36 protein-coding genes and 3 pseudogenes are annotated in these 56,360 nt (G+C 59.6%); 18 read left to right on the forward strand and 21 right to left on the reverse strand.

What is annotated here, in order from left to right; translation table 11 throughout:
- The 5 genes and pseudogenes from istB to AC0L2O_RS31935 all read left to right on the forward strand — a co-directional run.
- The coding region (istB, locus tag AC0L2O_RS31915) for an IS21-like element helper ATPase IstB (protein ID WP_473372562.1) at window positions 1-636 on the forward strand (636 nt) is incomplete at its 5' end.
- 125 nt (window positions 637-761) lie between these two features.
- Window positions 762-1,073 (forward strand): annotated as a pseudogene (locus AC0L2O_RS31920) (IS66 family transposase); the annotation flags it as partial.
- A 7-nt stretch (window positions 1,074-1,080) separates the two neighbouring features.
- Window positions 1,081-1,293, forward strand: coding sequence for a response regulator (locus AC0L2O_RS31925; RefSeq protein WP_473372563.1), 213 nt, complete (start codon window positions 1,081-1,083; stop codon window positions 1,291-1,293).
- 64 nt (window positions 1,294-1,357) lie between these two features.
- Window positions 1,358-1,936, forward strand: a pseudogene (locus tag AC0L2O_RS31930) (transposase); the annotation flags it as partial.
- The gene (locus AC0L2O_RS31935) at window positions 1,935-2,225 is read left to right on the forward strand and encodes a hypothetical protein (RefSeq protein ID WP_473372597.1); all 291 of its coding nucleotides are present in this window, start codon (window positions 1,935-1,937) and stop codon (window positions 2,223-2,225) included. The pseudogene AC0L2O_RS31930 and the gene AC0L2O_RS31935, both read left to right, overlap by 2 nt.
- Before the next feature lie 879 nt (window positions 2,226-3,104).
- Here AC0L2O_RS31935 and AC0L2O_RS31940 read toward each other — a convergent pair.
- Window positions 3,105-3,653, reverse strand: coding sequence for a hypothetical protein (locus tag AC0L2O_RS31940; RefSeq protein WP_473372564.1), 549 nt, complete (start codon window positions 3,651-3,653; stop codon window positions 3,105-3,107).
- A gap of 1,608 nt (window positions 3,654-5,261) precedes the next feature.
- Between AC0L2O_RS31940 and AC0L2O_RS31945 the strand changes: the two genes are divergently transcribed.
- From AC0L2O_RS31945 to AC0L2O_RS31960, 4 genes and pseudogenes are all read left to right on the forward strand, one after another.
- Window positions 5,262-9,275 (forward strand): AAA family ATPase, encoded by a 4,014-nt coding sequence (locus AC0L2O_RS31945; RefSeq protein WP_473372565.1) that lies wholly within the window; start codon window positions 5,262-5,264, stop codon window positions 9,273-9,275.
- A gap of 24 nt (window positions 9,276-9,299) precedes the next feature.
- A complete protein-coding gene (locus AC0L2O_RS31950; protein ID WP_473372566.1) occupies window positions 9,300-11,645 on the forward strand; it encodes an NAD(P)-binding protein in 2,346 nt (781 codons plus the stop codon).
- On the forward strand, window positions 11,642-14,656 hold the full coding sequence (locus AC0L2O_RS31955; RefSeq protein ID WP_473372567.1) for an NAD(P)-binding protein: 3,015 nt from the start codon (window positions 11,642-11,644) through the stop codon (window positions 14,654-14,656). Before AC0L2O_RS31950 ends, AC0L2O_RS31955 begins: the two co-directional genes overlap by 4 nt.
- A gap of 250 nt (window positions 14,657-14,906) precedes the next feature.
- Window positions 14,907-15,139, forward strand: a pseudogene (locus tag AC0L2O_RS31960) (phosphoglycerate dehydrogenase); the annotation flags it as partial.
- A 691-nt stretch (window positions 15,140-15,830) separates the two neighbouring features.
- Here AC0L2O_RS31960 and AC0L2O_RS31965 read toward each other — a convergent pair.
- On the reverse strand, window positions 15,831-16,499 hold the full coding sequence (locus tag AC0L2O_RS31965; protein ID WP_473372568.1) for a site-specific integrase: 669 nt from the start codon (window positions 16,497-16,499) through the stop codon (window positions 15,831-15,833).
- A 189-nt stretch (window positions 16,500-16,688) separates the two neighbouring features.
- A complete protein-coding gene (locus tag AC0L2O_RS31970; protein WP_473372569.1) occupies window positions 16,689-17,519 on the reverse strand; it encodes an outer membrane protein in 831 nt (276 codons plus the stop codon).
- Window positions 17,520-19,089: 1,570 nt separating this feature from the next.
- On the opposite strand from AC0L2O_RS31970, the gene AC0L2O_RS31975 reads away from it, so the two are divergent.
- The 3 genes from AC0L2O_RS31975 (at window position 19,090) to AC0L2O_RS31985 (ending at window position 23,803) form a co-directional block, all read left to right on the forward strand.
- Entirely contained in the window at window positions 19,090-20,277 is a 1,188-nt protein-coding gene (locus tag AC0L2O_RS31975; protein WP_473372570.1) for a calcium-binding protein, read from the forward strand.
- A 203-nt stretch (window positions 20,278-20,480) separates the two neighbouring features.
- The gene (locus AC0L2O_RS31980) at window positions 20,481-22,307 is read left to right on the forward strand and encodes a type I secretion system permease/ATPase (RefSeq protein ID WP_473372595.1); all 1,827 of its coding nucleotides are present in this window, start codon (window positions 20,481-20,483) and stop codon (window positions 22,305-22,307) included.
- Window positions 22,307-23,803: an HlyD family type I secretion periplasmic adaptor subunit gene (locus tag AC0L2O_RS31985; RefSeq protein WP_473372571.1), complete on the forward strand. Its 1,497-nt coding sequence runs from the start codon at window positions 22,307-22,309 to the stop codon at window positions 23,801-23,803. Before AC0L2O_RS31980 ends, AC0L2O_RS31985 begins: the two co-directional genes overlap by 1 nt.
- A 24-nt stretch (window positions 23,804-23,827) precedes the next feature.
- Here the strand turns inward: AC0L2O_RS31985 and AC0L2O_RS31990 are convergent, their stop codons facing one another.
- Genes AC0L2O_RS31990 through AC0L2O_RS32000 form a run of 3 tightly spaced genes read right to left on the reverse strand, consistent with a single transcriptional unit; the run spans window position 23,828 to window position 27,493 of the window.
- On the reverse strand, window positions 23,828-24,445 hold the full coding sequence (locus AC0L2O_RS31990) for a hypothetical protein (protein WP_473372572.1): 618 nt from the start codon (window positions 24,443-24,445) through the stop codon (window positions 23,828-23,830).
- Window positions 24,442-25,464: a TAXI family TRAP transporter solute-binding subunit gene (locus AC0L2O_RS31995; RefSeq protein WP_473372573.1), complete on the reverse strand. Its 1,023-nt coding sequence runs from the start codon at window positions 25,462-25,464 to the stop codon at window positions 24,442-24,444. Before AC0L2O_RS31995 ends, AC0L2O_RS31990 begins: the two co-directional genes overlap by 4 nt.
- 43 nt (window positions 25,465-25,507) lie before the next feature.
- Complete coding sequence (locus AC0L2O_RS32000) at window positions 25,508-27,493, reverse strand: coiled-coil domain-containing protein (RefSeq protein ID WP_473372574.1); 1,986 nt, start codon at window positions 27,491-27,493, stop codon at window positions 25,508-25,510.
- Between the two features lie 244 nt (window positions 27,494-27,737).
- On the opposite strand from AC0L2O_RS32000, the gene AC0L2O_RS32005 reads away from it, so the two are divergent.
- Entirely contained in the window at window positions 27,738-28,250 is a 513-nt protein-coding gene (locus AC0L2O_RS32005; protein WP_473372575.1) for a DsrE family protein, read from the forward strand.
- Window positions 28,251-28,299: 49 nt separating this feature from the next.
- On the opposite strand, the gene AC0L2O_RS32010 is transcribed toward AC0L2O_RS32005, so the two are convergent.
- From AC0L2O_RS32010 to AC0L2O_RS32040, 7 genes are all read right to left on the reverse strand, one after another.
- The gene (locus AC0L2O_RS32010) at window positions 28,300-29,682 is read right to left on the reverse strand and encodes an oligosaccharide flippase family protein (RefSeq protein ID WP_473372576.1); all 1,383 of its coding nucleotides are present in this window, start codon (window positions 29,680-29,682) and stop codon (window positions 28,300-28,302) included.
- A 102-nt stretch (window positions 29,683-29,784) separates the two neighbouring features.
- Complete coding sequence (locus AC0L2O_RS32015; protein ID WP_473372577.1) at window positions 29,785-30,576, reverse strand: hypothetical protein; 792 nt, start codon at window positions 30,574-30,576, stop codon at window positions 29,785-29,787.
- A 51-nt stretch (window positions 30,577-30,627) separates the two neighbouring features.
- The gene (locus AC0L2O_RS32020; RefSeq protein ID WP_473372578.1) at window positions 30,628-32,157 is read right to left on the reverse strand and encodes a hypothetical protein; all 1,530 of its coding nucleotides are present in this window, start codon (window positions 32,155-32,157) and stop codon (window positions 30,628-30,630) included.
- Window positions 32,154-34,172, reverse strand: a complete 2,019-nt coding sequence (locus tag AC0L2O_RS32025; protein ID WP_473372579.1) for a tyrosine-protein kinase domain-containing protein — start codon at window positions 34,170-34,172, stop codon at window positions 32,154-32,156. Before AC0L2O_RS32025 ends, AC0L2O_RS32020 begins: the two co-directional genes overlap by 4 nt.
- Window positions 34,173-35,579 carry an O-antigen ligase family protein gene (locus AC0L2O_RS32030; RefSeq protein ID WP_473372580.1) on the reverse strand — a complete coding sequence of 469 codons (1,407 nt, stop codon included), beginning with the start codon at window positions 35,577-35,579 and terminating at the stop codon, window positions 34,173-34,175.
- Window positions 35,580-35,794: 215 nt separating this feature from the next.
- On the reverse strand, window positions 35,795-36,700 hold the full coding sequence (locus AC0L2O_RS32035) for a hypothetical protein (protein WP_473372581.1): 906 nt from the start codon (window positions 36,698-36,700) through the stop codon (window positions 35,795-35,797).
- Window positions 36,685-37,983 (reverse strand): glycosyltransferase, encoded by a 1,299-nt coding sequence (locus AC0L2O_RS32040; RefSeq protein ID WP_473372582.1) that lies wholly within the window; start codon window positions 37,981-37,983, stop codon window positions 36,685-36,687. The genes AC0L2O_RS32035 and AC0L2O_RS32040 overlap by 16 nt, the downstream gene beginning before the upstream one ends.
- Before the next feature lie 786 nt (window positions 37,984-38,769).
- Between AC0L2O_RS32040 and AC0L2O_RS32045 the strand changes: the two genes are divergently transcribed.
- The gene (locus AC0L2O_RS32045) at window positions 38,770-40,911 is read left to right on the forward strand and encodes a type I secretion system permease/ATPase (protein WP_473372583.1); all 2,142 of its coding nucleotides are present in this window, start codon (window positions 38,770-38,772) and stop codon (window positions 40,909-40,911) included.
- Window positions 40,898-42,322 carry an HlyD family type I secretion periplasmic adaptor subunit gene (locus AC0L2O_RS32050; RefSeq protein ID WP_473372584.1) on the forward strand — a complete coding sequence of 475 codons (1,425 nt, stop codon included), beginning with the start codon at window positions 40,898-40,900 and terminating at the stop codon, window positions 42,320-42,322. The genes AC0L2O_RS32045 and AC0L2O_RS32050 overlap by 14 nt, the downstream gene beginning before the upstream one ends.
- A 156-nt stretch (window positions 42,323-42,478) precedes the next feature.
- Here the strand turns inward: AC0L2O_RS32050 and AC0L2O_RS32055 are convergent, their stop codons facing one another.
- The 7 genes from AC0L2O_RS32055 to AC0L2O_RS32085 form a co-directional block, all read right to left on the reverse strand.
- Complete coding sequence (locus tag AC0L2O_RS32055; protein WP_473372585.1) at window positions 42,479-43,135, reverse strand: helix-turn-helix transcriptional regulator; 657 nt, start codon at window positions 43,133-43,135, stop codon at window positions 42,479-42,481.
- Between the two features lie 233 nt (window positions 43,136-43,368).
- Entirely contained in the window at window positions 43,369-44,628 is a 1,260-nt protein-coding gene (locus AC0L2O_RS32060) for a polysaccharide biosynthesis/export family protein (RefSeq protein ID WP_473372586.1), read from the reverse strand.
- Between the two features lie 137 nt (window positions 44,629-44,765).
- Complete coding sequence (locus AC0L2O_RS32065) at window positions 44,766-45,773, reverse strand: GDP-mannose 4,6-dehydratase (protein WP_473372596.1); 1,008 nt, start codon at window positions 45,771-45,773, stop codon at window positions 44,766-44,768.
- An 18-nt stretch (window positions 45,774-45,791) separates the two neighbouring features.
- Window positions 45,792-46,478: a sugar transferase gene (locus AC0L2O_RS32070; protein WP_473372587.1), complete on the reverse strand. Its 687-nt coding sequence runs from the start codon at window positions 46,476-46,478 to the stop codon at window positions 45,792-45,794.
- Window positions 46,475-47,611, reverse strand: a complete 1,137-nt coding sequence (locus tag AC0L2O_RS32075; RefSeq protein ID WP_473372588.1) for a DegT/DnrJ/EryC1/StrS family aminotransferase — start codon at window positions 47,609-47,611, stop codon at window positions 46,475-46,477. The genes AC0L2O_RS32070 and AC0L2O_RS32075 overlap by 4 nt, the downstream gene beginning before the upstream one ends.
- A 68-nt stretch (window positions 47,612-47,679) precedes the next feature.
- The gene (locus tag AC0L2O_RS32080) at window positions 47,680-48,399 is read right to left on the reverse strand and encodes a nucleotidyltransferase family protein (RefSeq protein WP_473372589.1); all 720 of its coding nucleotides are present in this window, start codon (window positions 48,397-48,399) and stop codon (window positions 47,680-47,682) included.
- Between the two features lie 478 nt (window positions 48,400-48,877).
- On the reverse strand, window positions 48,878-49,684 hold the full coding sequence (locus tag AC0L2O_RS32085; RefSeq protein WP_473372590.1) for a LuxR C-terminal-related transcriptional regulator: 807 nt from the start codon (window positions 49,682-49,684) through the stop codon (window positions 48,878-48,880).
- Between the two features lie 735 nt (window positions 49,685-50,419).
- Between AC0L2O_RS32085 and AC0L2O_RS32090 the strand changes: the two genes are divergently transcribed.
- Window positions 50,420-51,055, forward strand: coding sequence for a LuxR C-terminal-related transcriptional regulator (locus tag AC0L2O_RS32090; protein WP_473372591.1), 636 nt, complete (start codon window positions 50,420-50,422; stop codon window positions 51,053-51,055).
- 133 nt (window positions 51,056-51,188) lie between these two features.
- Here AC0L2O_RS32090 and AC0L2O_RS32095 read toward each other — a convergent pair whose 3' ends face one another.
- On the reverse strand, window positions 51,189-51,428 hold the full coding sequence (locus AC0L2O_RS32095; protein ID WP_473372592.1) for a DUF6894 family protein: 240 nt from the start codon (window positions 51,426-51,428) through the stop codon (window positions 51,189-51,191).
- 621 nt (window positions 51,429-52,049) lie between these two features.
- Between AC0L2O_RS32095 and glmS the strand changes: the two genes are divergently transcribed.
- Together glmS and AC0L2O_RS32105 are read left to right on the forward strand one after the other, a co-directional pair.
- Window positions 52,050-53,876 (forward strand): glutamine--fructose-6-phosphate transaminase (isomerizing), encoded by a 1,827-nt coding sequence (gene glmS / locus AC0L2O_RS32100; protein WP_473372593.1) that lies wholly within the window; start codon window positions 52,050-52,052, stop codon window positions 53,874-53,876.
- 385 nt (window positions 53,877-54,261) lie between these two features.
- A partial coding sequence (locus AC0L2O_RS32105; RefSeq protein WP_473372594.1) for a beta strand repeat-containing protein occupies window positions 54,262-56,360 on the forward strand: 2,099 nt, incomplete at its 3' end.

The raw sequence follows: 56,360 nt of genomic DNA on the forward strand, positions 1-56,360 counted from the left end.
CGCCGCGTCGAGCGCCATCTCCTCGAGGCTCGGCTGCCCGCTGGAAAGACCTTCGACAACTTCGACTTTGAGGCTGTGCCGATGATCTCCAAGGCGCAGGTGACCGCGCTCGCCGCCGGCGATGGTTGGCTCGGCAAGGGCGCCAATCTGCTGCTGTTCGGGCCGCCCGGCGGTGGCAAGAGTCACTTGGCGGCAGCGATCGGCCTGGCCCTTATCGAGAACGGATGGCGCGTCCTCTTCACCCGCACCACCGATCTCGTGCAGAAGCTCCAGGTGGCGCGCCGCGAGCTCAATCTCGAGGCCGCCATTAACCGCCTCGATCGCTTCGACCTCCTGATCTGCGATGATCTTGCCTACGTCACCAAGGACCAGGCCGAGACCAGCGTGCTGTTCGAGCTCATCAGCGCACGCTACGAGCGGCGTTCCATGCTGATCACCGCCAATCAGCCCTTCGGAGAGTGGAACAGGGTCTTCCCGGACCCTGCTATGACGCTCGCCGCCATCGATCGCCTCGTTCACCACGCCACCATCGTTGAGATGAACGTCGAAAGCTATCGCAGGCGTACCGCGCTCGAACGGAAGCGTGGTCCAGGGCGACCACCCTCGCATGCGACACCAAAAACACTCGCTGATTGACGCTCCGCGACAATCAGAGCGAACAAAACTCTTGCACGCGACAATCATCGCGGCAATCATCACTTCGCCGCGACACAGACTCGCCATCCTGATTGTCGCGCGCTTCCCATCCAGATTGTCGCGCTATAGTCAAGCGCGTTGATGTCCTGTTTGCCATCGAGCGCGAGATCAACGGACTTCCTACGCAGGAGCGTCTGGGTGTGCGCCAGGAGCGTAGTCGCCCCCTGATCGGCGAGCTGGAGGTGTGGTTGCGCGAGCAGCGCGCCAAGCTCTCCAGGAACAACGACACGACCAAGGCGATCAATTACTGCCTCAGCCGCTGGGATGCATTTAGCCGCTTCCTTGATGACGGACGGCTTTGCATGTCGAACAATGCTGCTGAACGTGAGCTACGGGCGGTCGCCATCGGGCGAAAAAATTGGACCTTCGCCGGGTCCGTCCCAAATGACCGGGATTGAGCTGCATCGTCGGTTGGTGGAATCGGGCTACGCCATTCCAACGATCCTGATCAGCGGTTACGTCGACGACCGTATTCGGGCTCGCGCCTTGGCTGATGGGATCATTTGCTACCTCACCAAGCCGTGTGATGAGGATACTTTGTTTGGATGCGTCTCGTTGGCTCTGGAGCGGGCCAAGCCAGATGAATATCGTTCATAATGATCAAGGTCACCTGGGGCGGTGACCGAGAAGGAAATCACGACGTCATGGTCTGGTACCGCTGCTCACCGATCCAGATGCCCGTTCGATGGCCACCAGTGGACGCGGATCGGGTTTCGTCGGCTACAATGTCCAGGTCGCGGTGGACACCGAGCACCATCTGATTGTCACGCACGAGTCATAAGCCTCGGCAACGACCGTGGGCAGCTTGTTCGGATGTCGAAGCAAGCCAAAGAAGTGCTCGAAGTGGACAAACTCGAGGCGGTCGTCGATCTTGGCTACTTCGACCGAGAAGAGATATTAGCCTGCAAACAGGCTGGCGTTGCAGTCATCTTGCCCAAGCCCATGACGTCGAATGCCAAGGCGGAAGGCCGGTTCGGCAAACTGGACTTCGCCTACCTGCCTGATGAGGACGTCTACCGCTGCCCGTCCGGCCAGCTGCTGCCCTATCACTACACCAACGTCGAGCACGGAATGACGCTGCACCGTTACTGGTCGACAGCAGCGTGCCATCAAGAGCCAATGCATGCCGTCAAAGGAACGCCGCATCACGCGCTGGGAGCATGAGCATGTGGTCGAGGAGGTCCAGAAACGGCTCGATTTCAATCCCGATGCCATGCGGACGCGGCGCGAGACGGTCGATGGGTTTTTTGATCGGGCGGGAAGTGCGCGTAAATAGGATCAATTGGAATAAGATCGGTCACGTTACAGAACCGGGCCGGTACAAATGCTTCTTTGGCTTCGTCACGGTCACGCCAGAGGACATCGACGTGTGGACGCGCCTCGTTGAAGCAACGTTCACCTTAATCACGCAAGCGCCGAATGACATGTCAGTCGGGGAAGAATACCGTCTCGTCGCCTTTGATACTGGCAGTCCCGAAGATCCGCTTGTAGCACATAGGGACAGATCGAAGAACGGATGTCCTGGATGAGCTTGTTGAACGCACCGTGCGACGGGGCAAATCCAAAACATCGGTGCCGTTTGGTCGAGACCGAGCGTGGAGTTCCAGGTGAGGAACGGACGGCCGTCGAGATGCGGTCAAATGGTGCTGGAAACGAAAATTGATCGCAGCGGGCGCGCACCTTTTCGCTGTCGGGGACACGAAAAATCGAAAAATTAATTCTGCTGCATAATGATAATGACTCCAACGCAAAAACAAAAAATAAGGTGGGGAAAACACGGGAGGTAACAATGGAAACTGCTCAGCGCTTCCGAGCGATGGCCACGCTTTGTCGACAGAGCGCCGCACTTCATCCTGACAGAAGCTGGAAGCTGCTCGCGGAGGCAGAATACTGGGAGCATTTGGCGGGTACTGCGCTCCCAGCGCATGTTGAAGACTGCTTCACCCTTAGTGAGGACGACTTAGTTGCTGCTTAACGTTCGCCAGTTCTCGTTTAAAAATCAAATTGTGGGGCGGGGTAGATGAGCATCTTTCGGGGCCAACGGAGGACTGCATCCATTAACGAGCGGCCGATGTGTCCGGTATGTAAGCACCGGATGAGGTTGGCCCGCATCTCTCCAGGCAAAGCCGGATTCGAGAAGCGCACTTTCGAATGCTCGACCTGCGGATGTACTGAAGTGGCATCCTTCACTGTGGATCCAATGAAGACAGATGCGGTCGGCTGGCTGGCAGGGGAGTTGACCCCGCCTCGGTGAGCTTCAGTTGCGGCTTTGCGTTGATGATCTGCCTCATCGACGTCTTCCGTCTGGTTGTCGGCAGTGGCCCGAGCGCTATCAGGAGCGAACCGGTTCGCCTCGGCGATCGCGTTCGGGATTCGAGCAGGAGCTTCCTTCATTGCTCGTGTGTACCTCAACAAATCTCCGGAGCGGCCACCAGCGATGAAGTTCGCAGGATACGGTATTGACCCAGCCGCTGGGAAAGGGGACGAACGGAAGTATCGGTTCCCTGACCAAAAATAATGTACTGGTCGTACCGCGGCATCATCTCGACTGCCAATACGCTGACACCCGTACGACTAAGATAGAACTGACCGAGCAATTGCTGGATCTCGTCCTCGGACCAGGCTGCAATTCCAGTTGCGGGAGCGTCGAGATTCACATCGATGCTGTTGGCAATCTGCGCAGGCAGGCCGGATCGAAGTTTCAGGAACGTCGACACATCCCATTGTCGGGAGGCATCCACGTATTCAGCCCGGGCTTCTGCCAGCAGAATATTGCGGGACTGTTTGGCGTCGGCTTGCTGTACTTGGGCGTACAGCATGCACCATATCTCGGTTTTTGGCGGCCGACCGGCGATGTTGCGGCCTCCGAACAAGGCGGGCGCATACTGCGCCGTCACCGAGAGCCCGGCAGGAGTCCGGTCGACCAGGCACTTCAGCGCCGGGGCGGGGTGCTGCACCCCATTCACCCTGGTCGGATGGCCGAAACGACCTTGCGCCGTCGACCAGATGCGGTCGGTGTGACCGACGCGCAGCTCATAAACAAAGAAGCCCAGTAACTCCCCGGACTCCCGCGGTTGGTCCTGTGAAGGGTTTCGGATGCCGGCCCCATGACGGTGTTGCCGCGCACATGGGTCGGCGTCCGAAAGCCTCCAAAGGAGGAAATCGCGCTGGGGGGGCGTAGGACGTCGCGTCAAACAACCTTCAGACGATCAGGACGATCGCCTATGGGGATTTAATGTTTGGCGGCACCCGTACTTTCAATGGCTTGGCTATAGCAACAATACCACACCACACAATCTAAACGCGACCTACTCGATATTCGAAGGCCATGAGGCTAACCGATCTCTGGTGGCTGGAAAGCCCCCGGAGCTATCAGAGCCGAAACTGTTTCGAGCTGCTCGTCAAGAGCATCACCGCATTTGTAACTCTGCTTACGTCGAGATTCCTGGACTGGGTCCAACTAGCGCGACGTTGCACACAATCGCGATCGAGGGTTCGAGTTGGCTCTTGTGCAATGGTTGGTGCTCCGCCACGAGTTGATCAGCACGTCCTCGATCATCGGATCATCGCCAGCTACGGGGCTAATTGCCCCGCTCGTCACGATGAGCTGTCGCCTATTGCTCGCCGTGTCGCCAGCCGCGGCGTTCTACCGCGCGAGCGGTTTAGCCCTGTGGCGCAAAGTGGACAAACACAGGTCCCGACTGAGCGGAGGATCACCGCTCCTCAAACCGATTTCGCTACCGGTTGAACTTGCGGTGAATTCCTGACAGCGCGGTCAGCTTCGCAATCCAGCTACGGTGCAAAACCTACGCTTTCCGGGGCAGCGAAAAAGTCTCGTATCTGAATGGAAGAACTCGTGGCAACAGTTGGACTCAGAGGCGATCGAGGGCTTTCGTCGACAGATCGAGACGGCACTGGGAGCGCAGGGCCGCGCGAGCCAGGGCTCCGGCACTCGTCATCGTCGATTTCGTCAACGGCTTTGCCGATCCCGCGGCATTCGATGCTGTGTGTGACGCCCGGCTCTTCATCTCGATGCCTCGCTTGCCGTGGAGGCGCTGGATCACGCGCTTCCTTGATCCCAATTACATTGGCCGGGGACTTGCTACCGAGTTGGCGTTGCGGGTGGCAGAGCATCGCGATTTGACGATCAGCATCAACTTTACAATGAGCGGCAGGAGACTGTTGGCGCGCGCATAAGATCGCCGTAGAGCGTGCGAGGGAGGCGGATCTCTAAGTTCTGCTTATTTCGGAATTGGCTTCGCCAGCGTCGGTCACTAACACTCACTTCTGATGCTCGTTGGAGGGACATTATCGAACAATTCTCTGTTTAACGCACCGTCCTTGTCCCAGCCGTGCGTGTCAAGCTCTTCATAAGACAGTTAAATTTGTGTTGACTGGCGATGCCGGCCGGATTCGAACCTGCTTCCTGTTCCTTCACGGTTGAAGCCCTGGACGAAAGTCTATTTAATGGACGCGATACGTTTGAGAGCGGAAATGTCGTGGAGGGGTAGCCATTTGAGCCCCCATCGGCATGATATTTCCATTTATCACCTGAGGTCTTGTCTATGGACCGGCTCAGCGTGGACGTCAGCGCATACGTTCCGGGATGGGTTAGGACGGCGCTCGCCGAGAGGCGCCACGGCCCAGACGATTCGGTTCTCGAATCCGGATTCGCCACTATCCTTTTGTTGGACATAGCCGGCTTTGTCGAGACAACGAACGAACTGGCGCGTCGGGGACCCAGCGGCGCGGAAGACGTTTCCGATCTGCTGAGCTCATGCTTCGGACCACTTACCGAAATCATCGGGGAGTACGGAGGTGATATCATCGCATTCGTCGGCGATGGCATCCTCGCCATGTGGGATGACGCGGCAACCCCTGGGCAGGCGTCGCTTCTTGCCGCACGTTGCGGCCTTGCGCTGAAAGCCGAAATGAACAGGCAAGTGCAGGCGGGGCAAAATCAGCTGCGGCCGCGAATTTCAATCGACAACGGCCAGATACACCGCTGCAAACTCGGTGGCCTCCACGATCACTGGTATTTCGTGATCGTCGGATCCCTGTTCGGGCGCCTTGGAGACGCCTATCGCAAATCGCAAATCGGCGATGTCGTGTTGTCCCGCGAGTTGCATGGCTCGATACAGGATCACTGCGAAGGAGCTCTCTCGCAAGAACTCTTTACGCTAATCGGAATGTCGTGCGATAGCGCGACGCCGACACGCCGGTTTCGCATCGATACGAGTTCCCTGCAGATCGAAGCGCTCATACCCGACATCGTCGTTGATCATCTTCGATTTGGTGAACAACGATGGTTGGCGGAATTCAGGAACATTACCGTTGTCTATGTCAGCTTGTTCGAACTCTCGTTTGATCGGCCATTCGCGGAAAAGCTTCAGGCTGCGGTCAAGCAGGTTCAACGCACCGCTCACAGATTTCACTGCGAGATTCACAAGATCATCATGGACGACAAAGGCTTCAGCATATCGCTTGCCTTTGGTCTTCCCCGACAGGCCCATGAGGATGACCCGCAGCGGGGCATCGAGGCGGCCCTTGAAATATTCAAGGAGCTCGAGTCAACGGGAGTGCGGATTTCCATCGGCATAGCATCGGGAAAACTGTTCTGCGGCGACTATGGCGGCCGCGAGCGCCGTGAATACTGCCTTATGGGACCCGCAATCAACATGGCGTCGCGGCTGATGGAGTTGGCCGTGGGGAGAATTCTCTGCGATGCCACGACGGCGGAGGCGGTTCGTGAAACTGTCAGCTTCTCGGTATTGCCTCCGCAACACATTAAGGGCAGCGACGTCCTGGTCACGGCGTATCGCCCGATAGCGGTCTCGCGAGCCCATCGCGACCATCGCGACGGCGTAATCGTCGGTCGAACGAGTGAACGACGCAAGTTGCACGATGCGCTGCACAGTCGTGCGGGGGGCGCGATCGTCATTCGGGGCGAGCCCGGCATTGGGAAGTCTGTTCTGTTGGATGACCTGGCAATGTTTGCCCGGTCACAAGACGCCCGGATCCTGCGAGGCTTTGCAACGTCGATCGAAAGGCTCACGCCATACTTTGCCTGGCGGAACGTCATCTACGACCTGCTCGGAGGCGATTCGCCGGAACAGATCGATCGCATTGCACATGAAAAGTTAAGCCATGATCGGACGCTATTGTCATGGTTGCCGCTGTTGCGTGACATCGTCAACATCAATCGCTCCGAAACCGCGCTCACGCGACAGATCGTCGGCTCGGCCCGCGCCGCATGCATCGAAGCTCTCGTCGTTGCGCTGCTTTCGGATGACGTACGCAGCCCACGCGCCTTGATCTTCGAGGATCTTCATTGGTTTGACAGCGCATCCATTCAGCTCTTGACGGCCGTCGCACGGCAGCTGCCCGACCTTCTCTTGGTCGCAAGTTGCCGCCCTCTAACGATTGCACCGGCGCGCCACGAAGGAATTGCGTTCGCCACCGAGATCAATCTCGCCGCAATGAGCAAGCAGACGATTGAGCAGCTCGTTTGCCGGCGACTCCGCGCTAACACACTTCCGGAAGACCTGGTGGACTTCGTCTATCAACAGGGTGAAGGCAACCCGTTTCATTGTGAAGAGCTGGCACTTGCGCTTCGCGATACGGGCGCGGTCAATGTCAATCGAGGCGTCTGCGAAGTGTTGGCCGATCTTCGTGATCCGGCTAGGCGGACTCTTCCTGCGAATCTAGAGGGTGTGATCGTCAGTCGCATCGATGAACTTCGTGTCGAGGCACAGCTTCTGCTGAAAGTTGTCAGCGTGATCGACGGCGACTTCACGGCCGAAACTGCCCAAGCGGTGTATCCCGCGCAGATGGCGTTGATGGACGTTAGCGGGATGCTCGATGAGCTGACCGCGCAGGACTTTCTCGTCATCGAGGACAGAGGAGGAGTTTCCGAGCATTATTCGTTTCGCCATGCCATCAGCCAGGAAGTTACCTACAGGCTATTGTCGTTCGCTCAAAGGGTCGCGCTTCACAAAACGATTGCGGACGTCATCGAGCGCGAGAATTTTGAATGGCTCGAGCCCTATTACTCGCGACTTGCACAGCATTGGGAGCGCGCAAACGAAAGCGATCGTGCGTTGCGGTATCTCGAGCTTTCTGCCAAGCAGGCGCTGAGGAGCTACGCCAATCGCGACGCCATACGCTATGTGCAGAGGGCTTTCGGCCTGATCGACTCGGCTTCGGTCGTCAGCAGTGACGAGCTCCGCTCCGAATGGGAATGGATCCTTGGTGACGCGAACAACGAACTGGCCGACTACGATGAAGCTTTCCTTCATTTCGCAAGGGCAATGGCGCTTCTGAAGCAGACGTCGCCGCGGGGGAGTGTTGGCCGGCTGGCGCGAGTTTTGGTAAACGTGCTGCGGCAAGTTCGATTGCGGCTATGGTCGTCATCATCAGAACAATATTCGACGATCGACAGGAGGAACTTTGAGCGGACCGCGCATATTCGGGAGCGGCTGGCGGAGCGGCACTTCTTCCTCAACGAGTCGCTGGCGGTGCTTGACGAAACCTTGTCGGCACTCAACCTTGCGGAGCGCTGCGGCGCCTCCGACGAAGCGATCAGCGGCTACAGTGCCTTGGGATTGGGCCTGGGAATGTCGGGATTGCGCGGGGTTGGCCGCTACTATCGCTCGCGCGCCTTGCGGGTTGCAGGTGAGGCGGGACGTCTACCGGCAGCGGCTCGCGCGCATCTTCTTGCCGCGGTGTTCGGCTACGGCACAGGCGAGTGGGATTTGACGGAGCGTTGTGCACAGCACGCGCTCGAACTTTACCGCCAACTCGGCGATCGCTCTCGCTGGCACGCCCCGGTGACAATTTTGGCTTTCTCGGCGATTTTGCGCGGCGATCTAACAGTTGCTGAAGCACTATTGTCGGATCTGGAGACGATGGTGTCGTCCGAATCCACGCATCAGGCAGGGGCATGGCTTGCGGCGGCAACCGTGCTTTCCAATTTGATGCGCAACAGGACGGATCCGGATCAATTGCGGCGTCTGGATGAGCTCACCGAAAAGCGCTTGATCCGCGCGGACCGATTGCTTTGCCTTGGTATTCTGGCTTCTGCGCTTCAACAGCGCGGCGAGGCCGAGGCCGCCTTAAAAGTTGCCGAGCGCGCCCTTGCCGTTCTCCAGGAGGTCGATGTCGTTTGGGGCAGTTATGTTTATGGGGTCGTAGGGGTAGCCGAGGTCTTCCTGGCAAAGTGGGCCGAAGAGGGCGCCGGTTCGAATGCGATGCCGCGGGCGTTGCTTGCGTGCAAGCACGCGGCTCGGGTTACTCGAATGTCACCCGTTTGCCGGCCGCAGGCGCTGCTGCTGCAAGGCCGGGCCGCGCTACTATCTGGCCGGCAGGCAAAAGCCCGTCGTCTCTGGGGAGCGGCTGCGCGAGCGGCGGCCCGATTGCACATGCCTCGTGAGCTCGGCCTTGCGCTCTACCAGATCGCCCAGACAAGACCTCTCGGTCATCCGGAGAGATCATCGAACCTCATTCGAGCGCAAGACATATTAATGAGCGTAGGAGCCGAACCGGATCTCGCAGCCATCCGCAAGGCGTTGTCGATCTAGAAGATCGAGTCGGGGAGTTCGTGCATGACGAAACAGAAGATCGCCATTGTGGGTGGAGGAATGGCTGCGCTCGCAACGGCATTCGAGCTCACGAAACGTCAGCATTTACGAGATCGCTTCGAGATTACGATCTATCAGATGGGCTGGCGCCTCGGAGGAAAGGGGGCGTCCGGGCGCGACGATGAGGGACGCGTCGTCGAGCACGGTCTCCATATTTGGTTCGGTTGCTACGAGAACGCATTCGGCATGTTGAGGGCGGCTTACCAGGAGTGGAACTCGCAAAACGGCCAGGCAATTCGGTCGGTAGCGGATGCTTTGAAGGCGCAGTGCGATTCGACGATCGGCAATGGCGATGCTCCGGACGTGATTTGTCTAAATTGGCCGCCCGGCGCGGCCGGTGTTCCGGGCGACGGGAACGCCGACCTTTCGCCATTCAACGCGTTCGCGCAGATGCTTAACGTCGTGCAATGCTTCTATGACCAATTGATTTGCTCTCCACCGGCCATACCGACTGAGGTGGATTTGGACGCCAACACCAGAGCGCTTTTAGATGTAGCGAACGTCGACTATCGCAAGTACGCAACGCCAAAGCCGGGCTCACTCCGCTTCGGGGCCGATGTAAAACTCGCCATCGACGTCAAGTGGTGCGCTGCGCTTGCGCATGACTGGTCGCAAGCGCTTGCGAGCGTCGTTGCCGATCCTGTCGAGGCACAACTGCGCGCCTTTGTGAATTTCATCAGAAGCTTTGCAAAGGCCGTGTTGTTGCCGACCTTCGTAAAGGATGGCGCTGGAATGTTCATGGCGCAACTCATAGACGTCGGAACGGCAACCATTAAAGGCATCATCATCGACATGATGATTGGTGGAATAACCATTCGTGAGCTGGATCTCATGGATTTTCGTGAATGGCTTTCGGTCTGTGGGGCGGCTCGCGATTCGACCTATGGCTCGCCAATCGTTCGGGCGCTTTACGATTCAATGCTGCAATACTGCGATGGAGACCGGCGGCGTCCGAGCTACGGGGCCGGGACCGCAGCCCAGGCGGTCCTTCGGCTCTACGGCACCTACCGGGATTCGTTCGCCTTCGAAATGCAATCAGGTATGGGTGAAGTCGTCGTAATGCCGATTTATCGGGTCTTGCAGCAGCGCGGAGTGAAGTTTGAATTCTTCCGGAAACTCAGGCGTCTGGAGCTGGATCCGCAAGCAGGTTCGGTTGCCCGGATCGTATTTGATCGACAGGTGAATCTTAGGAACGGAGAATATTGTTCGACCGTCCGCCCACAACTCTGCAACGGAAATCTAGAATGCTGGCCGGAGACGCCATTATGGAGCCAGATCTGCGATGGGCGAGAGCTTCAGGAGCAGGGAGCTGATCTCGAATCGCACTGGTGCTGTCACAACGTCGGCCAAAAGACGCTCGAGTGGGGAAATCACTTCCATACTGTCGTCCTTGCCATTCCCGTTGGTGCATTCAAGAAGTTGAATGCCGCGCCGGGACCATGCGATCAGCTCATCGCAGCCAACAGCAAGTTTCGTGCGATGACGGAGACTGCAATTTTGGTTCCGAGCATTTCGGTCCAGCTGTGGTGTACTGTGCCGACCGCGTCCGGGCTGGGCTACCCGCCTCCGCAGGCAATCCCCTCACGTTCGCCGGCCAAGACCGTGATATCGACCGGACCGGATCCGCTCGACATCTGGGCGGACATGTCTCAAGTCTTGAAGTACGAGCGCCGGCATCTCGACGCGGACCAGCCGACGTCGCTACAATACCTGTGTGGAGTGCTTGAGACTGAGCTTTTCCGCGAACCACCGTGCCGGACCAACGTGCCCGCTGATGCAAAGAAAGTCGCTGAGGGCTTCGCGATCAGCTGGTTGAACGGCAAATCGTCCAATGTGTGGCCCGGCGCAATTTCACACGGCGGCTTCAACTGGGATTACCTCTTCGATCACACTCATGCCAGCGGCCCTTATCGGATCAAGCGACAGGTCTATCGAGCAAATGTTGATCCATCGAGCTGTTGCGTCGTATCGGCGGCCGGCTCGACGCAGTGGCGATTGGCGACCGACGCGTCCGGCTTTGACAATCTGTATCTCGCAGGGACATGGATCGATACTGGCTTCAACACCGAGTGCATCGAGGCGGCGGTAATGTCAGGGATGCAGGCAGCCCGCGCTATCTCCGGTGCTAGCTTTGCAATCACGGGGGAGGATTTCCTGAGGTTTGGGAAGTTGTCCTCGCTCGCTGCTCTGTTCGCTGACGGAGCGACCTCGTTGCTGGAAGCTGCAGTCGGTGCCGCGTCCGACGCCGGCGACGTCGACTTTCAACTGTGGCACGGGCGGTCACGCGAACGAGGCACGAGACTTCGATGACGGAGAAGACGCAAATCGCAATTCTCGGCGGCGGTATTGGCGCGCTCACGGCCGCTTTCGAGCTGACCGAGCAGAATTCGGATGAGCGCTTCGACATCACGATCCATACACTCGGGTGGCGCCTCGGCGGCAAGGCCAGCGTCGGCCGTGACGAAACCGGAAACTGGCGCGGGCTTGAGCATGGCCTTCATGTCTGGGCCGGATTCTACGACAATGCATTCGACCTGGTGCAGCGCCTCTTCGCTCGGTTGAATCGTCCGCCGGAGGAATGGCGCAGCAAGTTCGAGGGCTTGAATCATTTCACGGTGATGGAATACGTAGACCCTGTGTGGAAGCCCTGGCTCCTGCACGCGCGTCCGAATGCGTTCGATCCGGGGATCGATCTGCTGGACCTGGCGCCGACGGTTCTGGTGAAGAATCTGTTGTCTTGGGTTGAGCAAGCTTTCCTTAGTTCAGTACTTGGAAGCGCCGAAGAGCCTGAAGAGCGCCTCCAAATCCAGCATGAAGCCATGAAGGTGCTCGACACACGGGAAGTCTTTCCAACGCCGCTGTCCGCGATAGCGGCGCTGCTCGATAGACCAACGTCGGCGCTCAACACCATCAGTTTCGATGCGAAGAAACTTGTCGCTGCATTCCGGAAGCAGGTCGGGAAAGCGCGTGCCGCCCTGGACAAAAAATACGCGGCCTTGGGGCAGACCGAAGAAGACGAAGTTCGCCGGCTTCAGATACTCTTCGACCTCGCGGCGGGGCTCATACGTGGACTGTTGTCAGACGAGGTTCTGCAGGAAGGACTGGACGCTATCGACTATCTGGAATGGTCGGACTGGATGGCGGACAACGGGTGTGCCGACGAGAGCTTAAAGTCCGGCGTCGTTCGGGGATGCTACGACTATGTGTTTGGTAGCGTCAAAGGCGTACGCAAGGTCGGAGCCGGTGTCGGGACGGTGGGATTACTCAGGCTGCTGCTTACCTATCGGGGGTCGATTTTCTACACGCTGCGTGAGCCGATGGGCGACTTTCTGTTCGCGCCGCTCTATAAATATCTTCGAGACAAGGGAGTAAAGTTTAAGTTCTTTCACAGACTGGACAAGCTCGTACTATCGACCGACGGCAGTGCGATACAAAGCATCGAGCTCGGTTGTCAGGTCAAGCTTCGAAACCCGCAATGCGGCTATCAGCCGTTGATCAAAAATCAGGAGACTGGTCTCGAGAGTTGGCCTTGCCACCCTCTCTACGAACAGATCGATGACGACGGCGCGCTAAAGCAGTACGATCTGGAATCGTTCTGGACCGAATGGCAAGATGCAGGTTCGTTGACGTTGAGACTGCGTCCAGCCGACGGCACCCCGATCGACGAAACATTTGACATTGCGATCCTTGCGACCGGTTTTGGAGGGCTCAAGAAGATCGCGTGCGATCTTTCGACTGGTTATCCGGACACCTGGGGCAAGTGCCTCGCAAATCTCGAGACGATCCCGACATTGGCTCTACAACTATGGTTGAAGAAAGATACGGCTCAGCTTGGCTGGCCGGATCCGCGGACTGTCATGGTCGGTTTTGAAACAGACAACGGAGGACCAGGTTGTTCTGCACCGCTGAATTCGTGGCAGGACAACTCGCCGTTGCTCGCCAACGAAACCGGGCAGGGCACAGATGTCTCGCGATCCTTGAGCTACTTTGTTGGTGTCTTTCCCGAAGATGGGTCGTCTAACGGGCCAAACTACCCCGACTCCGAACTCGCTCGGGCGAAGTCGATGATCATCAAGTGGATGAACAAGGATCTACCGGAGATCTGGCCAAGAGCCCGCGATCCCAGTTCGCTGAAGTTTGACTGGAACGTGCTGGTCGTTCCGGCGTCGGCACCGCAGCAAGGCGAGGCCCGTCTCGACTCCCAATATGTTCGTCCGAATATAAATCCGTGGGAGCGTTATGTGCTTTCAGCACCGGGTACTCTTCGATGGCGCCTATGGCCCGATCAATCAGGTATCTCAAACCTGTTTCTTGCTGGCGATTGGGCCCGCACCGGATTGGATTCAGCATGTATTGAAGCGGCGGTGATGTCCGGCCGTGTAGTAGCACGAGCGATAACAGGAGCTAGCATGTATATTCCCGGCTACGGCAACTATCGTAAGATTCCCGTTCCCATCACGCTGCTGCCAGTCGTCAATTTGCTCAAGCAGTTGAAGACACGTGCCGCCGGCGGCGTCGGTACGATGGAAGGCTACTGCGTTACAATGTGGCGGGATACCGACGAAGTACAAAAATTGTTGCCGCAGAGTCTCTCGCTCGATCCTCCGCACGGCCTTGCCTATACGGGATCAGCAGGGAAACCCCAGCACCCGATTGTTCTGCTTTTCTGTCGACAAAGAAACGTTCGGCCAGGCTTTGTCCCGATTGGCGGCCTGAGATATCACGAGATCATTGAACTCGTCCCCTACGTGACACGGAACGGTGCTGATGGCCCAAGCGGCGGTCCATTCAGCTATATGCCCCATCTTTTTCTTGACGAGCTTGCGCCCGTTTTGATCGGAGTCAATCTCTATGGCTATAACAAACGCCTCGCCCGGATAGCGTCGGCGGGCGGAGCCTTTGAGCTAAACTGTGATCTCGGCGAGATAAGCACCAATCTATTCGCAAAAGGACTGCCAGGAAGAGCCAGTACGCCGCGCTTCTCGCGCTTGAAGCTGGTGCGCCAGATGCTCGAGCATCCGTTGATCTCCCAAACGACGAGTGGCGTGTTTGTTTACTCTCAACTTGATTTTTGCTTCGACACGGCAACGTTTCAGGGCGTTCAGGGAGAAGTCGGTATGACTTCCCCGCTCGATCCCTGCCCAACAGAGTCAGGCATGTTCCCGGTCACGAGTATTCTTGACGAAGCATATGGTGCGTTCAGGTTTGAGACGAACTGGACTCTGAGCGTACCGCTCTCCGGCGGCGAGGAGCAATCGAACGTCGTTCCTCCCGACCTTCAGGAGTTCGCCAGCAAACTCCTTTCAATTTATAAACCTTGAAACATGACTATCTACTCAACGATTGAAGCCACTCGGCGGTTTTGAAATCAGCCTGCCGTCACCGAGGATTGGCAGTCGTGCCAGCTAGGACCGGGCCCGGCCGGGCAAATACCGCTTATCTTAGCTGCAGTATCGGTACTTTCGGTATCGAATCTGTGTTGTCGCGCGTTCGGTTCAAACTGTGCTCGAGCAGAACCGAATACCCACCTGAAAATCTCGATATCGATCGTGGCAGAAATCCTGGGGGCGATCGCGCCTGCGCGTTGTCGGCCGCTTTTCGGCCGGCACCAATCAGTTCGATCTCCATGCCGCGCGAAAGCGGGGGATCCCCGAATTCAACGCGCCATACTCCAACACCTGAACACCTGTAGCGTGGCCGAGCTGACCATCGCCGAGATTGTAATGCTGTGCCGCTGTATCTTTCCCGCGCTCGACCCGTATGCCGGCGGCTGGGACAAATCCGCCGAAGGGATGACCGATTTGACGACCAGGCCAACCACCGATACCCCATGAATAAACAGCGATAAAGGTGATCAATCAGGATCGAACTTCGTTGTTTTTGTTGAGTTTTTCGGCCGCTGATTACGTTCGGGACGCAGGGATCGCGGGTTGAACGTGCGATTTACAATCCGCGCGTAACCTATTGATCTATATAGGCTCATTGAACGACCATTTTACAGCTAAGTACCTGTTTGCCTTCGTAGAAGATGAGACTCTTAATCAGCGGGTCCCAGCTTCGAGCCGTAGTGCGCCCACCCCTCTAAGATACTGGCCCGCAAGGGCTTAAATTCCTAGGCAGAACAACCGGGTCTCGTGCGACGCTTTTAATGGTCATACGTCGCACGCCGTGCGACGAGTCGGATAATTGGGACCCAAGCCCATCCACCACTGTAGCACGAGACCCCACCGGTCCGCGTTCAGCTCTTCATGCCTTCCGTCCGCACCTGCAATTCAAGCCTGTCGATACCGGAATCAGCGCGAGCCGCATTGCGGGCGCGGTAGTGCTTCACGATGGTCTGCGCACTTCAGTATGAATGCCCAGTGATGTCGCAGATCGTCAGCAAGTCGCAGCCAACCCGATCGAGAAGCATGACGCAGGTATCACGTAGGTCTTGGTCGTGCTTTTGGTCGAGTTCGCCGGCGCCGTTCACGAACATCAGCGCGGGGCAAGGCTTTAGATGCCATGCTGTCTCATGGCCATTGCTGTCGCGTGTGGTCTGCGCATCCAGCCATTCCGATAATGCGCCCTTGCGCTGAACGACCGCTCGAGCGCGCTGCGCCTTATTCTCCTCATCGAGAGGAAGGGGGCGAACAGCTTGTCGACGTTTTTAATCAGTTCGGCATTCAGTCGCTCTGCACGGACAATTGCCTGGCGCGCGTTGTCGCGCGCGAGAAAGCCGAAGGTAGCGACGGCCCGTGCCGTCGACACCCAATGGCGATAGGTACTCTCGTCATGAGGCTCACCATTGTCCTCGTTGACCACGAGCTCGGGTGGCACCTTATCCAACTGAAGCCGAAGCTTGAATTCCTTTATTCGTGCACGCGAGGCATTTAGTCGTGCGCTGAGTTGTGGCGCCTCCTTGATGTCGACAAGCTCACCAGTCTTGCTCTGCCGAAACGCGTGCCGACCCTCGAGGTCGCTCTCGTTGCGCATAAGTAGACGGTCAGTCTGGCGTTGCCCCGTGAACAAAGCCAGATGGAAGCTGTCCCCGACCGAAGGCCGTTCGATCGCATCGGCAGCGGCGACCCAAGCGGAAAATTCAGGCATCGCGACCTGCACGATGCGTCCGTCTGGATGATCGAACTCCATGCCCTCCCGCGGGTTGGGTCCGAGACGCCACATGATGCTTTCCTGCCCCAGGTGAACGGCGCTGCGAGCGTTGCTATTGTCGAGAGCGCCATATGATGGCCGCGAGCCGATTTTCGCCTAGTTGTAGAATGCTCGTAACTCCGGCTTGCCGATCGATGAGGGCGTGGCAATTGCTGTCGCTTCGAGTTCGCACGCGGCCTTCTGAGGCACCTGGCGGCCCCTCTAGAAGCGGTAGTTCAGGCCCACGCGCGCCAGATTGCCATTATTGCGAAATCTGTACGTGATCGTATTGCCTGCATCGCCCGGAACCGGGGCGTAATCCAGGGTGAGGTTTTGCGTGCCAAGATCATAGTAGAGGTATTCGAACTTGGCCCTCCAGTTACCGGCAAATGCGTATTCCAGGCCGCCGCCCGCCGTCCACCCGATGCGAACCGCCGCCGAACTGGCGCCGATCAGAAATGGGCCAGCGCCGTTGGGCACGCCAATGGTATAGAGGCTGTCATCGACCTTGCCATAGGCCAGGCCGCCGGTCACGAACGCAAGCAACCTGTTGTCCAGGGTTGCAAACCCAAGGCGACCGCGTACGGTCCCGAGCCAGCCCAGCTTTTGTGTCGCGGATTCGGTATTGGCGTCGATGACGCCGCCGCCGATGAAAGGCGTCGCCGGGAACACGCGCGCGTCGGTCTTCTTCAGACCGCTGAAGTTGATATCGGTTTCAATGCCTGCCACCCAATTGGGCGCGAATTGGAAATTGTACCCCACCTGCCCCCCGCCGGTGAAAGCGGTATCGCCGACGTCGAAGCTCGGAAATTGGCCAACGGCCTGGCGCCCGGAAAAGTCAACGCCGGTAGTCGTAAATGACACCGGGTCCGCCCGCCTGTCGCTCCATATGACCCCCACGTTCCCGCCGAGGTAGAAGCCCGACCAGTTGTAGGTGACCGGTGCTGCTCCCGCAGGCGCCGCTTTGTACACGGGTACGAGATCTGCCGCGTTTACAGAACCGGTGATCACGATTGCGCCGATCGCAGCAAGAAACCACTTCTGCAAAGCCATCTCCCTTGCCATACGGGCGCCCATCTAATCACAACTGCGAGACGATGCATGTGTACTTCAGGCAACACTTTGTCGAATAGTGCTGCAAGTGCCTCAGTGCGCGGGACACCTTCATGATGCGGCCTCTGACGGTGGATCGGGTGTGAGTTGATAAATTGAGTCCCAGTCCGGCCCTGATAAACTCGCTCCAGAAAACACGCACCAACGGGGAGCCGGTCAAATTGGTCAGCCATGCGGCTAAGTAAAGCGGCGGGTCGTGCCGACCTAGATTGCAGTGACGTTCAGCTTGTTGATTTGTGTGTACCGGATTTCGCCGTCCGGGTTCACGATGCCGAAGCCGGCGCGCCACCTATTCTTCGCGCGACAGCTACGTTTGCCCTCCGCGAAAAGAGGCGGAGATTGATTGCTCTGACTAACCGACCCGGCTTTCCGTTAAGTGGGTTTGAAGAGCGGCCGCATTCTGGATTCGAGCCGAATTATCCTTAAGGGGTAACTCGCAACGTGCCGATCAGGTGAGGATGCCTTTTGCGCCTAAACCATAGCGAATGGTTGCGTCCGCTTCAGCTGCCGATCATGGCCACGTAGTCCATATGAAGAGTGATTGGTCCCTTCGATCCCTCCAAAATCACGCGGAGGCTCTTCGAGTACTGTCCGGCCCCGATCACGGTCCCTGTCCTTCCGGCTAAGCGAGGACCGGCTGTGGGCTTCACCCGAACTTGTGAGCCCGGCGGAAAGTTGAGGTTGGTTTGGGCCGATCCTGACATGATTTCCTCGACGACGAATAAGCTAGTTCTACTCGAAAGTTCGCTAGCGCGTGCGCAGCGACGATGGGTGCGCGGGCAGGCGGGAAGTTCGATTACGCGCGAAGCGAAAATAGCGGCTGTCGCATTTCGGCGACGCAAAGAGCGTCGTGGACAACAGTGTTCAAAAGGACCAAATTTTCCGTGCCTAAGTTTCGCAATACTCAATTTTGCCAGCAAGGGTACTCGGCTTCGGCCCACCAATCCGCGCGATGAAGTCACATCCGACACCCCAGGTCCCCGACTGAATCACGGAAACGCTTCGGTGAAAACACCCTTCGTCGGGAGTAATCCGGAGCAATAAATCAGCATGGTTCGCCTTCAACCGAGCGCACGCTTGCTCTCCATGAAAAGAGCGGCGCAGGTCATGCGCGGCGAATCGCTTCGTGAATCGCTCGATTGAACGGTATGATCGTACATGCGAATGCTCCGTCTGGGGTACTTCGCTTTGGCGGCTTGTTGCCGCCGGCGGCCGCGCTCGGAGTGGCTGAGCGAGGTTGTGGACGTCAGCCACACACCTCGCAGCGCGCATCTCACATGCGTATCTCACCTGAGAGTACTGACGCTGTTGAAGAAACCCTCGATAAGATACCTCCGGCAAATTGCGGCGCAATTGGGCCCCCAACTTTTCGGCACAATAATCCCTTGGTTCCGCCTAATCGAACCGAGATTCCTGCCTCAAACGTAAACATACGTTCACCGCAATGAGACGTCGGTTGCGCTCAGACTTTTGGGGTGCTGGGGGCATTCAACCGAATAGGGGAATCGATTTGGCAACACTACACTATACAGCAGGCAACAACATCAGTGCGCAGGGCACCTACGCTCCAGCTGCGGCAGGCTTCAACCTGGCCGACGTCTCGTCGGTGAGCGAGCTGAATGCATTGCCGGCCGGCGTGCAAGGCATGATCTATCTTGATCAGGGCAGCGGCCTCACCCAGAGCTTCATGGATGCAGTGAAGCCCTACATCGGAAATCCGAAAGTCTACGGCTTCTACCTCAAGGACGAGCCGGATCCCACGGGACAGTACAATACGCTGGTGACGGCGGCCAACCTCAAGGCAGAGTCCGACTACATCCACGCCAACGTTCCCGGCGCAAAGACCTTCATCACCATGATGAACATGGGGTCCTCGGAAAATCCGACCTTCGCGAACACTTACAACCCGACCAACACCCACATCGATCTGTTCGGCATCGATCCGTATCCGGTGCGGTCGGACATGAGCACGGTCGATTACAGCATGATCGATAAGGCGGTAGCCGCCGCCGAGTCCGCGGGGATTTCCGCGGACCACATCGTTCCGGTGTTCCAGACCTTCGGCGGCGGCAACTGGGCCGACGACAGCGGGGGCCACTACGTGATGCCGACGGCGGCGCAGGAACAGACGATGCTCGCTCATTGGGCCGCGGCCGTTCCAAATCCGGCCTTCGACTACGCCTATGCGTGGGGTTCGCAGAACGGCGACACGGCACTCGAGGGCTCGTCAGCGCTACAGAGCGTGTTTCTGCATCACAACACCGGCACGAGCACGACGCCGGCCGGAGGCACCAGCGGAAGCTCGACGGGCAGTTCGGGCGGTAGCACGACACCCGTGACCGGTTCGAGCGGCGGCACCACGACCGGCTCGAGCGGCGGCACGGGTATCACTGCGGGTGGTGGTACGACCACCGGTGGCACGACCGCGGGCTCGACCAGCGGTAGTTCGTCCGGTGGTTCGACATCGACGACGAGCGATAGTGGTGAGCACCATCATCATCATCACGGGCTCGATTTTTCGCAGCTTGCGACGAGCGCAACGACAGCCTCGTCGGCAATCGTTCCGACGGCCATAACGCCGACTGCGGCTGCGAGCGGAAGCGGCGCAACGGATGCCACTTTCACCCACACGGATGCCGCAAGTCATCTTGCGGATCTGATCAATCATCACACCGATCATCACGCGTGGCACTTCTGATCTGAAAGATCGTTTTCATCAACAGAGACATACGCGGGGCACGCCCCGCGTATGAAAATAGCTTAGGGGATCGCTTGCTGCCGCAGTGGCCGCGAGCCGGGGTGCCATTCTGCGCAAGGCGGAATGTTGGAATGCGAGCGCTCGCGCTCGATCACATGCAAATTTCAACTGCTTGCCGCTGCCCGTCCAAGGGCCGCCCGGATATGCACATGTACGCTTCGGCAAAGGTTTCCGCGCTCGCGGATGGATTCCGTCAGATACGTCCTGGCCTGCTTGCGGCCGGTGGACTATCTATCTTCATAAACCTGCTGGTGTTCGTTTCGCCGCTCTACACGATGCAGATCTACGACCGCGTCCTGACCAGCCGGAACGGAATGACCCTTCTGCTGCTCTCGCTGATCGCGCTCGCGGTATTTGTCAGCTACGCGGCACTCGAGCATTTTCGCAGCCGGGTCCTGGTGCAAGTCGGCCTCCAGTTCGACCAGCTTCTTTCCGGGGAAGTCTTCGAGACCGCGCTTGGCCATTCCCTGAGCACGAGCAGCTCGCATCACGTCCAACTGCTTCGCGACGTGGACACTCTGCGCGAGGTCTTGTCGGGTGGTGTGATCACGTCGTTGATGGACGTGCCGTGGACACCAATATTCCTGGCAATATGCTTCCTGCTTCATCCTTTGATTGGCTTAGTCGCTCTGACCGGTGCGGTTGCCATTCTTTTTCTGGCCTTCCTCAATGAGCGCGCCACCAAGGCGCCGCTCATTGCGGCCGCGTCGAAAAACCTTCATGCCCTAGACCGATTGACATCCTCGCTGCGCAACGCCGAGGCCATCCGAGCGCTCGGAATGGGACCTGCCGTGCGCACCGCCTGGAGCTCAACACATGGCGAGGCGCTTCTCGACGGCGCCCGGGCGGGTGAACGCGGAGGCACGCTCCTTGCTATCTCCAAATTCCTGCGGATGGCTCTTCAGGTGTCGATCATGGGAGTCGGCGCCTACCTCGCGATCCAGCAGGAGATATCGGGAGGCGTTCTGTTCGCGGCATCGCTCATTATGGGGCGGGCGCTCGCGCCGGTGGAAGCAGCCGTATCGCAATGGAAGGCCCTCGTCGTCGCGCGTACGTCGTATGCGCGGCTCGACGCCGCGCTTCGAACTCGGGCCTCAGAGCGGCCGCCAACCAGGTTGCCGCCACTGGCTGGTGAGGTTTCGGTCGAAGCCGTCACAGTGCTCGTACCCGGATCCCAAATGCCGGCGGTCGCAGATGTTTCTTTCCACTTGGCCCCCGGCGAGATCGTTGCAGTAGTCGGACAGTCTGGCTCAGGGAAATCGTCGCTGGCACGGGCTCTTGTCGGCTCCTGGCCCGCCGTTCGCGGTTGCGTGCGCATCGATGGGAACGACACAAGGCATTTCGATCCCAACTTCCTCGGGCAACGCCTCGGCTATCTTCCGCAGGACGTCGAGCTGTTCGCCGGCACGGTGCGCGACAATATCGCTCGCTTCCGCGAGGAGGCGACGGATGAAGCGGTCGTCGAGGCTGCGCAACTGGCGTCCGCGCATGCCATGATTCAGCGGCTTCCGAAGGGCTATGATACCGTCATCGGCGATAACGGGGCCGGTCTCTCCGGCGGTCAGCGGCAGCGCATCGGGTTGGCGCGCGCGCTGTTCGGCAGGCCCGTGCTGGTCGTGCTCGACGAGCCGAATGCCAATTTGGACGGCGATGGCGACCGCGCACTCGCAGATGCGATCCAGACGCTCCGGAAGCACCGCGTGACGGTCGTGATTATCAATCACCGCCCTAACCTGCTTGCCCTGGTCGATAAGATCGTCTTCATGCATGAAGGACGCCTCGGGCGGGTCGGAACACGCGACGAACTTCTTCCCGTGCTGCTGGGGCAAGCGGTCACGCCGATACATCGCGATGCGCGAGCGCCGGGTGAGCGCCATCTCCAAGCCGAAGTCCATCATCGCGCCGACGGCGCTCCCCTCAACGTGCCTCTTTCGAAGCCGGCGCGTCCAGCTCATGCGACGAGGCAATAATGGACATGATGTCGGTCAAAGAGAACACGCCCCAAAGTGAATTCACAGAGCTTCTGAAGCGCTTGAGCGCGAGCGGCAGGCCTCGCGCGCGCCGAATCCTGCCCGATGCCGTCGCCAACATGCAATTACTGGCAAGGCGGCTTCCCCGTCTGAAGATGGCCATTGGACCGTTGCATTCGCTTCGGGGCTCGAGGCAAGCCGCCGGGGGCCCGTCCGGCGATTGGCGCACTCCAGCGAGGCGGGGCTTCGCTATCGTGTTCTTCACATTTGTCGTGTTTGGCGGTTGGGCCGCCGTGGCTTCGATCGATGGCGCCGTGGTGGCGACGGGGTCGGTCGTGGTCGAGAGCGACAAGAAGGCCGTGCAGCACCTTGAAGGCGGCATCGTTCAAAGTCTGATGGTCACCGGCGACGCCCATGTCGCAGAAGGGCAAGTCCTGTTGCGGCTCGATTCAACCCAGGAACGCGCGAAGGAGGAGATCGCGCGCTCAGCCGTTTATTCGGCGATTGGCGAGGAGGCGCGCCTACAGGCTGAAGCCGAAGGAAGCGATAAGATCACGTTTCCCGCCGAACTGACTCAGAATGCTTCTGATCCATCGGCGCAGCGCGCGATGGGCGACCAGAAGCGGCGTTTTGACGAACGCCGCGCCGCGCGAAAACTCGAGGTATCGATTCTTGAAGAGCGCATTGCGCAGGCACAGCGGCAGATTCAGGGAAATGATGCGCAAAGCAGGGCGACACGGGCGCAGTTCGATAGCGTGAGCCAGGAATTTGCCAAGCTCAAGCCGCTTGCCGATCAGGGGATCGTTGCGTTCGCCCGTGTCGCCACCCTCGAGCGCAGCAAGTCCGAACTCGATGGCAAGATCGGCGCCTACGAGGCCGATATCGCGCGGTTCGGGCGCGTGATCGACGAGTCGCGGTTGCAGATCGAGCAGGTCGGACAGAAAGTCCTGGAGGAAGCGACCGGCAAGCTGACAGAGACGAGGGCGCAACTTGCCGATGCGCGCGAGAAGCTGCGGGCCGCCGACGATGTTCTGGCTCGGATGGAGGTGCGTGCACCGCGCTCCGGCCGCATTGTGAATTTGAAAGTGCATACGGTGGGAGCGGTGGTTAAGGCCGGCGAGGTTCTGATGGAGGTCGTTCCCGACAACGACGTACTCGTGGTTGCGGCAAGGGTGTCGTCTCTCGACATTAATCATGTGCAAGTCGGTCTGCCCACGGAAATCCGACTCCCCTCGTTCAAGGCGCGCTCCACCCCGATCGCGGTAGGCGAGGTCCTCTCGATCTCAGCCGATGCGGTTCGCGATGAAGCGACGCATCAACCTTACTATGAGGTCAAGGTCTCGGTGCAGGTGGCGCAATTTCCGGAGAAGATACGCGAAAAGCTAAAGCCGGGGATGATGGCCGACGTCCTGATCGCCACCGGCGAGCGCACGGTTCTGGCCTATCTGACGCAACCGATGACGGACGCGGTACGGCGCGGCATGCGGGAGAACTAGTGTTTGGTCAGACAGGGAGGTTGCTCAGGAGTTCGGCCAGTTGCAGGCTTTCGCGAGCTTGCGTCGAACCGAATCCACGCCGGCCAGCTGAAACGTACTTTCGTATGGCAGAGCCTTTCCGGCGTAAACCTTGATCAGGATCTGGCCGCCCTCCGGCATCGACCGCAACAGTCGAACGACGTCACCCTGAAAGGCAAGGCTTTTGCCGCCTTCTGCACTGCGCCAGCGCTCTTGGATGGATGGCCAGTCATTGATCTGGTACTCGACTTTCACAACGCTGTCCGGAGATGGCTTCCAGGACGGCGAGGTGGATATCATCAGCTCGGTCCGACTGGCGCGACAGCGGATGGAAAACGAGGAGGGCGCGTCCTTTGTCGCTGGGCGTCCCATGGTCTGCGCCTCGATCTGCGGCTTGTAGTCCACTGGTGAAGTCGTCTCGCTAATGACCCAGCTCTGCCCCAGCGGTGCCGCGGTGGTCGGTCCCGTTGCATCTCCAAGCAACTCATCGAGGCATTTCAAGCGTTCCATGCCCTCAAGCCGGGCACATTTCTTCAACCGGTCGGTGGCATCGTCCGCCTGTGCGCAACTCGGCAGGCCCAGGATTGCTGACGTAATCAGAGCCACCGCACCTATGCCCTTCATCGAGACAGTCCCACCGTCGCGCCCTGTGAGCGATCGAGCCATTCCTGTGCTGGGCCGAACCGGGCGAGGCCGGGCACGTTGGCGCGGAGGCTCACGTCCTTCCATTTCGGATCAAAGCCCGGCGACTGCAGCCGGTCGAGCCGGCCAAGCAACTGATCCACGAAGCGGCCCATGCGCACATAGCGGTCGGATTGTTTTGGCCAGTTGTAGCCCGCGAGAATGGTAGGAACCGCGATAGTCGAGATGCGTTCCCCCTGCGGCACGAGGCTAGGATAGTCAGCCGAGCTGATCACGGACGGCAGATAGTAGTCTTCGAATCGCGAATCGTACTCGACCGACAGAAACTTGTATCCGGGCTCCCAACGCCCCTTGAGAAACGCATCGACCGGCTTCGACGTGATGAACACAACCGCCGCGATTTCCCCGCTCTTCATTTGCTGCAATGCGACCTGATGGGGAATGAACATCTTCTCGACATTCAACCCTAGCCGGCTGAAGATCAGGGGACCGGAATAAGCGGCTGCTGTACCTTGCGTGTTGAAGTTGACCTTCTTACCCTTGAGGTCGTCGAGCGTCTTGATCTCGGGACGCACGAAGACGTGCAGTTCGGCTGGGAAAAGGTTGAGAATGTAGACGATGCGACGGTCGATCGACGGGACCTGGGCCTTGTACTCGTCGAGGGCGTCCGTATTGATGATCGCCGCATCCACCCCCCGCAGATAGAGCAGCGAATTGACGTTCTCCGTCGCGCCGGTCGTCACGATCGGGATGACGTGGAGCCTGTCTTCCTCGTTGACGACGCGGGCGATCTCCGCCGCAAGTCGAAGCGGAGCACCCTCGATGAGACCGCCCGCGAGCCCCACGGTCCAAGCATTAATGCGCTCTTTTGCGATCATGTCGGCGTTCTTTGCCGGCGCCGCGGCTGGCGCTGCGGGGGACCTGCCAGACTGGGCGTTCGCCGCTATTTGCAGCCCGACCAGCGCCGCTAAAATTGCGGACGCCAACTTGATCATGCGCATGTGTCGTTCTCCGTCGTCTGGCTGCTTCGGGATCTGTGCGACGCTACTTCAGCGCCTTGATGCGCTCCTCTGCATCGTCAATGCCGCCGGCCTTTGCTCTTTGATACAAGTCGCGCGCTTTTGTCCGATCGCCCGCTACTCCGCGCGCACGCCACGATTCCAGCACGGGCGGATCATAGGTCTCCGCAAGCATGAAGGCGGCCTGCGCGCTGCCCCGTGCAAGAGCCAGCTCCAGGAGCTGGCGAGCGCTGCTGATGTCGACCTGCCGGAGCAACGCAGTCGCCCGTGCAAGTAGCCTCTGCTCGTCTGCGGGGGCGCGGGGCGTCGCGCTCGCCGGAGCGGAGCGCTCCGATGCCGCGGCGACTTTCGGACCGGGATCCGCGGGCGGGGCGCGATTTGTCGTTTGCGCCTGCGATGTTGATGAACCAGGTTTCGAGGTAGCTTGTGGGTTGGAGGCGACCGTCCGGGCGGTGTCTTGCTCGCGCGAGCGCCCTCCTCCTTCGCCGTTAGGAGCGAGATCGGGCGCACGCTCCTGTGCGGTCCGCTCCGGCGGCCGATTTGCGGTGGAAATCGATGCGGCCAATTTTCCATTCGCATCGGCGAGTTGGGCCCTGGCCGATGCAAGCTCGCGCGCGAGACCGTCGGCGCGCTTGCGCTCGCCGACGAGGGCATCGTTCTGCTTCGCAGCCGTGGCGTTGAGTTCCGTGGCCCTGAGGATCTCGGCATAGGCAGCGGCGAGGGCCGCGGAACGTTCCTCGACCTCTTTCCGCGCGGAGGCCAGTTCGCGAAGGAGAGCTTCGCTCTTGTCCCTCTGTCTGACCGCTGCCTTCTTGTTTTCGGCCTGGGCGGCATCGGTGGCCCGCGCGGCCTCTCCGGCTGCGGAACGCGCGTCATCACGTTGGTTCGTCAGCGATACCGTTTCGCGTGCGAGCGCGTCTGCTCTGTCTCGCTGCTGGGCTAGCTCGCGTTCCAATGTCTCCCTCTGCTGGGCCTCGGCTTTGCGGGCTTTCATAGCGGCGGTTTGCGCGGCCTCGAATTCAGCCTGAACGGAGGTGAGCCGCTTCAGGGCGTAATCTGCTCGATCTCGCTGTTGCGCCAGTTCTTTCTCCAGGGCGAGACTTCGCTCCGACTTTGCAGCGGCCGCCTTTACGACGTCGGAGGTCTGGGCTTGAGCTGTGGCGGCCGCCGTCCGGAGGGTGACCAGTTCCGTTGCGGCGGCATCCGCCCTGTCGCGTTGTAGCTTCAGTTCCTGCTCCACGGCCTGCTTTTGCGTGGCTTCTGCAGCGGCGGCTTTGGAGGAGTCGGTGGCGGCGGTCCGTGCGGTCTTGAGCTCGGCCCTGAGGGAAGTCAGCTTGGTGACGGCCCCCTCGGATTTGTCGCGTTGCTGCTTCAGCTCGACTTCGAGTGCTTGGTTCTCTGCAACTTCTGCGGCGAGGGTCATTGTGGCTTCAGTCGCGGCGCTCCGCGCGAAGTCGAGGTCCGATCGGAGCGATGCAAGCTCGGCCGCGGAGGTCTCTGTGCCGCTTCCAGGTGCCACTATCGGTTCTTGCTTGGGTTCTGCTGCGGATATCTGCATCGCCTTTGAGGCTGCGATCCGGGCTGCGGCGAGCTCCGCCCCGAGGAATGAGAGGTCTCTCGCCAGATCGTTCACCTTGTCCCGTTCCAGCTCAAGGGCGTGGGTCTGCCTGATCCCCAGCTCAATGGCCCCGATCGCGTGCGCCCGCTCGAGCTGGACAGCATTGAGCTCTGCTCGGACACTTGCCAGTTCACGTGCGAGCCTGTCGGCTCGATCACGCTCCTGTTCAAGTGCCTCGTGCTGCCTGATCTGTTCGGCTTCAACCACTGGCATGCCGAACTCGATAGCGTCCCGCGGGCCGCCATGCGCGAATCCGACAAGGAGTCCCAGGAGGAACGTTGCCGCGGCGGCTGTCCGCACGAGATCTCCGCCAAGCGATCGATCCTGTCGGAGAGGACGGGGAACGCCGCTCAGCGAAGCGATCATTTCCTGCGCGATTGCCTGTGACTCCATCGTGACAGCTCAGACCTGGCCCTGGGCACCTTGTCGTTCGGCCTCATCAATGACACCGCCTTGGTCGGTGCTCTGTCGATGTGGCAGTATAGGTAGCCACAAGGAGGTAGAGGCGCGCCGTTCCGGGAATAAAGTAGATCGTCTATGCTGCTGCTGCGCCTTCCTTGACCAACGCAGCCGCTCGCAACAGATTGGAGCGCCAGCCCAGGCTGCGCAGTGTCCACACAATTCAGAGGAAAGCAGAATGAACAAGACAATCGTCGTTTTCGCGAGTCTGACTTTTACTGGAGCGTTTCTGGTGAGCGCAGTCCAGACAACTCATGCCGCTCAAGCTGCAAGCCCTAAGCTCAACGCCAACGCCAAGGTGATCGTCAGTCCCAAGCGTGTGCAGTCGCATCGGCTCGTCGTCCAAGTGGACGTCAATGATCCGGCGCTCATGAACCTCGCGTTGAACAACGTCAGCAACACGGTTCAGCACTATTCAGAAATCGGTCAGAAGGTCGAGGTCGAGCTGGTGGCGTTCGGACCAGGGTTGCACATGCTGCGAGACGACACCTCGCCGGTGAAGGCACGCATCAAATCCATGAGCGAGACCATGCCCGAAGTTGCATTCTCCGCATGCGGAAACACCAAGGAAAATATGGCGAGGGCCGAAGCCAAGGAGATTCCTCTGATCTCGCAGGCGAAGGTCACCACATCCGGCGTGGTCCGGCTGATGGAACTGCAGGAGCAGGGTTGGAGCTACCTGCGCCCCTGAAACGCTGCCGGCCGGGCATTGGCGTGATGCGTCGGCGGGGTACGAACTCTCAAACGGACGACGCTTTGACTCGAGCGTTCGGGGCCGCCGCGGCGCTTTCCCTACGGCTCGGCACGAACAGCCCTAGCAGCCCCGGCAGCAGCCGCAGATGCCGGAAAATGAAGAAGGCCATGGCGATGTGCCAGATGATCAGCGCGGCTGCGCTGGCGATCGCAGCGCCGGTCAACCCGAACCAGTAGATGAATGCGACGCTGGCGAGAACGTTGATGATAGCGCTCAGGGTCAGCAGAACGGCAGCCCCCCGTTCGTGCTCGGTCATCGTCATGATGAGCAGCAAAGATCCGAAGGCGGCTGCGATCACCTGCCCAAAGAGCAGGATGCGCAGAGCGGTGGCGCCGGTCACAAAATCCCCGCCGAACCAGGACAGAAGTGGCTCGGCCAGGATCGCCAACCCGAGCGCGATGCCCACGGACGTACAGAGGGTCCATAAAGCGGCCTTGGTCACGAGCGCCTGCAAGCTCGCCCGATCGTTCCTTGTGAACAGGCTCGAGATGGTCGGTGCGAACAGGGTGTTGATCGCAGTGCGAGGCAATGCCACAAGGAACGCGATGTTGAAGACCAGGCTATATATTCCGGCTTCCCTGGTTTCTCCGAACCATCCGAGCAGCACCACGCCGGCGCGATTGAGAAGGGCTTCCGCCCCTGCGATGATCATGAACGGGATGGCAGTCTGCCGCCAACTTGCGGGCGCATATTGAGGCTCTGCCGCCCTGATCGCGTCTGGACACAATCTCCGAACGGCTTGGCTGGCGAGCACGAGTCCAACGCCGGAGCCGGCGACGGTCGCCATCATGATCCCCTGTGCCTCGATGCGCGATCCGAGGAAAAGACCGGCGATGACGACGATGATCACGAGTAATCCGTCCCGCACCACGCGGTCGGGTATCAGTGCCGGAACCACGCCGCCAAAAGCGCGGACAATCGAGCAGCGTATCCATAACAGCGCCAAAACGGGAATGAGAACGAAGCCGACCAGAAAGGTGTTCGTCAACTCCATCGAGAATGGTCTAGGCCAGATCCCGATAATGCCTGCCCCGATGGACGCGACCAGAAGGCTTATGCCAAGTGACCGTCGCTCCGCGTATTGGATGACGCCCCGTGCAAGGCCGCTGGCTCCCATGGTCTGATACGCGGACACGAAGCGCAGCAGTGCAATGTCGAAGCCGAGCGCGCAGAAATATGCGAGGATGGTTATCCAGGCAATGACATAGGCGTAGAGGCCGTAAGTGTGGGCGCCAACAATTCTGGCGATCAGGAGCTGCGCGCAGGCAGTTACGCCGGCGCTGGCAATGTAGATCGAGAATGCTGCAGCTCCTCCGATCACCACTCGTCTGATCCGTGCATTGCCAACGGTCCGGTCATGCATTTCCATTTTCTGTCCTTGCAGTACTGGCTCTATCGAAGGCCCCAAGATCTAGGTCGAAAAACGATTCAGGGAAAATGATTGAACAGGGAATGGCCTGAGAGTTCCGCTTCAACATGTGCTGGTTTGAACATGTGCTGGTTTGGTCCTGGCGCGCTTCTGTTGGTCGACGATGCTCACGATCTGCCGTTCCATCTGTTCGACCGCAGTGGCGAGAGACGCTTGGTTGACCGACGAGATGCTCACGATGTTCCGGCCTTTTTTGCGCAGCAATTCGTGCAGAAGGTCGACAATGCTGCGCGAACTGAGGCTGGTTTCCACGTCCAGCTCAAGCAGCTGTTCGATCTTACCCCCGAGATGATGCCGGTCGCGGAGCCGCTCCTCAAGGAGCTTGGTCGGCGCGTCGAGGCGTATCAGGACATCGGGCTCGGGCACAAGATCCAGTGCATACGAGATCAATGCTTCGTCGGCAATGCCACAAAGCAGTGTGAGAGAGCAAATCGCCTGGACGAATGCTTGGTCAAACAAGACGATGTGCGCAATCGCGGATCTGCGAAACCAGGCGTGCGACAACCTGGACATATATTGCAGCAGCCTGAGCGAAGAAAGCGGGTTGGACGGTGGAAGTATCTTGATCAGATTCAACGCTGTCCTGAGATCGCGTGAAATCCCCCGCGGTCGGAATATCATGGACGCCAATTCCGCCAGCGGACGCGTCAAGCGCCGCGTCGTGAAGGATATCCTCCGAAGGGGTGTTGACAGCGTGACGGTTGGCGAGCGCTCGGCCGGCCGATGGCTGAGTACGAGGTCCACGGTGTAGTCATGCTCGCGCAGACGTGCCGCAAGGGTACGTGCTAGAGTGGTCTTGCCGGCACCTGGAGGACCGAAAAACTCGATGATCATATCCGAACTCAGACAAATGAAATGATTCAATGAGACGTTCTGTCGCCTGCCCTAGAGTATCCGCCACACCTCCTTTTTCACCGCGCGAATGACATCGGCTAGAGGCTGTTGGGCGTCGATCGAGACAACGCGTGCGCCGGAAAACGCGAGGCGCGGGATAGCCGCGATACGTTGCGTGATCACGGCAGGATCCATGTCGGGTTCGCGCCTGGCGCAAACCTCCGGCGGAACGACCAGCTTGATCACGATATCCGGTGGGAGGCGCTCGGCAAGTGAATAGGCTTTGGCTTCAAAGCGACGTAGCCAGAGTGGAATCCCGACCAGGCGCGGCATCAGCGGACCTTCGTTGAAGCCGGCGATCTCGTTCTGCGGGTATCGATCGGTGACCACCACAAGGCCTCGGCGGGCCCCACGATGCGCGGCCGACAACTTGGAGCGTTTTTCGATGGCCGTGGCCGTCGCCCAGATCGCCATCAGAGCACTGTAGACCCGGCTCGGAGGGCGATCCGAGATCTTGCCATGCGACGAGCCCTTGGGCTTGGTCTTGAACAATGGCGCGATCAGAGGCACCATCAGCTTGAGCGGCCATAAGACGAGGGAGGGGCGCCCCGCGCCGGTACCGAAATAGACCGGAATGACATCCACCTCCTCGCCGAGCCACTGCCGGATTGTCGCGACGATGGTTGACTTCCCACTGCCGTCGACGCCGATGACGGCCACAACGTGCCCACCACCTGGAGCCCGTCGACTCCACGGCCGGGGTGCCCAGATAAAGCGTTTGTTCAGGTAACCGGCGACGAGGTGCGCGGCACGCGTCAGCCCCCGCAGTCCTGCCTCAAGATCGTTGTAGGTACGATAGGGCGCGAAGTGCCTTCCGATGCGCCGCCGCAAACGTCGCTGATGCTCCAGCGCAGGTTGGCAATAAAGCGCATCCGCAACCATGTCGGCCAGATCGTCGCCCAGCAGTTCAGCCGCTCGCCTTCTGAGCGCCGCGCGAGGAATTCGTCCAGCGAGTTCCGCACGATCAAGTGCAAATTTGCGTGTCATTGCCTGCCAGTTGCGGAGCACGACAGGATCCGATCGCCGCAGCTCAAGGGAGCCGCGTACAATCAGCAGCAATGCCTCGTCGACGGGGTCCAGAATACGGATCGGCAGCTCCGGGTGAGCAATCGCTCGTTTAGCCAGGACCTCTTCCCAGGACAGGTGGTAGTTCTTGAGCAGGCTGGCGCCGGCGACCAGCCGGACGTGCAGATGAAGATGCACGATCCGGCCACTCGGTTCGTCATGGCCGAGATAGCTCAGGACCGATGGATGGTCACGATAGGGGACGGCCGGAAAGAGCTTGAGACCGCGCTCGAGGAGGATCGCCTGAGCGCGGTGCTGATCCCGATCTGCCACAAGGAGATCGAGATCTCCGTCGCCGGTGAGGCCGCGGTAAACTCGATTGCTGCTCTTCCAGTAAAAGTAGGTGATGTCGTGTCGATCAAAGTCGTTCAAGACCATGAGAATAAGCGGCAACATCGCGCTCTCGGCGGTCGAGCCGCTGGTCAGGTCTGTCCTGTGCAGGGCACCCTGTCTCATCTTTCGTGCCCTTTCCGCCCGAAGGATCTTGCAATGTCCAGCGCTTGAAGTCCGATCTCCTGCATCCGCTGAAACGGAGAAGAGGTGATCGCGTGGAAGCGTTGACGTATGCCGGCGCGAGCCGCGTCTGCACCCCCGGCGGAAAATTCGCTCGCATCGCCAAAGCCGTATTGCGCATGCTTCTTGAGATCGACCTGTGTCGCAATGGCCGCCCCAAAATCGCCGCGCTCGTTGTCGAAGCGCCCGCAGCTGCGAAGGAGGCCCACGGCGTTCTGAGTGACCTCCCGCCTCGTGCTCCCCCATTTGACCACGAACAGAAGCTTATCGGCGATCGACGGGAGCAATCGCGCCTCAATGGCTGCAAGGACGGGCGGACCATCAATGATCACGCAATCGTAGCGTTCGCGCAGTTGGCGAACGAGTTCGGCCATCTGTTCGATGGCACTTATTGGGTCGAGCCGATAGCCGGGTATCCGGAGATAGTCGAAGCCGGCCTGCGGAATGTGCCGGATCGAGTCCGCCAGCGATCGGTTCTGTAGACCGACGATTCGTCGCTCGCCGGCGCTGTCGAACTCGCCAACGCGCATGCCCCTGTGAAGGTCGATGCCGATCAGGAGCGCACGCTGTCCGAGGAGGCCGACATAAGCCGCGAGTCCGCGGGCGAGCGTGGTTCTCCCTTCGCCGGCGATGCTGGAACTGATCAAGACGGTTTTCGCATGGCCTGCCTCGGCGAGACGTAACGTTGCAGCCGCGGACCGGAGCGCTTGCGCGTAGGGCGAGAATGGCTCGATCCGAACATAGTCTCCTGCGTCAGTCAGGCGGCCCGCGGGCATTTGCGGGACCAGACCGATGCAGGAGAGTCCGAACGCGTCGGTGATTTCCTTCTCGCTGCGAAGCGATTTGTCGAGGCGTTCCTGGACGAGGGCGACGAAGCTCCCACAGATGAGCGAGACGATCAGGGCAGGGAGCATGAACAGGATCGGATTCGGAGAACTCGGTCGCGATGGTGGAGAGGCAAGTGAAAGAATGCTGACGTCCGGATTGACGAGCTCTTCCTGTTCGCGGATCTCCTTCTGGCGCTGGAGAAGACTTGCATAAAGCTGTGCGTTGGCGGCGGTTCGGCGTTCGAGTTCGCGTGGGTCGGCGTTAGCTCCCTGTTCTTCGCCGCCGGCATTGCGGCCCACATCGGCGCGCCGCTGGGTTGCTTGGTGCAGTGCTGCGCTGGTCCGCTCGATGTCGGCCTTGACCGTCGCCATTCGTTCATCAAGCCGGGCCAGTTCGCCCTTGGTGTAAGCTCGTTGCTGCTCTGCATTGCTCTGAACGTAGAGCTCGACGATCCGGTTGACGATGTCGGCGGCCCTCTCGGGGCTCGTCCACTGGAAGGTGACGTTGATGATGCGTGAACGGCGTTCCTGGAGAACCTGCAGACGACGCTGGAGATCGTCGAATTGCAGGCCTGCGTCGGCTCGCCTATGATGGAATAGCGGTCCGATCCAGACCCCCAGCCGTCGCTTGAGCTCCTTCAGGCCCAGCGGGCCGGCCTCACTCGTCTCGGCCTGAGCAGGTTTCGGTGTGATGGCCGGATCCACGACGAGGTCGGGCGCCAGCCCGCGAAACTTTGGGTCGTTTCGAAAGCTGTCGAGAACGTGGCGCAAGTGATAGGGAGATGTCAGCATGGTCACCTGGGTGTCCACGGCCTGCTGGAGCGCCTCGGGACTTAGGGGAGTGCCGCCCTGAACCTGGACGACCTGCGCGGTCGCCGTATATTTGGGCGTGATGAGTACACCGGCGATGCCGGCCAGCATCGTTCCCACGCCTGCGATGGTGAGGATGAGATTGCTCCTCCGACGAAGGGTCCCGATCACCTGCTGGAAGCCGGGTTCGGGTGCGATCGTGGTCTGATCGTCTTGCTGCAGAGCTTCGAAGTCAGGCCCTATTGGTATGCTGTCGGCTATGAGACCGGTCTTATCCATCAATTGCATCAGTACCTCCCTGCCATCGGCCCATTCTCGCAATCAGCTTAGCCTCGAGCTCGGTTGGCTCGTGCCATATGCCGGTCGCGGGCGTGGAAGAAATCGATCCCATGCGTTCGCCAGGCGAGCATGGCCACGAAGTGCGTTGCCTCCGGCGATCGATCGTAGTTGGCCCGCCGGCATCGGCTCTGCGGTCAGGCAGACTGCGATTACAAACCAGAAGATCGGATGCCGAAGCAGGAAGGTGGCGATGGCGTAAATGCAGAGACCGCACAGTAACGTCGGCAAGCCTGCTTGGCCGGTCGCGTAGGCGGACCGGAAAGCCGTTGCCACGAGCCAGACGAAGCTCAAGACGATCAGGAGCCCGCCCTGGGTAAATAGGTCGAGAATCGTGTTGTGCGCCTCAAAATTCGGCACGAACGAGGGCTTGGGGTGTTCGACAAAGTCGGGATGGACAGTGTCCAGCTTCCTCGCCGAGACGATTGATGTCGGAATTTCGAGATGCGGGCCGGGGCCCAGGCCGAGCATGCCTGACCCGACCCCGCGCCTGAGCGCCTGGCTCCAAAGCTCAAATCGCAATTCCGTCTTCTCTTTGGTTTGCTCGGGGTTGTCCCGTGCCATCGACTTGGCGAGGTCGCTGGCTTCGACCGCAATCGAATAGGCCAGCGGCGCCATCGAGATCACGAGCCCGGGCGAGGTCAGCACAATCACCCAGGCGACCGCTGAACGGAAGCTGATCTGCCGCGCTCGCGAGAACAGCCAGGTTCGGCACTTGAACGCCAGGAAGATCGGGCCGGCCAGCACAAAAATGAGCGTAAACGAATCGCTCCCGGTGATCCGGCCTGTGTAGACGGGGATGATGGCGCAGGCGAGAGCGCCCATCCTCGGGCCGACCCTGGTGGACGTTTCGGCAAGATGGAGCGATAGAAATCCCAGCACCATGCAGAGGACTGCAAGTTGATGCGGATTCGACGACCAGCCTCGGAATTGATCCCACCACATCGGATCGACCGAAGGTAGATCGTAGAGACCCCAGGCGTCGGCCAGTTGTGCGACAATAACCGGCGTGCCGAGTCCGCACAGAAGCCAGGTGATGCGCCGCAACCTGGCTCGGGGGTGCGGCCCGAACACGCTCAGGCAACTGATGGCGGCTAATAGGGGATAGGCCATGACATCGTGTATGAACCATTCGGAATCGTGCTGGTCGCCGATGAGCTTTGCCGTCAGGGTTCCGAGGCTCTGCGCAAGGACAAACAGCGACCAGAACACCAGTAGCCGCGACAGCGCAGGCGTCAGGAGCAAGCGAAGGCGAGCTGCTTCGCGACCGAGTACGAGGATCACCCACATAAATAGACAGAGTTCGCCCGGTCCGACTGGCAAGCCTGCAAGCCGCAATTGGGAGGCGGGCGTCAGCAGCAGCCCGACTGCGAACAGGAAGTCGAGGATCACAGACGTACCTCGCGCTGCGTCGATTGATTCCGTAACCACCGTTCGACCGAAGACGGCAGCCTTTGAGTGATGATCCGAAACAGGGCGATGGTTCGCGGGACAGCAGAAAGGAGTCCAGACCTCCTGTCCACCCTTCTTATCTCGAGGCGCACATGAATGTCGTCCGGCTGGAATGTCTTTCGGTTGCGATACGTTCTGGCGGCTTCCATCGGACTTCAATTCATTCGGTTCAAAGCTATTGGGTTTCGATTGCGGCTCAAGAACGCTGCCTGTAATTCCGGTGAACCGGCGAGGGCCCAGTCTCCATTCTGCGGTCCCCAGCTGTAGGCGAAGTCAAAAACGGGGCTCGGCAGGAGTGCGTCCCAGCGAGCCAACATCAGCTGCATCTGACTTGCGGTCGGCAACACGTATCGGCCTCCGCCGTCATTTATCCAGCGGCCGCCGCCAAATGTTTGGTAGACCGGGACCATCTTGTCGCGCGGCACTCCGGCGGCCTCGGCCGCCGCGACATAGCGGTCGATCTGGCGGTAATCGCAGCCGTTCAACTCCGTCCGGCAAGGGTACGGATCGATGCCGAACAGGTCGACATGCGAGTTAGCGGGGTTGTAGGTGTTCTTGAAGGACGGCGTTCGTGACGACGTCATCGTCATGAGCAGGATGAAAGCCTTTGCGCCGGGCAGGTTGGTGTGGATCCAGTCCGATTCCGCCTTCAGATTGTCAGCCGCACAAAGCGGAAAGTGCTGTCCGGTCGGATCCGGATCGTCCATCAAATAGAATCCGAACAGCTTGGCGTGGCCGATGTATGGGCGGACGGTATCCACGAATTTAGTGTCCGCGCCGCTGCATTGACCGACCCACACCAGGCCTCTCACACCCTCCGGCAGAGAGTCCATTTGCGCCAGGCTACTGACGTCCGCCACATTGAAGCCGGCTGCACCGGGAAGATAGTTGCCGGCCGGGTCGAAATTTCCGTTGGAGGCGAAATGCAACGTGGTTGTGGGCTGCGCGTGCGTGGGCGTGTCGAACACGAAGCCCTGCAGGAGCAATGCACTACCCCCCAGCAGCACTGCTACCGCGATCCACGTAACGTACGTGACGCCTCTCCCTACAGGACGCTGCATGTATCCTCCCTCGCCGCCGCGAGGTTGCCGTCCTTGAACCGGACTGGGGACGCACGATCGATCAACTGCCTGTAGAGATTGGCATGCTGAGCGACAACGGTCGCGAGCGAGAACTCCTTCCTGACATACTCGGCGGCGCGATCTGCCATGGTCAGGCCCTTCTCTCGATTGGCGAGCAAATGCAGAATCTTTGCGGCCAATGCAGGCGGCGCTCCCGGGGACACCAGCAAACCGTTCCATCCGTCGCGGATGACTTCCGCGCAACCCGGCATGGTCGTGGTTACGATTGGCAGGCCGGCGAGTGCGGCCTCGAGGAGAACCCGAGGCACGCCTTCACGGTACTCAGTCGGAAACGCGAATACATTTGCGAGCCTGAGCAGGGCCGGGACGTCCGATCTCGGCCCGATCGCCTTCACATAGGGTGAATGCCGATCAATCTCGGCCTGCAGGATGGCGAGGGGGCCTTCGGATTCGCGCGGCCCGACAAGCAGGAACCGTACATCGGGACGCACCTCGTGCACCCGGGCAGCGGCGTCGAGTAGGGCCGGAATGCCCTTCTGCCTGGTCATCCGCGTCACGGTAATCACGACTTCTGCGTCGCCAAGCCCGAGCTCTTGGCGAAGCTGAGCCGGCGAGGGGCCTGAGCTCAGTGCTCGATCGAACCCCTCGACATCGACGCCCGCACCTCGGATCAGAACGGGCATCTTTCCTGCGATCCCGTGACGCTCGAAGAACGCGCGGTCGTCACCGATCTCGAATACCGTAGCGGCAGCGGTGCGAGCTGCAAGCTTGTGGAGCGCGCGATAGACCGGACGTAGCGTCAGGGCGAGAGGAGAGCGAGATGAATAGAGAAAAGCTCGTCCATTAATCGTTCGAATGGCCAACACACCGGGAGCGCTTCGCGCAGCCAAAGGCAGAAATATCGAGGGCTTGGTGTCGAAGCTTTGCGCAAGATCAGGCTGCTCCTCGACCAGGATTTTCGTAAGGCTTTTGATGGCCGCCCAGTCGGCCCGCGGGTTTACGAACCGGTTGAACTGGAAGTCTCGATAGCGGATGCCTGCTTGCGCAAACGGAGCTGGGTCGCCGCTCGCCACTGCTGTTATGCGAAAGCCGCGGTCGCGCAGCGCGCACATCGCCGGAATGCGGAGATGATGATCTTCGCCCCCGATATAAAGAAGATGGGGCTGCAGCGGATCGCGTGGATCGCTCGATGCCTCTCTTGGATGCTTGTCAGGGAGACGAGAACCGTTTCTTTGATCGCCGCTCAGCCCCGGTTTCAACATTTCGCAAAGCTCCCTTATTCCCTATCGCGCATGCCTTGATCGCGCACGTCTTGGCAAATGCCGGCAGCCCGTCCGCGGAGACAGGATCTCGTCAACTTGTCCGTTGGATCGCAGCCCACTTGAGCGGTGCCGCTGCCCAACCATCCATCGGAAACCGCAAAGCGGTATCCGCTGGAAAGCGCCGACACGCTCAGGGATGCGTGAATTTCACATTCAACCGAGAGAGTTGTCGGGAATCCACTATTAACACGGCACATTCGCGATCGTATCTGAATAAAGGAGTAACCACACGATCCACTCGCGCAATCGGCGGCGGCGCGTTGCGATGCTGCGCTAGGATTGCGCGTTCGCGGCGAGAATCGATTTGAAACGACGATGCTCGATCGATGTCCGGCCGGCGGGTGAGGCCATATGAGACGGCCCATCATTTCCAGTACCCCCTTTGGATTACCTCTCCGTTCGTCTCTGTGTCCGCGCCATTGCTCCTGCAGGGTTTCCCACTGCGACACCTAGCGGCGGCGTCGATGACGCCATCTCGGTGCGGGCTTCTGACCTTCTGAGCTACCTATTAGGGCCTAATAAAACTGCGCATGTACTGCGTTTTTGCCGCTCGGGTATCCCGAGAGCCCGGTTAGAGTTGCGACCGCAGGAGGCGACTTCACGGCAAGACGTGCCTCACGAGCAACCAGCGCTCGCAGGATCGAGGGCGAGACGAGGACGACAAAAGGGCCGCTCGGGTTGCTGTCCGGATCTGATGTTATTGATCGCGAGATGTTGGCGGGCCACATGCGGAATATCCAAGAAATGGCTTCTCCGGAGAAGTCGGCGCCCTTTGCCCTCGTCCTGTTGCTTAGGTTGCACGGTATTGCAGCCGACGAGGAGCAACTCTGTCATCGACTAGGTACCCGTCACATCGGGGTGACGGAGATGGTGCGCTGTGCGAAGGCATTCGGCCTCAAGGCGCGCACGATTAAGACCGGCTGGGCGCGGCTTGCGCGCATACCGTTGCCGGGGATCGCCGTGCTTAATCAAGGCGGCTTCCTCTTGGTCGGCAAGGCGGACGGGGACGAGGTGTTGGTTCAGTGTCCCTCGGACCCCCGTCCGCGCAAACTCACTCGTGCCGAATTCGAGACGCTCTGGGATGGCCGCATGGTCTTGATGGCGCGCAGGGCGTCGCTTTCCGATCTGTCTCGCCGATTCGACTTCACCTGGTTCCTTGGTGCAATTCGGAAGTATCGCCACCTCCTCGGAGAAGTTCTGCTCGCCTCCTTCTTCCTCCAGGTATTCGCCCTCGTCAGCCCGCTGTTCTTTCAGGTGGTCATCGACAAGGTGCTCGTCCATCGCGGCATCAGTACGCTGGAAGTCTTGGTGATCGGTTTGGCCGTGATCGCCGTGTTCGAAGCAGTGCTGGGCGCGTTACGCACTTACCTCTTTTCTCATACCACCAACCGCATCGACGTCGAGCTAGGCGCCCGCCTCTACCGCCATCTGGCGTCATTGCCGCTCATGTATTTTCAAACCCGAAGGGTCGGCGACTCGGTCGCCCGCGTTCAGGAGCTGGAAAATGTCCGCAACTTTCTGACGAGTTCCGCGCTGACTTTCATTATCGATTTCATGTTCACCGCAGTTTTCATTGCGGTGATGTTCGTTTACTCGCCGATGCTCACGCTGATCGTTCTGGGAGGGTTTCCGTTCTACATCGGCATTTCGGCCATCGCGACACCGCTGTTCCGTCAGCGGTTGGATGAAAAATTCCGTCGAGGCGCAGAAAATCAGGCCTTCCTGGTCGAGAGCATAACGGGCGTGCAGACGTTGAAGGCCCTGGCCGTTGAGCCCCAGATGAACAGGCGCTGGGAGGAACAGCTCGCTGCCTATGTTTCCGCGAGCTTTCGCGTTGTGAGCCTTGGAAATGTCGCAAGTCAGGCAGTGCAATTGGTGAGCCATCTGGTTACGGTTGCCATCCTGTTCTTCGGCGCGAAGTTGGTGATCGAAGGTGGCCTGACCGTCGGTGAATTGGTGGCCTTCAATATGTTGGCAAACCGCGTGAACATGCCTGTCTTGCGCATCGCGCAGATTTGGCAGGACTTCCACCAGGTTCGTCTCTCGATCGATCGATTGGGCGATATTCTCAATACGCGGCCGGAGCCGACTGTCGGCGTAGGGCGCGCCGTGCTCCCGCCGATCACCGGCGCCGTCACATTCGATCACGTTACCTTCCGCTATCGCACCGACGGGCCCGAGACGCTGCACGACATTCGATTCCATGTTCCGGCAGGCCAAGTCGTCGGGATTGTTGGTCCGTCCGGCTCGGGCAAGAGCACGCTGACCAAGCTCCTTGAACGGCTGTACGTGCCGGAAAGTGGCCGTGTCCTCGTCGATGGTGTCGATCTTGCCTTGACCGATTCCGCCTGGCTGCGACGGCAGGTCGGCGTCGTTCTGCAGGAGGACGTGCTTTTCAACCGAACCGTGGCCGAGAACATCGCGCTTGCCGATTCCGCCATGCCGATGCAGCGGATCATTGATGCGGCCATCCTTGCCGGCGCACATGAATTCATACTCGAACTGCCTGAGGGCTACGATACCATTGTCGGTGAGCGCGGCTGCAGCCTTTCGGGTGGCCAGCGGCAGCGCATTGCGATTGCTCGCGCTCTGGTCAATGATCCCCGTATTTTGATTTTCGATGAGGCCACCAGCGCGCTCGACTATGAGAGCGAACGGATCATCCAGGACAACATGCGACGCATTTGCGAAAGGCGCACCGTCTTTATCATTGCCCACCGCCTCTCCACGGTGCGACGAGCAAATCGGATTATCACCATTGATCACGGGCGGATCGTTGAGGACGGCACCCATGATGAGTTGATCCGCTCGAACGGACGCTACGCAAACTTGCACTTGCTCCAGGCAGGGATCAATGACCACCGCTAGAAGCATCGTTCCGTTCCCGGATCGCCGCCGGCGCCGCGAAGAGGAGACGGCCTTTCTCCCGGCCGCGCTGGAGGTCCTCGAGAGGCCGCCGTCGCCGGTCGGCCGCGCTATCGGAATGATCATTATCTTGCTGTTTTGTGTCGCAATGGTCTGGGCTACGCTCTCCAGGGTCGATGTTGTCGCGACCGCGCCGGGCAAGATCGTGGTGAATGGCCGAACCAAGGTGATCCAGCCCGCGGAAACGGGAGTGGTGCGCGCGATTCACGTCAGGGATGGCGCGGTGGTCAAGGCGGGAGACGTGTTGATCGAACTGGATCCAACTATCACTGCCGCCGAACTTGATCACGTGAGGAGCGACTTGGTTGCTACGCAGCTTGACATTGCCAGGTTGCGTGCGGCGTTGGGACCCGGCGATCCGATGGCGACGTTCGCCCCTCCGACAGGAGCGAGCCAGCAGGCGATCGACCTTCATCGTCAGTTCCTGGCCAGCCAGATGGCAGAGCACAGCACGAGGTTGTCGGAACTCGATAGGCAGTTGGGACAGAAAAAGGCGGAGAGTGAGACAATCGCGGCGACGATATCCAAGCTCGATGCAACGATCCCCCTGCTTGAGGAGCGTGTGAACGTTCGCAAATATCTCTACGATAAGGCTATCGGGTCTAAGATCACCTATCTCACCGAGGCTCAGGAACTGGTCGGTCAACAGCAGGACGTTCTGGTCCAGCAGAGCCGGCTCCGCGAAGCGGAAGCCGCGACGGCGAGTCTCGCGCAGACCAGATCCAAAGCGGAAGCGGAGTTCCGACGAGCGCTCTATGACGATCTGTCCAAGGCCGAACAGCGGGCTGCCGGTCTCGCTCAGGACATGATCAAGGCGGAGCAAAAGGCGAAGCTGCAAATTCTCACCGCGCCGGTCGATGGGGTCGTGCAGCAGCTCGCGGTGCACACGATCGGTGGCGTGGTAACACCGGCACAAACACTGGCGTCCGTAGTTTCGTTGAATCCGGATTTCGAGATTGAGGCGCTGGTATCTAACCGAGATATTGGCTTTGTCGTTCCGGGGCAGACCGTCGCAATCAAGATCGACACCTTCAATTTTACCCGCTACGGCCTGCTGAATGGTAGGGTGCTCAGCGTTTCAAGGGATGCGATCATACGTGATCGACGTGAGGACGGGGCGAGGGATCAGTCCGGCGGAACGGAAATCGCGTCCAGCGAGCCGAAGGGGCAGGAGCTGATTTACGCGGCCCGCGTCAGCCTCGATCGTACCTCGATGGACATAGAGGGTCGGACCGTCCAACTGTCGCCGGGAATGGCGGTGACTGTCGAGATCAGGACGGGTTCGCGACGCATCGTCAGCTATCTGCTCTCACCGTTGACGCGCTACAATCAGGAAATATTACGAGAAAGATAACGGCCAGGGGCTCTGAGCAGGGAGAGCGTGCCTTTTTGGCCCGCCGGCGGCGGCGCCCCCGGGCCGTTGCAGGCGAAACTCGCCGGCGCGTGGCCTCACGATCGTCGTTGGATGCGCCCTCGGCAGTAGATTGGGGCGGAAACGGACGTCAGGTCTTTAAGGTATAAGGGCGATACGCCCCAGGAGGGAAACAAGCTCCACTTGGCGTCGCGTATGGGTCTTGACGAACAGCGAGGCGAGATGGGAGCGGATTGTCGTTCGGCTCAGCCGCTGAGAGCGGGCAATGTCGAGCAAATTGCCGCCGCGTGCCAATTCGATGGCGACATGAATCTCGGCGGTCGTGAGGCCAAACAAGCGTTGCAGCGTTCGGGGTGACGGCTCCGGACGAGCATCGAGGTCGAGCAGGACGATGGCGCAGGTGTCGTCCGACCAGACATTGGCGATCTCATTGACGAGGCTCGTTATGCCTTCGCGGGGCGACGTCGCCAGCCATGCCATCGAACCCGCGGAAACTTCGACGCCCGCGCGCTTTACGATGTCCCTCACAGCGACAGAGAGCGATTTTGTATCCAGGGCGGATCCACAATGGCGCTCCAGTATCGCCCGGCCCGTCGGGCTCACCTCGACCACACGGTCGTGTTTGAGCAAGATGTGCACGCAGCCAATACGGCCGAGGGCTGCGTGCATTTCATCGCGCACGTCGAACCGACGGTCCTCGGAGAGGATTGGGGGAGCACGGTTGGAAATGTTGAAAATGGATTCCTTGGATTGGTAAAGTGATGCAACCGAGCTGCTCTGGGTCAGGTTCAGCATTCGATGCGCGCCTTTCGTTTACCGGCTCGTTCAAATGAACGACATCTGACCACCATTCTCCAATTGGCAGGCGCGTTGTAAACATTGAATCGGAGTTAGGCGGTCTACTTGGGAGTAATCCAGCCGACGTTCTCGTGAAGCCGAGCAGGCTGACGCGGGGTAGCCGGAGATCGCTTGTTGAGTGCCCAGTGGGGAGGATCTGCGGATCAGTGCGACGCATTGAGCCGGTGGCGTTACGAGCCGCCGGGCGCCCGCAACGTGATTTCGATAACGTCACCTGGTTCTAGGTCGAAATCTTCGGATGCGACGATCTTTTCCCAACTCTGGCCGGATTTTCGTACGACGGTGACTTGCGGCTTTAGGTCACCCGTTCCCGCTGGTATCGCCGCGCTTCCGCTTACGGGCTGCAGCTTCTGCGCTAATGACCTCATTCTGATGCGCAGGTCGGTTATGTGGACGTTGGAGTCCCTCAGCTCATGAAGCAACGTGGTCGTGCGCTGGCTTGCGGCGCGATCGATCTGCCGGGCGGAATCTTCGCGCTGGCGTTGGAGACGCATAAGTTCGACGGTGGTTTGCAGACGTCGCGTCGACGAAAGCAGAAGGGCGCGTCGACTTTCGGTGACGCGGGGACTCGGTAGGGAGCCCGAACTGAACAGCTTCACGACGCGATCGAGTTCTTCCTCATCCGCCTGCACGCCTTTTTCTTCGCCCTCCTGCTGCTTACTGAGAGCCGCGAACTGTCCGTCCGCTTGCTTTACGGCGTTTTCCAGAAACGTGCGCTCCTTGCGATAGTCGCGTTGGGTGGTCTTTAGCGACTCTGCCTCAGCCTGCACGATCGGAACGATCGCAGATGACGGCAAGGATATGTCCTGGGGTGCGGTCTGATCGAAGGTGTCCTTGTCTGCGAGTTCGGCATCGACACGAAGGATGTGGAAGTACTCCTTCACGTACTCCGTAGAAAGGGACTGATAGTCACGCAGAAGATCCGCTGGATCATTGGTGCCAGGCTGATTGCGGGAACGCAACAGGCTGTAACCGCCGGAAACCGCGACCGCCTGGCGCACGGTCATTGAGGACCTGTATGCCAACTGTCCGGGCGTCAGAACGTCACCGGTGACGTAGATAGGACGGTACTCCACCACGCTTGCGAGAACGTCCCCAGGCACGACGACGATTGCCTGTTCTCGCCCGTCTGGCAGCCGTTGCCGCAGTATCTTCGACTGTAACAACGTTTCCATCCGGCTCTGTAACTCGGCCGTAGTCAGGCCCGCGACTTCGACCGTGCCGATTCCGGGAAGAGCGATCGTGCCGTCGATCTGGATTTGCGCGCGGTGGCGTTGTTCCGACGCAACTCCGATCGACACTTCGACGGTATCACCTGCCGCCAGCCTGTACTGTGCTGCGAAGCATGGGCTGCTGGCGAGCAGAACAATCACCATCCAACCGGCAATCGAGATGTGGCTGAATGTCCTGACGCTCGTGGTGCCGTCCATGGCGATCTCCTTGCACCGATAAAGCATACGCAGCACGGCGTGGTTCATTCCGGAGGGGGAGGTCGTTACACCTCGTAGCGGCTCCGGAGTCCCGAAGAGAGCCTGTCCGGGAATGCCCTGACGGTTGCGTGGGCTCGTCATGTAATAAAATCCGTCTGCTGTCGGATGTTCTTGGTGGAGAGACGACCACGCCACCAATTCACGGTTCGCTCCAGTCCTTCGCGCAGCGTTACTTTCGGCGTCCAGCCGGTTGCCCGTACGAACCGCGTCGAGTCGGCAAGGAGCGCGCGCACTTCCGAATTTGTCGGCCGCAGGCGCTTTTCGTCGCGAAGAACCGGCTTGTGACTGGACGTCAGCTCGAGAATGTTGTCGATCAGATCACCAATTGTGATGGCGCGCTGACTCCCGGCATTGTAGGGATGGCCATATTCAACACCGTCCGCGAGCCCGGCCGCCATGAATGCCGCGGCTGTATCCGTGACGAATGTCAAATCGCGGACGGTGGTCGTATCGCCGACCATGATCGCACCGCATTCCGGATCCAGGGCCTGCCGGATGATCGTGCCGATGATCGCACGTTCGCTTTGCCGAGGTCCGAACGTGTTGAACGGTCTAAGGATCACGACGGGAACGCCGAACGAGCGCGCGAAGGCCTCCGCCATCATGTCTGCGCCGATCTTGGAGGCGGAGTAGGGCGATTGCCCTTGCAACGGGTGAGATTCATCGATCGGCATCTTCATCGCCGTACCATAGACCTCGCTCGTCGACGTCACGACCAGCCGTTCGATGCCGTATTGCCGCGTGGCCTCGAGGATGTTCAATGTACCGAGTACGTTGGTCTCCACATAGGATTGCGGCGCGAGATAGGAATAGGGTATGGCGATCAGCGCGGCGAGGTGAAAGATATAGTGATGGCCCTGCACAAGTCGGCCGACGAAGGCCGCGTCGCGAATGTCGCCGCGCACGAGGTTGAGCTTGTGTCGGGTTGATTGGGGGATATCATCGAGCCAGCCATGGCTGTCGAAAGAGTTGTATTGCGCCAACGCAGTTACGTCAGCTCCTGCCGAAACGAGGTGCTCCGTCAGGTGCGATCCGATGAAGCCGTCGGCTCCTGTCACGAGAACTTTTGCTCCAAGATAGGTCATCATCGCGCTCTCTTTCTCTCATCTTGATCGAAGCTTCCGCGCAAACGCAGCCCAGCATTCCACGGCGATGACGTGCCCGGCACGGGCGATCCAGCCGAAATCCGATACAAGAGTCCGTCGCTGAAAATAGGCAAGGTCGATCTTCGCTTTGGCTGGAAACAGCACTTCTCTATAGTACTCCGCTGCCGGCGCGTCGGTGGGATACGTCCTGTTTTCGTGTCTGAACAGGACCTGACACGGGCCGAACACACCCGGTTTGTAGTCGAGCAGCTTTTCGAAGCCGTTGCGAAAGCAATCGGAAAAGCTGAGAGACTCCGGTCGGGGGCCGACAAGAGACATATCGCCTCGCAAGACGTTCCAGAGCTGCGGTAGCTCATCCAGCTTGGTCGCGGCGAGGATTCGGCCGACGGCCGTCAAACGTTCATCCTCCTGCAGCGTCAGGGGCGATCCGCCGCTGCCGCAGCTCGGCCCGAATTTGCGAAACTTGTACATACGAAACGGTTCGCCGCCTTGTCCCAGGCGGAGTTGCGAGAACAGGAGTGGCCGCCCGCTCTCGAGCCAAATGACGAACGCGACAGCGACGAAGACGGGTGAAAGCGATACCATCGCGGTGCCGGCACAGAGAACATCGATTGCGCGCCGTGCACTCAAACGAGATGAACGAGATTGCGCGCCCCATCGGTTCGCTACCTCGGGCAGGGTCATGCCACTGCCCCCACTGGGAAATCGGTGTTGAGTGCAGTCGTCAGCGCAATCACCACCTTCTCGACATCCGCCGTCGTCATTCGCGGATGCAGAGGCAGCGTCAGTTCGCGTCGAGCAAAATCTTCAGTGCGCGGGAGGAGAATCTCTGGATAGAGATCTCTGTAGAAGGTCAGGCGGTGAACGGGCGGATAATGAACCGTGGTCTGAATGCCGTGCTTGCGCAGGCGATCGATGACCCGCTGCCGGCTGGTTGCCGGCGGCAGCACGACCGGCATCAAATGGTGGGTGGACGGCCAGGGATCTTCAAAGGGAATCATCACCGATGGGCAATGTTCCGCCATGAGCTCACGGTATTTGGCCGACAACCGCCGCCTGATGTCGTTCCATTCCGGCAACTTCTTGAGCTGCACGAGGCCGAGCGCAGCCCGCAACTCGTCCATCCGATAGTTGAAGCCGAGAACCGTCACGTCGTAGTCGGGACGGCGGCTGGAGAGGCGTTGCCGTGTACCGCTTGTCATCCCATGAGCGCGGGCCTGCCGGATGGTCTCGCGCAGCGCCCGGCTGCGCGCAATGATAGCGCCTCCTTCGGCTGTGGTCATGTTCTTGTTTCCGTAGAAGCTGAAGGCGGCCGCCTCGCCATAGCTGCCGACCTCGGGCAGTCCAGGCGCATGGGCGGCGTCCTCGATCAAGAGAAGCCCCTTCCGACGCGCAAAGGATTGCCAGGCATCGCGATGCGCAAGGTAGCCGGCAAAATGGACGAGGATGATGGCCTTGGTCCTGGAAGTGCACTTTGCTTCCGCTTCGTCCAGCGACATCAGTGGAACCTCTGCCGAGCCGATATCGACGAAGACTGGTTTCGCACCGACATAGAGGACGCTGTTGGCGGTCGCTACGAAGGTCAGGGAGGGGACGAGGACCTCGTCTCCGGGGCCAATGCCGAGGGCGTGCAGGATGAGGTGGAGGGCCGCAGTGCAGGAGCCGACGGCGACTGCATCCTCGGCCTCGTGCAGGCGAGCGAACGCCTGCTCGAAGTCGCGAACTCGATCTCCCATCGTCACCCAGCCGCTTTCAATGACCGCGGCGAGAGCGACCTTCTCCTCGTCTCCGAGGACCGGCTCTGATACCAATAACATATGTTCATCTCCAATCTGGGCATGCCGCGTGCGCGACTGTTGGGATCACTGCAGGATGAGAGCCGGAGTCAGGCGGCTGCGAAACTAGCGAGTGCAGCGGACTGTTCATCCCATGCGACGTCCTGTGCTTTCAGGAAGTCCTCGACGCGCCCGATGTCGAGCCAGAGGCCGCTGTGCTTGAAGACGTTGACTGGCACGTCCTCGTTGAGCATCTGAAACATCAGATCATCAAACCCAAAGGGAACGCCTGACGGGATCCGCTCGAGGATAGACGGGTCCATGCAGTAGATCCCCATGCTGACGAGATGCGTGAGCTCGGGCTTTTCGCGGAAATCGCTCACGCGCCCCTCCATCTCCTCGATCACGCCAAAATCCATCTTGGTCGGGCGGATTGACGTGGCGATCGAGAGCGGAGAGTTGCTGCGCCGGTGGCAGTTCACGAACTGATTGAGATTAAGATCCGTCAGCACGTCGCCATTGAGTACGAGAAACGGCTCGTCGAGCTGGTCGCGCAGCAGCGATAGTGGGCCAATGGTTCCGAGCGGCTCCATTTCCTGCGTATAATTGATGCGCATGTTCCACTGGTTACCATCTCCGCAGACGCTGCGGATTAGGTGGCCCAGATATCCGGTCGTGACGTAGACCTCCCTGATCCCGTTCCGCCTCAGCCATTTGAGGACGAGCTCAAGTACAGGACGCGCACCGATCGGCATAAGAGGTTTCGGCAAAATTGAGGTGTGGGGGCGTAAGCGAGTTCCTTTGCCGCCGCATTGAATAACCGCCTTCATAAGACCCTCCGCATTGCTAGAATTTGCAATCGTTCAATTATGTACTTTCGCCCCGCACAACTCCGATCTCAGCGTGTCGATGTGGCAGGAGCGTGTAAAGAACGTAAGCGCAATTCAGCTGGCGCGTCTTCGTGCATTTGCATGAGACGATTTGAGTATGCGGACACGATGAAGTGCATTCAATGCGAGCGTGATCGATTCAATTACGGCGCGCAGGCGCGTGACTGCGAAAGGCGATCGCTACGTAGCAGCGTCGATTGGCGCGTTCGGGCACGCGGAAATCATAGCACTATCAGTGCGCTGCGGGTGGGCCGGGACGGTCGAGGTCTGCATCACAGACGAGCGCCACAGCAGCGTGGCTGCTGTGGCGCATCGAGAAGATTGCAGGGCGCGTGATGGTTGCCGTACCGCGGGATTAGTCCTTTATCGCATGCCGGAGACGCCGTTGCGATGAGGTGGTAGTCGCGGACAGGGCCCGCTAGTCGAGCTTAGTAAGGCCTGGATGCTGATTGGCGTGATCTCGGCGATTGGATCGCAACGCGCTGAAGCCTACGGATTGAGGGATGATGGAGGGCAAGGTGTGTCCATTTGCGGAGTGCACCAGCGACCCATTGTTCATTCCCCAGATCGCAGCCTGCGTTCGATTCTGAACCCGGATCTTGCGCAGGATCGCCTTAACATGAACTTTCACGGTCGCCTCAGCTATGTCGATCTTTCGAGCGATCGACTTGTTCGAACTGCCCTCGATTAAGCAAGCTAAGATTGCTTTCTCACGTGGAGAAAGATGTGGCGCAACCGGCTCCTCCGCGGTGAACTCGATGCTATGCTCGACCTCTTCGCTCGGTGCTCCTTCGCGCTCGAGAATGCCGTCAAGCGCGAACGACAGGAATGCTGGAGGAAAGACAGCCTCTCCCATCGTCACGAGCTCGATGGATTTGATGAAGGCATCGCAAGAATTCACGTTCACGAAATAGCCGCTCGCTCCAGCCCGATGTGCCGAGACAAGGTCGCTGGGACGATAACGATCCGATACGACTGCGATACGAGCATCAGGGCTTCGAGCTCTGACGAAACGGATGTGGTCTAATGCGACATCGAAGCTATCGCCGTTATGGATGATGAGAAACAGCAGCTGATGTGATTGGACTTCGCTTGGCAGCTCATCAGCGCTCGAAGCAGAGAGCACGATCTTGAAATTTGCAGCATGTAGAATCCGTGAAATTCCCTCCCTGACTAGAATGTTTTTTCCGATAAGAATCATTTCATAAGACTGACGCCTCGGCATTGTACCCTCCAGCACCTACGCTACGCATATGACACGACTGCAATGAAGCATTTTCGAAACATCATGAAGTCAAAGCGAACTGCGCCGATCATTCCGCCTGCCTCCATACAGGTCGCTCATTTGATCGGTTTTGTTCGGCGCGCTACTCTTTTGTGCTACCCCGGCTGGGGCAGGTTCTTGGCCCTTAATTTGTTTATTAAGGTTTTATGAAGGTTAAATCCGGATTCTCGATTTCCATATATACCGTTCGTTATAAGTGCACTTGCAGAATGCACTGGCCTGCGTAGCGCGATCTACGCAATCTGCAGATGAGCAAACATCGAAATGTTTCCGCACATTGCGTAATCCCTAGAGCTGCGGGCCGGACTGAAATACCGCCGATCGACGCTCTCGCGGACAGAGGACGGAGGACGGAGGACGGAGGACAGAGGACAGAGGTGTGTATTGATGAAGCTGCCAGAAGTAGGGAATGTGAGTTTCTGGGGCGTCGTTGCGCGAATTTTTCGTCGCGAGAACGGAATGTGGCGTCCGCACCGGGGTTCTACGGGCGAGGCGCCCTGAGACAATGATCGTAGCTCTGCGGTAAGCTATCCCGCGGAGTCGTATGGCCGGCAGAGACGTGAAACAATGAGAGGTGGGTGAACGTTGACTCGAGGGCGACTGATGAGAAGCGGGGACAACTGATTGAGAAGCGGGGGCGACTGATTGAGAAGCCCAATGAATTGCACGAGAATAGTGATTGCAGACCGGCATCCGGTGGTCTTGCGAGGTTTGACCAGCGTGCTCGGCGCGGAAGATGACTTCGAAATCGTTGCGTCTTGTGGTGATGCTGCGAGCTGCGTGCAGGCGATCGACAGTCTTGCGCCCGATATCGCAATTCTCGATTCAACGATGTCCGAGCTGATCGCACTGAGCTCCTCCGCCCTCAATCCAGTCGATCGCTCGATCCGCCTAGTGTTTTTCATCCCCTCAGAAGTCTACGGGCTCGTCTCGCCGGACGCGTTTGATGGCTGCAGCGTGATCCTGAAGGAGACCTTACCCGAAGCGCTGGTGCAATCTTTGCGGAAAATCGCAATCGGTGAAAGAATCGTGCCGCAATCCTCAATTGATCAGATTATGCCGGCGGGGCATGAGGTGAATTCAGAGAATGCGCTGGCTGTGCTGACGGACCGAGAGCGTCAGATCATGCGCCTGGTTTCGGAAGGACTATCAAACAAGCAAATTGGACGCCGCTTGAACATTGCGGATGGCACAATCAAAGTCCATCTTCACCACATCTTCCAGAAGCTGGAGATCAGCAACCGGACAGCGCTCGCGGCCTTGGCCATTTCGCGGGTTGATTGGGGCACTCCGGCCAAGTCGACGGAATGAATCGGCGGAGAGCCCTGAAAGCCGTTCTTGCTTCCAGTCCCGTGCGCGAACGCTGCTCTGCCGAGGGTAACTGACGTTCGATCGGAATTAATCCGACGCCCGCGGGGTTCTATCAGCAGGCGCTTGCTGCAGGCTATTGCTCGACCGAAAAATGGAGGACAAACAGTGGCAGACTGGTCGGTTCAGGGCTGTCGCTCACCTCGATCCGCCAGGACGGATAGTCCTGAAATGGTCCGACGACGTCACTTCGCAGGATCTCGCGGCTTAACTCAATGGCCGCCGTCCGCGCGGCGTCGATGTCGGGGAGATCCAAGCCGAGGTCGTCTGGTACTAAGCCGCCGCCGTCGTGAACGTGGAAAAAATAGCGAGGCATTGGCGCTTCCGGAAAACGAGTGCATCCCCGAGACAAAACCAAGCGGACGTCCCAGTAGCGTCCCCGAGTGGACCTACGACGAGCTGCCATTCCACGTCCATGATCATTGTTGAGTACCTCAACCTCGAACCGGATTCTCGTGATTGACATGGACTGTTGCTTCTTGCGCTCTAAGCTCACGTTGCGCCGTAACTGCCCAATTCGGCGTGTTCGGCGGCCCCGGCTTCCCTGCAAATCAGCCCCCCGCCGGGGCCGCGATCTCTTCATCGAAGGTATGGCGACTGCGCAGGCGTTGCTGATTCACTTGCACGCGTTCGCACCACCTCTCGGGCCGCGATCGTTGGACCGGCTCGCCTGAGGCGCCTGGCAGCCCGGGCGGGGCCCGGATCACGCATCCACTCGCCGTGATTGCATTCACAACATCAGTCTGCGCCGTGAGCGCCTCCTCGAACAGAACAGAGGAGGGCGCTTGCCGCATTCGCTCGCCCGTGCGGAGTACCCCGCGTTCGTTGCTGCAATTCTCCGATTCGACCGCCCCAATTTGCGCCAACCGTGTATTGGGCGATGATGATCATCGTGCGCGTGCATTTCTGATTATCGGCGAGGCGAGAGATCTGACAAATGTGCGGAATTATCGGTATTCTAGGACGAACCGCGGTATCGGGGCGATTGATCGATTCACTCAGGCGGCTCGAATATCGGGGGTATGACTCAACAGGGCTGGCAACTCTCGATGACGGTCGTCTCGAGCGCCGTCGGGCCGAAGGCAAGCTCAAGAATCTGGAGGCGCGGCTGCTTGCAGATCCACTGAGCGGTGATGCCGGAATTGGTCACACGCGCTGGGCCACGCACGGCAAGCCGACCGAGCACAATGCCCATCCACATGCGACCGAGCGCGTCGCCGTGGTGCACAATGGCATCATCGAGAATTTCAGGAAACTGCGCCAGACGCTGGAAGACAAGGGCGCCACCTTCACGAGCGATACCGATACGGAAGTCGTCGTACATCTCGTTCATTCCTACCTGCTGATGGGCTATTCGCCTCAGGAAGCCGTGTGGGCGTCGCTGCCGCAGCTGCGTGGCGCCTTTGCGTTGGTGTTCCTTTTCAACGGATATCGCGATCTTCTGATCGGAGCACGGAGGGGGTCGCCTCTGGCGGTGGGGTATGGCAAAGGCGAGACCTATCTCGGTTCCGATGCGATTGCGCTCGCTCCCTTCGCCGATGGCATCAGCTACCTCGAGGACGGTGACTCGGTGGAGCTGTCGCGTGAGAATGGGGTGATCCGGGACGCGAATGGCGCCGTCGTTGCCCGCGAGGTGCTGAATTCGGGTGGGGCCTCGTTCGTCGCCGACAAGGCCAACTATCGCCATTTCATGGCCAAGGAGATTTGCGAGCAGCCGGACGTGGTCGGCCGCACGCTGGCCCATTATGTCGATATAAGGGGGGAGCGGGCGGCGTTGCCGATCAGGCTGCCTTTCCACTTCAGCGACGTGAGGCGCGCGACGATTACGGCCTGCGGCACCGCGAGCTATGCCGGCGCGATCGCGAAGTACTGGATCGAACAGCTGGCAAATATCCCTGTTGATGTCGATATTGCCTCCGAGTTCCGCTATCGCGAAGCGCCACTCCGCAAGGGCGATCTCGCGATCTTCATCTCGCAATCCGGTGAAACCGCCGACACGCTGGCAGCACTTCGCCATGCCAGGGAAAAGGGGGCGCACACCGTCTCCGTGGTGAACGTGCCGGCTTCCACCATTGCGCGTGAGAGCGATATAGTGTTGCCGACGTTGGCTGGTCCGGAAATCGGCGTCGCCTCCACCAAGGCCTTCACATGTCAATTGACGGCGCTCGCCGCCTTCGCGGTCGCTGCGGGAGCAGCGCGCGGCGAGATCTCCGCGAGCGAGGAGAGGAGGCTGGTCAGAGCGCTGATCGAAGTGCCGCGTTTGATGGCGGCAGCTCTCGCCAGCGAGCCGCAGATCGAGAAACTCGCTCGCACCATCGCGAAAACGCGGGACGTGCTTTATCTTGGCCGCGGCACCAGCTATCCGCTGGCGCTCGAAGGGGCGCTGAAGCTGAAAGAGATCTCCTACATCCACGCCGAAGGCTATGCCGCAGGCGAACTTAAACATGGCCCGATTGCCCTGGTCGATGAGAACATGCCTGTTGTGGTCATCGCGCCCTTCGACGGTCTGTTCGAAAAGACGGTGTCGAACATGCAAGAGGTCGCCGCGCGCGGGGGCAGGATCATCCTGATGACGGATGCCAGGGGAGCGGCGGAGGCGGCCGTCGAGCCTGAGGCCACGATATTGCTGCCGGAGATGGTGCCGACCTTCGCTCCGATCGTCTACGCCGTTCCAATCCAGTTGCTCGCCTATCATACGGCCGTGATCATGGGCACCGACGTGGACCAGCCGCGCAACCTCGCCAAATCGGTGACGGTCGAATAGCAGCGAATGTCCCTTGCGGCACAGTGTCTCGCGTGCCGGCGTCGCCGCTAACGCAACGAAAGTGCAGCCAACACTCAGATCGCATGGGGGAGTACTCCCTTTGGGTCGACAGAATAGTCCGTCGTGCTGCTACAAATTCCTGCTGATACGTCGTGCAATATCGAACGACCCGCCAGCGACAGCGTTAGCGCCGAAGGCGGACAGGGATCATTTATCTGTGCGGCCGGCGTGCGCATTGACGCATCCGGGGAGGAAAACCTGGATTGCAAAGCTCCGCCAAGCGCTGACTTGCGAACTTCACTGAATTTCGCCGCCGGCCCGGCCGAAAGTTTCGTGGCAACGTGAATGTTCAAAGATGTGTAGACTCGGACAGAGGGAGCATTAGGTGACCTATTCCTCGACCATCCAGACATCGTTTTCCGGGCCATCGACCGCCAGCACCTATCCGCCGCACAACGGTCTTGCCGTCGGGTCGAACTTCGTTGTGATGATCGAGGGATCGCTGATCGAATGGACGAACTTGGCCGGCGGGTCGCCGACCCAGCAATCGGTCTACAGCTTCTTCTCATCGCTGTCGCCGACCGGCGGGCTTTTCGATCAGCGCGTCGTCTACGACAGCGTCAATCAGCGCTTTGTCGCGATGATGGAGTACCTGGCGCCGGACGGCACCACCACCTCCATGGATATTGCCGTCTCCAAGGACTCAAATCCGAACGATGGCTGGACCTTCTCGCAGCTCAATACGACCGTCACGATCAACGGTCAGTCGACCGACTCTGACCGCCCGACGTTGGCGGTCGACGGTTCGAACATCTACATCTCGGCAGCTCAGTACAACATCAACGTGTCCGGTTACGCCGGCATGGAAAACTGGGTGATCGGCGATACGGCGGGTGCGGGCGGTGGCATCTATGGCGGAGGCACGTTGAGCGTGACCGCAAGCGAAGTCATGCCGTCGACGCAGGACATCTTTGCCGTTGCAGCCGGCAACAATGGCAAGACCTACTACGCGAGCGCGTTCTCCAGCGGAGGCCAGATCGCCGTTGGCCTGCAGACCTTCGACAAGACCACCAATACATTCAGCGCCACCAGCACGATCGCCCTTGGCAATATCGACCAGGGCGGCAGCTACACCGCTCAGCAGCAGGGGACCAGCCTTCTGCTCGATGCCGGCGATAACCGCGTTGCCAACGTGGTCTATGCCAACGGCTTCCTCTATGGAGTGGCCGAGATGAAGCCGAGCGGGTCGAGCGTACCGCTGGTCCATTGGTTCAAGATCGACGTCAGTAATCCCAGTGCTCCGTCTCTCGTGGCGCAGGGCGACATCTCCGGTGCCGCAATCGGAACCGGTGTGGTGACCTTCAATCCGTCCATCGCGGTGGCCGCATCGGGCGACGTGATCATCAATTTCACCGCCAGTGGTCCGAACATGTTTCCGGCGGACTATTACGTTTTCCAGGGCGGCGGCGATTCCGCCGGCTCTTTCAGCGCGCCGGTCCTGTATCAGGCGAGTGCCAGTTTCTTCAACTCGGGCGATGGAAGCAGCGTGCAGCCCTGGGGCTCCAATTCATCGGCCACGGTCGACCCGAACAATCCGAACTCGTTCTGGATCTCGAATGAATATGTCGCCGGCGGCTGGTGGCAGACGGCGGTCGCTCGGATTGCCATTCAGAGTTCCGCAACAGGTCCGGCTATTTCCTCGATCACGGCCTCGGGCACCGGCATCACCAGCGGTGCCGGCGATCTGAACGCGAGCAAGGCGGTCACGCTGACGGTGAACTTCAGCGCCGCCGTGACGGTCAATACCACGGGGGGCACCCCGAGGCTCACCCTCAATGACGGCGGCACGGCAACCTACATCGGCGGTTCGGGCACCACCGCGCTCACCTTCGGCTACACGGTTGCAGCGGGTCAGAATACCGCCGATCTCATCGTCTCATCGCTCACCCTCAACGGCGCGACGATCACCGATGGCAACGGCATTGCTGCCAACCTGACGGCGGCAACCAACTACAATCCGGCCGGCACGTTACAGATCGACACGACGGCGCCGACGATTGCCTCGATCGTTGCGACCGGCACGGGGATCACCAACGGCACCGGCAATGTGAATACCGGAGCGGTCGTCACCTTGACGGCCAATCTGAGCGAGGCGGTGACGGTCAACACCACCGGCGGCACGCCGACGCTCGCCCTCAACGATGGCGGCACGGCGAGCTATACCGGCGGCTCGGGCAGCACCGCGCTCACCTTTAGCTACACGGCCGCGGCGGGGCAGACTACAGCCGATCTCGCGATCTCGTCGTTCAACGTCAACGGCGCGGTCGTCAGCGATGGAGCCGGCAATGCCGCCAACCTGGCCGGTGCGGCCAACTACAATCCGACCGGCACCCTGCAGGTGAACCAGACGGCGCCGACGGTTGCCTCGATCGCGACCTCGGGCAGCGGCATCACCAGCGGCGCCGGCGATCTCAATGTTGGCAA

It is taken from the genome of Bradyrhizobium sp. Kon10 (genome assembly GCF_055807395.1).

What these genes read in the sequence shown, in the direction of transcription:
- AC0L2O_RS31925 (WP_473372563.1), top strand. Translation starts at nt 1,081, where the DNA reads ATGACCGGGATTGAGCTGCATCGTCGGTTGGTGGAATCGGGCTACGCC.
- AC0L2O_RS31935 (WP_473372597.1), top strand. Translation starts at nt 1,935, where the DNA reads ATGGGTTTTTTGATCGGGCGGGAAGTGCGCGTAAATAGGATCAATTGG.
- AC0L2O_RS31945 (WP_473372565.1), top strand. Translation starts at nt 5,262, where the DNA reads ATGGACCGGCTCAGCGTGGACGTCAGCGCATACGTTCCGGGATGGGTT.
- AC0L2O_RS31950 (WP_473372566.1), top strand. Translation starts at nt 9,300, where the DNA reads ATGACGAAACAGAAGATCGCCATTGTGGGTGGAGGAATGGCTGCGCTC.
- AC0L2O_RS31955 (WP_473372567.1), top strand. Translation starts at nt 11,642, where the DNA reads ATGACGGAGAAGACGCAAATCGCAATTCTCGGCGGCGGTATTGGCGCG.
- AC0L2O_RS31965 (WP_473372568.1), bottom strand. Translation starts at nt 16,499, where the DNA reads ATGTGGCGTCTCGGACCCAACCCGCGGGAGGGCATGGAGTTCGATCAT.
- AC0L2O_RS31970 (WP_473372569.1), bottom strand. Translation starts at nt 17,519, where the DNA reads ATGGCTTTGCAGAAGTGGTTTCTTGCTGCGATCGGCGCAATCGTGATC.
- AC0L2O_RS31980 (WP_473372595.1), top strand. Translation starts at nt 20,481, where the DNA reads ATGCACATGTACGCTTCGGCAAAGGTTTCCGCGCTCGCGGATGGATTC.
- AC0L2O_RS31985 (WP_473372571.1), top strand. Translation starts at nt 22,307, where the DNA reads ATGGACATGATGTCGGTCAAAGAGAACACGCCCCAAAGTGAATTCACA.
- AC0L2O_RS31990 (WP_473372572.1), bottom strand. Translation starts at nt 24,445, where the DNA reads ATGAAGGGCATAGGTGCGGTGGCTCTGATTACGTCAGCAATCCTGGGC.
- AC0L2O_RS31995 (WP_473372573.1), bottom strand. Translation starts at nt 25,464, where the DNA reads ATGCGCATGATCAAGTTGGCGTCCGCAATTTTAGCGGCGCTGGTCGGG.
- AC0L2O_RS32000 (WP_473372574.1), bottom strand. Translation starts at nt 27,493, where the DNA reads ATGGAGTCACAGGCAATCGCGCAGGAAATGATCGCTTCGCTGAGCGGC.
- AC0L2O_RS32005 (WP_473372575.1), top strand. Translation starts at nt 27,738, where the DNA reads ATGAACAAGACAATCGTCGTTTTCGCGAGTCTGACTTTTACTGGAGCG.
- AC0L2O_RS32010 (WP_473372576.1), bottom strand. Translation starts at nt 29,682, where the DNA reads ATGGAAATGCATGACCGGACCGTTGGCAATGCACGGATCAGACGAGTG.
- AC0L2O_RS32015 (WP_473372577.1), bottom strand. Translation starts at nt 30,576, where the DNA reads ATGATCATCGAGTTTTTCGGTCCTCCAGGTGCCGGCAAGACCACTCTA.
- AC0L2O_RS32020 (WP_473372578.1), bottom strand. Translation starts at nt 32,157, where the DNA reads ATGAGACAGGGTGCCCTGCACAGGACAGACCTGACCAGCGGCTCGACC.
- AC0L2O_RS32035 (WP_473372581.1), bottom strand. Translation starts at nt 36,700, where the DNA reads ATGCAGCGTCCTGTAGGGAGAGGCGTCACGTACGTTACGTGGATCGCG.
- AC0L2O_RS32040 (WP_473372582.1), bottom strand. Translation starts at nt 37,983, where the DNA reads ATGTTGAAACCGGGGCTGAGCGGCGATCAAAGAAACGGTTCTCGTCTC.
- AC0L2O_RS32045 (WP_473372583.1), top strand. Translation starts at nt 38,770, where the DNA reads ATGCGGAATATCCAAGAAATGGCTTCTCCGGAGAAGTCGGCGCCCTTT.
- AC0L2O_RS32050 (WP_473372584.1), top strand. Translation starts at nt 40,898, where the DNA reads ATGACCACCGCTAGAAGCATCGTTCCGTTCCCGGATCGCCGCCGGCGC.
- AC0L2O_RS32055 (WP_473372585.1), bottom strand. Translation starts at nt 43,135, where the DNA reads ATGCTGAACCTGACCCAGAGCAGCTCGGTTGCATCACTTTACCAATCC.
- AC0L2O_RS32060 (WP_473372586.1), bottom strand. Translation starts at nt 44,628, where the DNA reads ATGGACGGCACCACGAGCGTCAGGACATTCAGCCACATCTCGATTGCC.
- AC0L2O_RS32065 (WP_473372596.1), bottom strand. Translation starts at nt 45,773, where the DNA reads ATGACCTATCTTGGAGCAAAAGTTCTCGTGACAGGAGCCGACGGCTTC.
- AC0L2O_RS32070 (WP_473372587.1), bottom strand. Translation starts at nt 46,478, where the DNA reads ATGACCCTGCCCGAGGTAGCGAACCGATGGGGCGCGCAATCTCGTTCA.
- AC0L2O_RS32075 (WP_473372588.1), bottom strand. Translation starts at nt 47,611, where the DNA reads ATGTTATTGGTATCAGAGCCGGTCCTCGGAGACGAGGAGAAGGTCGCT.
- AC0L2O_RS32080 (WP_473372589.1), bottom strand. Translation starts at nt 48,399, where the DNA reads ATGAAGGCGGTTATTCAATGCGGCGGCAAAGGAACTCGCTTACGCCCC.
- AC0L2O_RS32085 (WP_473372590.1), bottom strand. Translation starts at nt 49,684, where the DNA reads ATGCCGAGGCGTCAGTCTTATGAAATGATTCTTATCGGAAAAAACATT.
- AC0L2O_RS32095 (WP_473372592.1), bottom strand. Translation starts at nt 51,428, where the DNA reads ATGCCTCGCTATTTTTTCCACGTTCACGACGGCGGCGGCTTAGTACCA.
- glmS (WP_473372593.1), top strand. Translation starts at nt 52,050, where the DNA reads ATGTGCGGAATTATCGGTATTCTAGGACGAACCGCGGTATCGGGGCGA.